The following is a 57,671-nucleotide window of genomic DNA, read 5'->3' on the forward strand; positions in this document are numbered from 1 at the left end:
TTGAGTTCTCAAGGAACGGACGCTTCCTTCGTACTCACCCTCTCGGGCTTTCCTCCGGGCGCTTCCCTTCGGTCTTGCGTTTCCGACTCTATCAGATCCTTTTCCGATCCGATTTCCTCGGTGCTTTCCAGGTTCCCGCTCTCGCGTTTCCCTTTCCGGCGGTTCCGACTTTATCAGAAGTTTCAGGCCGGGCTAACCGGCCACTCATTTCCGAATAATCGGGAGGGGCTTCTTGGGAATCGGTGTTCCGCTGAAGCAGATAGATACTATCTCGGCCCGGCTGGACTACATCCACTTCCAGGCAACTGTTCGAATCTACCTCCCCACGCGCTCCGTGTCAACGGCTCTTGTGGGGCGAAGAGGAGACTAGCAGCTCAGCAGGCGTGCCCGCACATCAGGCCGCGGTCGGCACGGTCGCGCTGCGCTCGGCCGCCTCAAGGTCACCCGTGTCACCGGCGCGGGCTGCACGGCCGCCGAGGACATAGACGTATGCGAGGAAGGCCAGTTCAGCGAGGACGCCGATGGTTATGCGGGCCCAGGTGGGCAGGCCCGACGGGGTGACGAAGCCTTCGATGGCGCCGGAGACGAAGAGGACCAGGGCCAGGCCTATCGCCATGCCTATGGCGGCTCGGCCTTCCTCGGCGAGGGCTGAACGCCGGGTGCGTGGGCCGGGGTCGATGAGGGTCCAGCCGAGGCGCAGGCCGGTGCCGGCGGCGACGAAGACCGCGGTCAGTTCGAGGAGACCGTGCGGCAGGATGAGGCCGAGGAAGGTGTCCAGGCGTCCTGCCGATGACATCAGGCCGAAGCCGACACCCAGGTTCAGCATGTTCTGGAGGAGGATCCAGAGCACCGGAAGGCCGAGGAAGACTCCGAGGATCAGGCAGAGTGCGGCGGCCCATGCGTTGTTCGTCCAGACCTGGGCCGCGAAGGAGGCTGCCGGGTGACTGGAGTAGTACGTCTCGTACTGACCGCCCGGGCGGGTGAGCTCGCGTAGCTCGCTGGGGGCCGCGATGGTGGCCTGTACTTCCGGATGGGTGCCGATCCACCAGCCCAGGAGGGCCGCGACAAGGGTGGACAGGAGCGCCGTGGGCACCCACCAGTGGCGCGACCGGTAGACCGCGGCGGGGAAACCATGGGCGAGGAAGCGGGTGACATCGCGCCAGGAGGCGCGTCGTGTCCCTGTGACCGCGCTACGCGCGCGTGCCACCAGCTGGCTGAGTCGGCCGGTCAGCTGGGGGTCGGGGGCGCTGGACTGGATCAGGGACAGATGGGTGGCGGTGCGCTGGTAGAGGGCGACGAGTTCGTCGGCCTCGGCGCCGGTGAGGCGGCGCTGACGCCCGAGGAGGGTGTCGAGGCGGTCCCACTCGGCTCGGTGGGCGGTGACGAAGACGTCGAGGTCCATCTGGTTTTCTGCTCCTCGGATGTTCGTCGGCGACTCGTCGTAGGGGTCAGCTTGTCGTACTGCGGCGCGATGCGCTCTCAGCTTGGCAGACTGGCCATTTCAGGGGCAGGTCAGGGGAAGGACGGTCGGCGTGAGTGAGCTGGTGACGGGCGAGGCGGTGGCGTTGGAGTTGCGCCCCGCGAAGCTGCCCAGCAGGGCACTGGCCGTGCTGCTCGACCTGGCGGTGGCCTTGGTCGCCTACCTCGTCGTGACCATTGGCGTGGTTGCCGCCACCGCTTCGCTGGACGAGGCGGCGCGGACCGCGCTGTCGATCGCGATGTTCGTGTTGCTGCTGGTCGGCGGCCCGATCGCGGTCGAGACGCTCAGCCATGGGCGTTCGCTCGGGAAGCTGGCGTGCGGGCTGCGGGTGGTGCGCGACGACGGTGGACCGATCCGCTTCCGGCACGCACTGGTGCGGGGCCTCATAGGCGTGATCGAGATTCTGATGACGCTCGGCGTCGTCGCCGTCATCGCTTCACTGGTGTCCGCGCGCGGGCGGCGGCTCGGTGATGTGTTCGCCGGGACTCTCGTCGTACGTGAACGGGTGCCGATGACCCGGGTGGGGTTCGTTCCCCCGCCTCCGCCGTGGCTGGCCGGGCGGTTCTCGGAGCTTGATCTATCGGGGGTTCCCGATGGCTTGTGGCTCGCGGTTCGCCAGTACCTGACGCGGATGCAGCAACTCGACCCGCAGGTCTCCTGGAGCATGGCCGAGCGGCTTGCCACGGATCTCTCAACGCGTACGGGCGCTCCGGCCCCACAGGGTGTGCCGCCTGCCGCGTATCTGGCCGCGGTTCTTCAGGAGCGGCAGGCGCGGGAGGCACGGCGCGCTTTCGGCAACGGGTCGGCTGTGGGCAGGGCGCCTGCCGGCGCCGAGGCGGTGAGCGGGCCGGGGGCTGCGGCTGGTGCTCCGGGCGCGTACGGCCCGCTCACGCCGCCCGCGGCCGCGACGCCTCCGCCGGCGCCCTCCGCGTACGGCGCGGTATCGCGAGACGCCGGACGGCAGGCCCCGGCGCCGTCTCCCGCGCCCCAGGACGCACCACCTGCCGACCGGCCCTCCACCGGCTTCGTCCCCCCTGCCTAGCCACCCTCAACCGTTAGAGGGCTGGGCGCCAGAACGGGCTGACGCACGAGTGCCGCTCAAGCGAAGGTCGACGGGGGCGTCTCCAGGTCCTCCAGTTCGATGCCGGGTGCCGCGAGGACCACGTCGCCCGCGATGTGTACGGCGTGCTGCTCGCCCGTGTCCAGGGCTGTGACCTGGTATTCGTCCACGGTCAGAGGGGCGTTGTCAGTGGCGTGTGTTTCGCTGTTCACCAGGGCCCAGGACTGGTCCACGGTGCGCGGGGCGAGGACCGGATCCGTGAAGGCCACGAGGCGTACGCGGGTTGCCGAGGAGGAGGGGGTGAGGCGCAGGAGACGAGCGGTGGCGATGAGGAATGCGGGGGACGTCCCGGTGAAGGCGTGGGCGCGCACATTGCCTTCCGTGGCGTGAGCCCCGGTGGGGTCGGTACGGACCCAGGTGACGCCGTCGAGGGCGGCACCGCGGACCTGCCAGCCACCGGCGTGGAGTTCGAGACGGATGGGGCGGCCGAGTTCGTCGAGGGCCAGGTCGACGGAGCCGCTGTGATCGCCCGCCGGGGTGGTCAGCTGGGCGACGTAGCGCCAGCCGGAGGGACCGGGGGCGCAGTGGAAGTGCTCTTCTGCGAGGGGGGTGTGATCGTGCGGATCGTGGAGCGAATAACGGCCGCGGGGCATCGGAGTCCTGGGGCTTGACGGACGGGTTGGACCGGCCACGCGGGCCGAAGAAGCTGCATGGCCGAAGGGCCAAGCGGGCCAAAGAGGCAGGCCCCCGGCACGGGGGTGCGGGGGCCTGCCTCGGAGGATCGGCCGCTGTGCGGCGCGTCAGTGCACGGACGCGCTCGCGCTGAGATGCGAGATGCCGTGCCGGCCAAGTCGCGGAGAGCCGCGGACCGCCCTCGCCAACCCGGCTCAGGCGGCACGGCTCAGGCGACCCGCTCACGCGGCCTGCTCGGTGGCAGCACCGCGCAGGAGTGGCCAGCTCGGCAGTGGCTCGGCTCAGTAGCGGTAGTGGTCCGACTTGTACGGGCCCTCGACCTCGACGCCGATGTACGCGGCCTGCTCGGGGCGGAGCGTCGTCAGCTTCACGCCGAGCGCGTCCAGGTGGAGGCGGGCGACCTTCTCGTCCAGGTGCTTGGGCAGCGTGTACACACCGGTCGGGTAGGCGTCCGGCTTGGTGAACAGCTCGATCTGCGCCAGCGTCTGGTCGGCGAAGGAGTTGGACATCACGAAGGACGGGTGACCGGTCGCGTTGCCCAGGTTCAGCAGGCGGCCCTCGGACAGCACGATGATCACCTTGCCGTCCGGGAAGGTCCAGGTGTGGACCTGCGGCTTGACCTCGTCCTTGACGATGCCCGGGATCTTGGCGAGGCCGGCCATGTCGATCTCGTTGTCGAAGTGGCCGATGTTGCCGACGATCGCCTGGTGCTTCATCTTGGCCATGTCCGAGGCCATGATGATGTCCTTGTTGCCGGTCGTGGTGATGAAGATGTCGGCCTTGTCGACGACCTCGTCGAGGGTCGTGACCTGGTAGCCGTCCATCGCCGCCTGGAGCGCGCAGATCGGGTCGATCTCGGTGATGATCACGCGAGCGCCCTGGCCGCGCAGGGACTCCGCGCAGCCCTTGCCCACGTCGCCGTAGCCGCAGACGACCGCGGTCTTGCCGCCGATCAGGACGTCGGTGGCGCGGTTGATGCCGTCGATGAGCGAGTGGCGGCAGCCGTACTTGTTGTCGAACTTCGACTTGGTGACGGCGTCGTTGACGTTGATCGCCGGGAACAGGAGGACGCCGTCGCGCTGCATCTCGTACAGGCGGTGGACGCCGGTCGTGGTCTCCTCGGTCACGCCGCGGATCTCGGAGGACAGCTGGGTCCACTTCTGGGCGTTCTCGCCCAGGGTGCGGTGGAGCAGCTCAAGGATGACGCGGTGCTCGTCGGACTCGGCGGTGTCGAGGGCCGGGACCTGGCCGTCCTTCTCGTACTCGACGCCCTTGTGGACGAGGAGGGTGGCGTCACCGCCGTCGTCCAGGATCATGTTCGGGCCGCCGGTGGGGGTGTTCGGCCAGGTCAGGGCCTGCTCCGTGCACCACCAGTACTCCTGAAGGGTCTCGCCCTTCCAGGCGAAGACCGGGATGCCCTGCGGGTTCTCGGGCGTGCCGTTCGGACCGACGGCGATCGCGGCGGCGGCGTGGTCCTGGGTGGAGAAGATGTTGCAGGACGCCCAGCGGACCTCGGCGCCCAGGGCGACCAGGGTCTCGATGAGGACGGCGGTCTGCACGGTCATGTGCAGGGAGCCGGTGATGCGGGCGCCGGCCAGCGGCTGCGCCTCGGCGTACTCCTTGCGGATCGCCATCAGGCCGGGCATCTCGTGCTCGGCGAGGGTGATCTCCTTGCGGCCGAACTCGGCCAGGGAGAGGTCGGCGACCTTGAAGTCCTGTCGGTTCTCGACAGTCGTCATTACGAGCTGCTCCTCGGGGTTGGGTCGAGGGTGGGTACGGCTGGTCTGCGCGGCGGCGGACACAGGGGTGCCCGAGGAGGACACAGGCATGCCCGCGTACACGCAGCGCAGTCCGTCGGAGGCCCTCTCTCCCTCGGTCGGTCCCTGTCGAGACCGCCCGACCGCCATCAGCAGCGACGTCTGGCTCTGTCCCAAGCTACACCGGGAGGCCCGGCCGTCCCCAGTCCGCCTCTGAACGGATCTGGCCATCGAGGCGGTCGGAGGAGGTGGGTCGAGGCACCGCTCATGGGTGAGTGGCAGGTCCGGTGACGGTCGGGTGAGGGAGCGATAACAGGACACCAACGAACGGTTCACAGGTGTCGGCAGACCGGGATGTTCCGGAATCTTTGCCCCTTTGAGCTTGCGGTGAGGTGGGGCAGGATGCCTGGAGATCGGAACATCTGATCGATCTTGCGGGTCGTCCGGGACGGCGTATCCGCACGACAAAGGCGTTAGGAGATCGACGTGACCAATCCGGCCGGCCCTCCCCCCACGGGCAGCGGCGGTGGCGAGCAGAAGCGGTTGAAGCTGCTCGCGGTGACCGCATGCCCGACCGGCATCGCCCATACGTACATGGCGGCCGAGAAGCTCGCGCAAGCCGCTGAGAGTCGCGGCATCGACATGAAGGTGGAGACCCAAGGATCCATCGGGGCTGAAAACGTGCTCGATGACAACGATGTCAACCATGCCGACGGCATCATCGTCGCCGCGGACAAGGACGTGGACCTGAGCCGTTTCACCGGCAAGCGGGTCCTCACCGTCGGGGTGGCCGAGGGCATTCGCCACCCCGAGCAGTTGATTGAGCGGGTGCTGTCGGCGCCCGTGCACACCGAAGGGGGCACCCCCACGGCCCCCGCGGCCGGCGGTGGCAAGGAGCGGAGCGTCGGGTACAAGGCGCTGATGAACGGGGTCAGCTACATGATCCCGTTCGTCGTGGTCGGCGGGCTGCTGATCGCGATCTCGCTGTCGCTCGGCGGGCACACGGACCCGTCGGGCGGTCTGGTCATCCCGAAGGACTCCTTCTGGATGGACGTGAACAACATCGGTGTCATCGGCTTCACGCTGATGGTGCCGATCCTGTCCGGTTACATCGCGTACGCCATCGGAGATCGGCCCGCCCTCGTGCCCGGCATGATCGGTGGCTGGATCGCCAACACCGGTGAGCTGTACGACTCCAAGGCGGGCGCCGGGTTCATCGGGGCGATCGTGACCGGGTTCCTCGCCGGGTATCTGGTGCTGTGGATCAAGAAGGTCAAGGTCCCGAAGTTCGTACAGCCGATCATGCCGATCATCGTGATCCCGATCGTGGCGACCACGGCGCTCGGACTGTTCTTCATCTACGTCATCGGCAAGCCGATCTCCTGGGTGTTCGAGCACCTGACCGACTGGCTCAGCGGGATGACCGGCACGAGCGCGATCCTGCTCGGCGCGATACTCGGGCTCATGATCGCGTTCGACATGGGCGGTCCGGTCAACAAGACGGCGTTCCTGTTCGGCGCCGGCCTCATCGCGACCGGCAACCAGACGGTCATGGGCATGTGCGCGGCCGCGATCCCGGTCATGCCGCTCGGTCAGGGCCTGGCCACGCTGATACGCAAGCGGCTGTACACCGAGCAGGAGCGTGAGACCGGGCTGGCCGCGCTGTTCATGGGCTGCTTCGGCATCTCCGAGGGCGCGATCCCGTTCGCCGCGGCTCGGCCCGCGCAGGTCATCCCCGCCAACATGCTGGGCGGGGCGGTCGCCGGTGCCCTGGCCGGGGTCGCCGGCGTGGAGGACGCGGTGCCGCACGGCGGGCCGATCGTGGCCGTCCTCGGCGCGGTGAGCGGGGTGCCGATGTTCTTCGTGGCCGTGGTGATCGGCTCGGTCGTCACGGCGCTGACGACGGTGGCCCTCGTCGACCTGGGCGAGCGCAAGCGGCGCGCGGAAGCGGGCGTCGGGGTGGATGCAGGTGCGGGTGAGTCGGGGCTTGAGCCCGCGCTGGTCGGAGTGCCCAGAGGTGGCGGTGCCGGTGGCGGTGCGGTTGTAGAGCGGGCGACGGTACGTGAGCCGGGGACGGCCGCTACTGCCGCGAACAGCGCTACGGCAGCCGCGAGTAGCGGCACAGCCGTAGCGGAAGCCGTGGCGGACGAGACGGCAGTACCCAAGCAGGCCGAACCGTCCGACCCCGGCGCCACCCCCGCCGAGGTCCTCTCCGGGCACCTCACCCAACAGACCGTCAAGGTCCGCCTCGAATCCGCCGACAAGGAGGCCGCCATCCGGGAGATGGCGGAGCTGCTGGCTCGGACCGGCCGGGTCGCGGACCTGGACGAGCTGGTGGCGACCGCGCTGCGGCGGGAGGCACAGGGGACGACCGGGCTCGGTGAGGAGATCGCGATTCCGCACGCCAAGACGGCTGCGGTGACGGCGCCGGTCGTCGGTTTCGCGCGGTCCGTCGAGGGCGTCGAGTGGGGCTCACTGGACGGTACGAAGGCGAGGCTGGTGTTCATGATCGCCGTACCGGAGGCGGCCGCGGGCGATGAGCATCTGCGGATTCTGGCGCTGCTGTCGCGGAAGTTGATGGACGCCGGGTTCCGGGAGCGGCTACTGGCGGCCGGTGACGAACGCGCGATGCTGGAGGTGCTGAGCGAGATTCAGTGACCCGGGTGCGGGCCCGCGACCGTCATGGCGTGGGCCCGCGCGGACGGTTCGGCGACGGCCGCTACCCTCTGCCGCTGCGGAAGTTCCGCCTGGGGAGGGGGTACTGATGGAGAAGGCGCGAAGACTCCGGGTCGCGGCGTGGGTGGTGGGCCTCGTGGGGCTCGCGCTCGTGGTCGGGTCCGTGCTGTGGCTGCGGACGGGCTATGTGCTGTCCACCGTGGCGAGCGAGAGCATGACGCCCACGTACGCCGTCGGCGACCGGATCGTCGCCGAGCGCGTCGGCACGGACGAGGTGGGCAGGGGCGACGTGGTGCTGTACTCGGCGCCGGAGCGCTACTACGACGGGCCGCCCGTCATGCAGCGCGTCATCGGCGTCGGCGGCGACCGCATCGCCTGCTGCGTGGGCACGGGTACGGCGCGGGAGCGGATCACCGTCAACGGCAGGCCGCTCAGCGAGCCGTATGTGAAGGGCGGCATCGCCAACGGCATGCCGCCGTACGAGGTGACGGTGCCCCGAGGCCGACTGTTCCTGCTCGGCGACAACCGTCTGAACTCCCGTGACTCCCGTTCCTTCGCCGCGGATCATGGCGGGACGGTGCCCGTCGACGCGGTCGTCGGCCTGGTGACCGACAGCTATGCGATGCCGGTGCTGCTCGCGGTGGCCACGCTGATCGGGATGCTTCTCGCGCTCGCCGGGCTCGTCCTCAAGGTCGCGGCACGGAACATACGGCGACGGCCGGCGGCTCAGCTGACGTTGTGGCCCGAGCACTTCTGACGGGGGCCGGCCTCAGTGGTCGGTGCCGTGCTGCGCCGGACCCCCGGGCGTCGCCTCCCGGTCGGCACCCTTGGCCGCCTCGGTCTCACTGTAGATGTCGGGCTCGAGGTAGATCACGCGGGCGATCGGGACCGCCTCGCGGATGCGGGCCTCGGCGGCGTTGATGGCGGTGGCGATCTCGGCGCCCGTGTCCCCCTGCGGGACGGCGATCTTGGCGGCGACCAGGAGCTCCTCGGGGCCGAGGTGGAGCGTGCGCATGTGGATGATGCGGGTGACCACGTCGCCGTCGACGATCGCGGCCTCGATCCTCTGGACGTTCTCGACGCCCGCGGACTCACCGAGCAGCAGTGACTTGGTCTCGATGGCCAGCACGACCGCGATCAGGACCAGCAGGATGCCGATGCAGACGGTGCCGATGCCGTCCCAGACTCCGTCGCCGGTGAGCAGGGCCAGGCCGACGCCACCCAGGGCGAGGACCAGGCCGACCAGCGCGCCAAGGTCCTCCAGGAGGACGACGGGCAGTTCGGGGGCCTTGGCGTGGCGGACGAACTCCTTCCAGGACTTCCCGCCTCGCAGGGTGTTCGACTCCTTGATGGCCGTCCGGAAGGAGAAGCTCTCGGCGATGATCGCGAAGACGAGGACGCCGACCGGCCAGTACCAGTGCTCGATCTCGTGCGGGTGCCTGATCTTCTCGTAGCCCTCGTATAGGGCGAACATGCCGCCGACCGAGAACAGGATGATCGAGACGAGGAAGGCGTAGATGTAGCGCTCACGGCCGTAGCCGAAGGGGTGCTGCGGGGTCGCCTCGCGCTGCGCCTTCTTGCCGCCGACCAGCAGCAGGGCCTGGTTGCCGGAGTCGGCGAGCGAGTGCACGCCCTCGGCGAGCATCGACGACGAACCGCTGAACGCGAACGCCACGAACTTCGATGCCGCGATCGCGAGGTTGGCGGCGAGTGCCGCCACGATCGCCCTGGTACCGCCTGCCGCGCTCATGTGTCGCGTTGTCCCTTCGCCTTCGAGCCTTTGTACGTACGCCGTGCGGGGCATCGCCGAGGGGAGCGCGCGGCCCCCGATCGGCTTTGCCCGTCCTTTGCCGATGGGCCATTGTTGCAGCCCGGTCCGACAACGGTGTGCCGGGTCGTGCGATGCCCTCGGTCAGGCGACGACCGTGGCCCTGAAGACCGTACCGGCACCGGACACTTCGGCCTTTTCGCCCGCCGCTACGAAGACCGACCGGCCCGGCGTCAGCTCGTGTTCGCCGGCGCGGACGGAACCCGCCGTGCAGAGCAGGATCTGCGGGGTCGCGCGCGTGAGGTCGTGCGCGACGGTGCCCTCCGGGAGGACGTACCGGGAGAGCCGGAACTCGTCGATCGGGGTCTCGTAGACCTCCTCGCCGTCCGGGGCGGCCTCCGGGCGCAGCACGCCCGGGTCGCTCGCCTCGAAGCGGACGATCCGCAGGAGTTCGGGGACGTCGACGTGCTTGGGGGTCAGACCGCAGCGCAGGACGTTGTCGGAGTTGGCCATGATCTCGACGCCGAGGCCGTTGAGGTAGGCGTGCGGGACGCCGGCGCCGAGGAACAGGGCCTCGCCGGGCTGCAGGCGGACGTAGTTGAGGAGCATGGCGGCGATGACGCCGGGGTCGCCGGGGTAGTGGTGGGCGATGTCGGCGTACGGGGCGTAGTCGCCGCCGAGGCGGGAGCAGGCGGCCGCGGCCTCGGCGACGGTGTGGGCCATCTCGTCCGGGTCGGCGCTGAGGATCGCGGTGAGCACCTCGCGCAGGGCGGCTTCCTCGGGGTGGGCGTGCAGCAGGTCGACGTACGGCTTGAGGGAGTCGACGCCGAGGCCCTCCAGCAGGTCGGCGGCCCGCAGCGGGTCGCGGAAGCCGCACAGGCCGTCGAACTCGGTGAGCGCGCAGATCAGTTCGGGCTTGTGGTTGGCGTCCTTGTAGTTGCGGTGGCCCGCGTCCACGGGGATGTTGCGGCGCTCCTCGTCGTCGTAACCCTCCTTCGCCTGCGCCAGGTCGGGGTGCACCTGGAGGGAGAGCGGGGCGCCGGCGGCGAGGATCTTGAGCAGGAACGGCAGACGGGGGCCGAACTTGGCCACGGCCGGGGCGCCCAGCTCACCCTCGGGGCCGGCCTCGATCACCTCGACGAGCGTGCCGCGTTCGGTGCGCGACGGTGCGCCCGGGTGCGCGCCCATCCACATCTCCGCCTGCGGTTCGCCGGTCGGCTCGACGCCGAGGAGCTTCGGGATCGCGGTGGTGGAGCCCCAGGCGTAGGGGCGGATGGTGTTGTCGAGGCGGTCCATGCGGGTCTCTGCCTGCTCTCTGTGCGTACGGCGCGGTCTCGTTGCGTAGGACGCGAGTTCGCCGTGTGTACGACTGCCGGTTCCTCGGGCGTACGGCCGTCAGCGCGTCCTGGGACAGATCAGGCCCTCGAGGCGAGCGCCAGGTAAACGGCGGCGAAATCCGTGATGGCGATCAGTTCCGCGAGGGTCTCGAGCTCGTCGCCGGGCTCCGGCTCCAGTTCGCTGATGGGCGTGTCGTGGCTGAGAGCGAGGTCGCGGGCCGCCGGCGCGGCGGTGAGACCGCCGATCGGGCGGTCGCGCAGCAGCACCACGCGCGCGTGCAGGGCCGGTGTCTCCTCCACGCGGTCCCGGAAGAAGTCGTTGGGGTCGGCGCTCGCGGCGAGCCGGCCGGCGAGCAGGGCGTTGTGGGAGGCGAGTGCCTCGGGCAGTTCGGCGACCAGGCCCGGATGGCCGGAGAGTTCGGCGAGCGCGGCGGCGAAACGGCGGCCGGCCGGACCGGCGGACACGCCCTCGGTCCAGATCAGCGGGAGCGCGTCGGCGAGTTCGGCGGCGAGGGTCTTGGCGGGGTTGCTGTAGGTCGCGATGGCGGGGCCGCAGCGCTCGGCGATGTGGTCGAGGCGGTCGGCGACCTTCTCGACGGCGTCGGGCGGGGCGGTCAGCAGGCCGGTGCGGTCGAGGAGCGCCAGGAGCGGGGTGAGCAGCGCCCACAGGACGCCTGGGGCGGAGGCCGTGAGGGGTTCGTCGTGCTCGTACGGGGCGGTCGCCATCGGTACGAACAGGCCGTGGTTGCCGTGCATCGCCTCGGTGAGCGGGGTGCGGGCGGGGGCCACGGCGACGACTGTGCAGCCGCGGCGGTACGCCTGCTCGGCGAGCAGGGTCAGGCCGGGCTCGGTGCCGTCGGGGGTGGCGATCAGCAGCAGGTCGACGGAGCCGGCCCAGCCGGGCAGCTCCCAGCGCAGGGCGCCGGCGGCGGGGGCGACGCCGGCCGGGGCCAGCCGGGTGACGGGGCTGGTGGCGCCTGCGAGCGTGCCGAGGAGGTCGGCGACGCAGGTGGCGGCGGCGCCGGGGCCCGCGATGAGGATGGCGCGGGGGCGGCCGTCCGGCTTGAGGTCGTTGACGCCGGCCTCGGCGGCGAGCCTTGCGGCGGTGCGGACGCGGGCGCCGGCTTCGGCCGCGCCTCGGAGCAGGGCACGGCGGTCGGCCTCGGCGAGCGCCTCCGGCGTGTCCAGCAGCGATTCGTCGAGCATGGGCGGCAGCCTCCGATCGCCGGGGTGGGTTGGGGCTTTGATGGGCCGGTGCGCCTGGGGGTGTTGGGGGGCGGTTGTGTGGGGGCGGTTGTGTGGTTGCGCGGGGCGCGGTTGTGGTGTGCGGTTGTGTAGCGGGCGGTTCTCGCGCGTGCGGTTGTGTGCGTACGGCTGTGCCGTGGTCTCGCGCTCGTCGCTTTACGCGGGGCGGCGGGCCTCGTCGACCAGCAGGACGGGGATGCCGTCGCGGACCGGGTACGCCAGGCCGCAGTCCTGGCCGGTGCAGAGCAGCTCGGCGTCCTGCTCCTTGAGCGGGGCGTGGCAGGCCGGGCAGGCGAGGATCTCCAGGAGGCCGGCTTCCAGCGGCATGGTGGGTCCCTTCTGTGGTGGTGTGGGCGGTACGTGTGTGTGCGGATGTGCCTGGTCAGGGTACCGCCGGTGGGGGCGGGGTGCTGGGGGTTGGGCGGGGTGGTGCGCGGCCGTTGGGTTGGTCTCGCCCCCGCCGCCCCTACCCGTCCCATCCCCAGGGGCTCCGCCCCTTCGACCCCGGGTGCCTTCTGGGGGCTGCCGCCCCCAGACCCCCGCTGTCGGCCCTGAACGGGCCTCGTCCTCAAACGCCGGACGGGCTGACATTGCCTGGACCGGCGCTGACAGGTGAAGCGCGGCCAGCCCCGAGACGTGGTCCTCGGACCTCACCCCCGGATGATCGCCAACGCCTCGTCCCGTACCTTCGCCATCGTCGGCTCGTCCCGTGCCTCCGCGTTCAGGCGCAGCAGTGGCTCCGTGTTGGACGGGCGGACGTTGAACCACCAGTCGGCGGCGGTCACCGTCAGGCCGTCGAGTTCGTCCAGTTCCACGCCCTCCTGGCCCTCGTACGCGGCCTTGATGGCGGCGAGGCGGTCCGCCTGGTCGGCGACGGTGGAGTTGATCTCGCCTGAGCCGGCGTAGCGGTCGTACTGGGCGACCAGGCCGGAGAGGGGGCCCTCCTGGCCGCCGAGCGCCGCGAGGACGTGCAGGGCGGCCAGCATGCCCGTGTCGGCGTTCCAGAAGTCCTTGAAGTAGTAGTGGGCGGAGTGTTCGCCGCCGAAGATCGCGCCGGACTTCGCCATCTCGGCCTTGATGAAGGAGTGGCCGACGCGGGTGCGGGCCGGGGTGCCGCCGTTCTCCTTGACGACCTCCGGGACCGACCACGAGGTGATCAGGTTGTGGATGATCGTGCCCTTGCCGCCGTGCTTGGCGAGCTCGCGCGAGGCCACCAGGGCGGTGATGGCGGACGGGGAGACGGGCTCGCCGCGCTCGTCGACGACGAAGCAGCGGTCGGCGTCTCCGTCGAAGGCGATGCCGAGGTCGGCGGACTCGTCACGGACTCGCTTCTGGAGGTCCATGATGTTCGCCGGGTCCAGCGGGTTCGCCTCGTGGTTCGGGAAGGTGCCGTCCAGCTCGAAGTACATCGGGACGACGTCCAGCGGGAGGCCCGCGAACACGGTCGGCACCGTGTGGCCGCCCATGCCGTTGCCCGCGTCGACGACGACCTTCAGGGGGCGGATGGAGGTCAGGTCGACGAGGGAGCGGAGGTGGGCCGCGTAGTCGTCCAACGTGTCGCGCTGGGTGATCGTGCCCGGCTGGGCGGCCGGTGCCGGGGCGCCCGACTCGGTCCAGCCCTCGACCAGTTCGCGGATCTCGGCGAGCCCGGTGTCCTGGCCGACCGGGGCGGCGCCCGCGCGGCACATCTTGATGCCGTTGTACTGGGCCGGGTTGTGCGAGGCCGTGAACATCGCGCCCGGCAGGTGCAGCGCGCCCGAGGCGTAGTACAGCTGGTCGGTGGAGCACAGGCCGATCTCGGTGACGTCGACGCCCCGGGCCGCGGCTCCGCGTGCGAACGCGCGGGACAGACCGGGCGAAGAGGGGCGCATGTCGTGACCGATCACGATCGCGCTCGCCCCCGTCACCTGGACGAAGGCTGCCCCGAAGAGCTCGGCCAGTGACTCGTCCCACTGGTCCGGGACGACCCCGCGCACGTCGTACGCCTTCACGAGCTGTGACAGATCAGCAGCCACGGCCAACCTTCCTGAAAGTCCTGTCGGTGACCCCAAGCTACCCGCCCGGACTGACAGTGCGCCGAGTGGCCGCCGAGTGGACCCCGAGCCGTAACATCGAGGTCAGCGCGGGCGTCAGGGCAGCATCCAACCGAGCACCGGTGAACTCTGTCCGACCACGATCAGACACATCACGAGCAGCAGCCCGAGGCTCCACGGCAGCACCCGACGCAGCAGATCCCCTTCCCGGCCCGCCAGCCCCACGGCCGCGCACGCGATGGTGAGGTTCTGCGGCGAGATCATCTTGCCGAGCACACCACCTGAACTGTTGGCGGCGGCCAGGAGTTCCGGCGACAGCCCCGACTCCCGGGCCGCCGTCACCTGCAACGCGCCGAACAGCGCGTTGGCGGATGTGTCCGAGCCGGAGACGGCCACCCCGAACCAGCCCAGCACCGGCGACAGGAAGGCGAGTCCGGCGCCCGCCGCGGCCACGAAGTAGCCGATGGTGGCGGCCTGTCCGGAGAGGTTCATGACGTACGCGAGCGCCAGCACGGACGTCACGGTCAGGATGGCGAACCTCAACTCGTGCACGGTGGCGGCCCATTCGCTGACGGCCACGCGCGCGTGCACTCCCAGGACGACCGCCGTGCACACCCCGGCGAGCAGCACGAGCGTGCCTCCGGTGGACACGATCGGCCAGCTGAACACGTTGCCGCCGACCGGCTCGCCGTCCGGGCCGACGACGTTCAGGAAGGGCCAGTCGTAGGTCCGGGTCGCCTCGGCCAGCCAGTCCTTGACGACAGGGATCTGCGCGACGGAGAAGATCACGACGATCAACGCGTAGGGCGCATAGGCCCGTACGACTTCCCCGCGCGGGTCGTCCTCGTCCAACTCCTCGCTGCGCGCGCCGGTCAGCACGGACGCGCGTACGGCCTCGTCGGCGGGCACACGCGTGTGCGGTACGGCGATCAGGGCGCCCGCGCCGGCCAAGGCGGCGCCGATGTCGGCGAGTTGCGCGGAGACGTAGTTGGAGGCGGCGAACTGGGCGACGGCGAAGGCGACTCCGCAGGCCAGGGCGGGCACCCAGGTCTCCTGAAGTCCGCGCCGCCCGTCCACGAGCCCGACCAGCACGAGCGGCACGACGAGGGCCAGCAGAGGCGTCTGACGCCCCACCACCGAGGCCACGTCGTCCAACGGCAGCCCGGTGACCTGAGCCAGCGTCACCACCGGCGTGCCCATCGCCCCGAAGGCCACGGGCGCGGTGTTGGCGACCAGCGCGACGACCGCCGCCCGCACGGGCTCGAAGCCCAGCGCGACGAGCATGACCGAACAGATCGCGACGGGCGCCCCGAACCCGGCGAGCGCCTCCAGCAGGGCCCCGAAACAGAAGGCGACGACGAGCGCCTGGATGCGCGGGTCGTCCGACAGTCGGCCGAACGACCGGCGAAGGACGTCGAAGTGCCGCGTCCGGACGGTCATCCGGTACACCCACAGGGCGTTGACGACGATCCAGAGGATGGGGAAGAGTCCGAAGACGGCCCCTTGGGCGCCGCTGGAGAGCGTCTGCCCGAGCGGCATGCCGTACGCGAGCCAGGCGACCAGCACGGCGGCCAGCAGCCCTGTGAGCCCCGCCAGGTGCGCCTTCATCCGGACCCCGCCCAGCAGGACGAGGACGATCACCAGCGGTAGGGCTGCGACGAGGGCGGACAGGCCCAGCGAGCCTGCGACGGGTTCCAGTTCCTGGACGTACACGGGCGCCTCCCCGGATTCCGCCATGCGGAAAGCGATTTCTCGTTCCGGCATACGGAATGGTCGTGTCCGCGCCAACCAGACGTCAATGCCCGTGCATCACTCGACGAAACGAGCACACCAGAACCACAGAGAAACCGACGTCACCAAACGTCAGTTGTCGGGCGACCGCAGCACCCGCAGATGACCCCGCCGCGCGACCTCCATCGGATCGGCGGCACGTCCACCGCCCCCGCCGGCCCCGGCCGCCCGCTCCTGCGGACGGGCCGCCTCACGCACGGCGTTGGCAAGCGCTTCCAGGTCGTCCCCGCTCGGGCGGGCCGGAGCCGAACCGTCCAACAGCCGTACGACCTCCCACCCGCGAGGGGCGGTCAGGCGCTCGGAGTGCTCGGCGCACAGGTCGTAGCAGTGGGGTTCGGCATAGGTGGCGAGCGGGCCGAGGACCGCGGTCGAGTCGGCGTAGACGTACGTCAGCGTCGCTACGGCGGGACGGCCGCAAGCGGTGCGCGAACAGCGACGTACAGGGCTCACGACGTTGGACGGTACCGCACTCTTGAGCGGGCCGCGACGACTCTCCCCCAGGTCACTCCACCGTGTCGTGCTGTGCAGCATCACACGCGCCTCTCCCGTCCCACCCTCCTGACCTGCCCAAAAGCCGCGTACCGAGATCCCGGACGTTTTCAGAATCGGTCACCACATACCACAAAACCCAACAATTACCTCGACTTCGACGGTCTCGGAGGCATACGGAATCGAGCCCAAGCTTGGCTGGAATGGTCATCTGCCGACATGCCGTACGGACGGACCGAGATCGCTCCCACCGGCCCACGGCGATCGGACACGCACCGGCCGTGAGGACTACGCTTCAGCAGTGATGGACACCCCTGTACCGCCCCGTGCCGCCGGCCCCGGGCCCCGCCGCCGTGATCGCCATGGTCGGGGCATGCGCGGCCCGATCGCACCGCCCCAGGTCCCGCTCGCGGCAAGCCGCGCCGATGCCTTCGCCGACCTGGTCCAGGACTCGGTGGAGCGCCTCGAACGCCGCTGGCCGCAGCTGACCGACATCGATTTCCTGGTCCTGGAGGTCCCCCGGCTCGACGGCCCCGGCCGCACCTGGAACGACGAGGCGGTCCCCCTGGGCGGCACGATCCCCGCCCGCGAGGGACGCCGGGCGCGGGTGGTCATCTACCGCCGCCCGGTGGAGATCCGCACCAAGGGCCGCGACGAGCGGGCCGCGCTGGTGCACGAGGTGGTCGTGGAGCAGGTGGCGGAGCTGCTGGGCCTCACGCCGGAAACGGTGGATCCCCGGTACGGGGAGGACTGACGGCGCCTGCCCGGCGGACCGTGCTGGGAGCCGCCGCCCCGGCCCTGAACAGGGCTTGTCCTCAAACGCCGGACCGGCTGACACTGCCTGGCCGGCGTCGAGCGGACGGTCCTACTTCTGCAGCACCGACAAGTCCTCATCCGCCTCCGGCACAGCCACCATCCCCCGGTCATCCGGCAGCGTCTGCACGGTGAACCCGGGCACGCCGCCCTCCGTCGCCGTCAGTGTCCGGGACGCGTACGCCGGTCCACCCGACACCGTCTCCACCGTCAGGGCGTAGGTGCCCTTCAGCCCGCTCGGCACCGGCACCTCAACTTCCTGCGTGGTACCGGACTTGACCGTGTACGTCTTCGACGCCGCCGTACCCCCGTCGCTCCCGGCCGACGCGGTCACCTTGACCTCCGCCGTGCCGAACGGCGCCGTGACGGACAGCGTCGTGCCCTTCGCCCGGTTGTCCACCGCCGTCGCGCGCGTACCCACCGCCCGAGCGGCCGGAACGAACGCCGTCTCCTGCTTGGCGCCCTTCCCACGAACCACCCGCAGCGCCGCCACCACCGGCACCGAGCGATCCGTAGGCGTCAGCACCAGCGACCCGGCCTCGCCCCGCATCACATCACCGAGATCCACCGCACTGGTCATCCCGGCCTTGACATGCAACGTCTCATTCCCGGCAGGCGTGATCAGCCCCGACGGCGAAGCCAGCCGCACCTTCAGATCCGCGTCCGCCTCCCCCGGCGCGAACGCGACCAGCCGCACAGCCGTGGCGTCCTTCGGAACGCCCGGCAGCACCAGGCTCCCCGCAGGGTCGACGGACGCTGCCAGCCAGTCCCCGCCGAGCTTGTCGTCCAGCGCCTGCACCGAGGCACCCACCCGACCGCTGCGCACACTCACATGCACGGTCACGTTGTCCTGCTTCTCACTGGTGAGCGTGGACAGGAGTATCGGCTCACCGGAATGCGGCTGGACCGTGATCCCCTCCCCCACCGTGGTCTCCAGGGCCCCGTCCTTGCCGTACAGCTCGACGTCGACAACGGCGGCGGAGTCATCGGGGTTCGTCAGATGCACATAGTCCGTGCGGTCGGCAGCGGTACTGGCCCCCGGAAACCAGAACTCCGTGTCCGGAGCGGTGCAGTTCACGCCCTGAAGTCCACGGCCCGTACCCGCCGCGACCTGAGTGGTCTCCTGCACGGTCCACCCGGGCGCGAACTTCCCGTCGGCGGTCCCGATGAGCGCGGGCGAGTCGGCCCCGGAGGCATCCCCGGTGACCGGCGCCCCCGGTTCCTTCACCTCCAGAACAGGCTTCTCGGCCTTCCCCGGCTTCTCCGCCTTGCCCCCCTTGCCGGCGGACAGCAGTTCCGCCTTCCCGCCGCTCCCCGTCCCCTTGGTGACAGGCGTGAAGGAGGTGTACGTCGTCTCGGCGAGGTCCGAATTGCTCGGCGCCGGACACACCAGACTCGAACGCTCCACCGGCAACTCGGCGGCCGCCTTGGCGGTGTTCGCCCCGGACGCGTCCGGCGACGAGAGCGCCGCGAACCCGGTGACGGCCGCGAGGGCGCCGGCGCCGGCGATCAGGGACAGGGTGGTGCGGTTCACTGCTGGCTCCCGTCGGAACGCTCACTGCCGTGCGGATGCTGCTGCGTCGGGTCGTAGCCGGCTTCGTAACCCTGCTGGTACGTCTGGTCGTACGAGGGGTCGTATGCCTCCGCCTGTGGCTGTCCGCCGTACGCGTAGGGGTCGTACTGACCGCCCTGATACGGATCGGCCTGATACGCCTGGTCATAGGTGCCGCCCGCCGGGTACTGCTGCCCGTCCTGGTACTGCTCGGCGCCGTAACCGCCGTACTCGGCACCCGCGTAACTGGGCGTGTCCCAGTCGCCGTAGGGCGTCTGCTGAGGAATCGGCGCGGCCGGCGCCTCCGAAGGAGGAGGTGGGAACTCCCCGTCCTGAACGCCCTCCTCGGCCTCGGCCTGGGCGCGCAGCCGCCGCGCCCGCCGGCCCTCACCGGCCATAGCCTCGGCCGGGACCGCCGGCTCCTCCGGCAGATCGTCGTCGACGTCACGGCGCCGTCCCGGCAGGGCCATCACCACCAGCACGACGGCGAGGAAGCCCTGCGCCCACAGCCAGACGGTGTGACCGATCGGGTCGTCGTAGGTGATGTCCAACCTGCCGCCCTCGGCGGGAAGCTCGAAGCCCTGGGCCCACCCGTCGACGGTGGTCGCAGTGAGCGCCTTGCCGTCCAGAGTGGCCGTCCACCCGTCGTCCGCACTGTCGGCGAGCCGCAGCACACGTCCGTCGGAGCCGCCAGGAATCGTGGTGTGGATCTCCACCGGCCCGGCGGCAACCGGCTCGGGCGCACCGGCACCAGCCGCGGCCCCGGCCTCGGCTCCCGCGACGATGGCCGCGCGTGACACCTGCCGGTCGATCCGCCACAGGGCGCTGCCGTTCTGCTCGCTCAGCCGCGACAGCCCAGGCGTGGCGTCCAGCACCCGTGTGACCTCACGCGGCGCGCCCTTGTGGACGAGGACATAACGCACCGCGAACGCGCCCAGTTGGTCGGCCTGGTCGGCGCCGGAACCGGCGACGAGGTTGGCGACGATCTTGTCGAGCTTGGCGTTCTCCCCGTCGGCCACGGCGAGTTCGGCGTCACCCAGGCGGGCGCCGGAGCCGCGGACCAGCATGTAGCCGACGTGGGCCGAGGAGTCGCTGTCGAGGACGAGGGTGCGGGCCTGGTCGCGGGTGTTGCTCTCCTCGGCGACGAACGCGGGCACCTGCACGGGGTCGCGCCGCTCCAGCGGCCCGTCGGCGCCGCGGATCATCCAGCCGGCGGCGACGAGCAGCGGGCCCGCGGCCGCGGCGAACGCGATCAGCGCGGCGACGGGCTGGCGCCAGCCGAAGCTCTGCTCGGCCACCCGCGAGCGTGCCCCGTCGGCGCCGAGCAGGGCGGCGGCCAGGAGGGCGATGCCGTAGACGAGGGTCGCGGGACCGGCCCAGGTGGAGCTGTTGGACAGGACCGCGAAGACGAAGCCCAGCAGGGCGACCACCCAGGCCGTCCGGATGCCCAGCTGACGCTCCGAGCGCAGCAGGGCGGCCAGCGCGGCCAGCACGACGCCGATGAGCATCAGCCCGCTGACGGTGCCGGGCCCGCCGGGGCTGACGCCGAGGAGGTCCAGGGCGGAGGCGGACGAGGCGCCGTACTCCAGGCCGGCCTCGCGGAAGAAGCCGAACGGAAGCAGCGTCAGCGACCAGGGCGCGAGAACCAGCAGGGGCACGCCGAACTGGGCCAGGAAGCGCAGGCCGTACGCGGTGATCTCGGTGCGCCGCACCACCAGCAGACCGATGCCGAGGATCAGCGCGATCGGCCAGATGATCGGCGTGAACGCGGTGGCGATCGTCAGCAGCAGTGCGTACGCCCAGGTCGCGCGCCAACTGCCGCGGGCACCGGAGCCGTTCGCCAGGCCGCTGGCCGCGATGCCCGCGCGTGCGATGAGCGGCAGCAGGACGGCGAGTACGGCGGTGCCGATGCGGCCGCCGGCGAGGGCGCCGGTGGCGGCGGGCAGGACGGCGTAGACGACGGCCGCCCAGGCGCGCAGGAGGCGGGACTCGACGAGCGGGCGGGAGGCGAAGTAGGCGGTGAATCCGGCCAGCGGAACCGAGCAGACCAGCAGGATCGTGACCGCCAGCCCGGTGGAGCCCAGCAGCGCGGAGGCGAACATCGCCACGATCGCGAGGTACGGCGGCGCGGACGGGGTGCCACCGGCGCCCACCGGGTGCCAGGCGTCCAGGTAGTGGGACCACAGCTCGCCGGACTCGGCCGGGGCAGGCAGCAACGCGCCGCCCGCGAGCGCGCCGCCGCCGAGGAGGTTGCGGCAGGCGATCAGCGAGACGAACAGCAGCGCCAGGAAGAGCACCGGGCCGGGCTTGCGGGCGATGCGCTTGAGGCGGGCGAACTGTTCTATCTCCAGGAAGTCCGCGTCGTCGCCGCCCGGTCCGGACTCGATCGCACTGCCGTGCCGCCCCGCGCCGGAGGCCGCCTCGGGGTCGGAGCTGCCGACCAGGCTGCCCGCGACCTGTTCGACGGTGGCCCGCACGGTCGCGCCGGGCGGTGGGAACAGCGCCCGCAGCTCGCCCTTGTCGATGACGGGACGCCCGCGCCTGCGCCGCCCGGCGATGATCCGCTCGGGGCGCAGCAGGGTGCCCATGAGGCCGCGGATCTCGTCGAGGGCCTGGCCGGGGACCTTGCCCACGAGGTAGGCGAGCGTCCGCAGGACCGTGCCGAACACCAGGCGCAGCAGCACCCAGGGCAGCGCTGCCGTACGGGTGTTGACGAGCAGGGTGTAGACGGCGCCCGCCTTGTCGACCTTGTGCGGGGAGGCGGAGGTGCGGCCCACGCAGTCGACGGTGCGGCGCTCTCGGGAGGACGCCTCGGCGTGTCGTACGACCGCCTCGGGGGCGACCAGGACGCGGTGGCCGGCGGCGGTGGCGCGCCAGCACAGGTCGACGTCGTCGCGCATGAGGGGAAGCCGCCGGTCGAAGCCGCCGAGCTGTTCGAAGATGTCGCGCCGGATCAGCATCCCGGCGGTGGACACGGACAGCACGGACCGCACGTGGTCGTGCTGGCCCTGGTCCTGTTCGCGGCGGTCCAGGCCGGTCCAGCGGCGGCCGGAGTTGGCGATGGTGACGCCGACCTCGAGGAGCTGGCGGCGGTCGTACCAGCCGAGGAGCTTCGGGCCCACGACGGCTACGTCGTCCCGCCCCAGCTCGTACTCGTTCTCCACGACGCGCAGCAGCTGGGCCAGGGCGTCGGGTTCGGGGGCGCAGTCGTCGTGCAGGAGCCACAGCCACTGCACCGGTTCCCCGTGGGGGAGTTCGGGCATGTCGTAGGCGTCGTCGCGCCAGGTGCGCGTGACGGGGTCCCAGCCGCTGGGCCGCTTCAGATACGTCAGCTCGTCCGGGGTGAGGACGGGTGCGGTGCGGCCGGCCTCCTCGACGGCCTGGCCGAATCCGGTGCGCCGGGCGAGGTGCAGTACTCGGTCGGCGCCGAGGGCGTCGGTGATCAGCTGCGCGGAGTGGTCCGCGCTGCCGGTGTCGGCCGCGACGGCGAACTGGACGGGGCGCTCCTGGCCGAGCAGCCCGGCGAGCACGTCGGGCAGCCAGCGGGCGCCGTCGTGGGAGACGAGCACCGCCGTCACCACATGACGCGGGAACTCAGGTGTGGCAGCGGAGTCGTGATGGGCTGCCGTGTGGCTGTGCACGGACATCGAGGTACGGGCCCCGGTTCGATGGACTGCGGTGGACGCCTGTGCCCCCAGGGGACACCGGGGCGTCTCGGACGAGCGACCACACTATCGGCTGGGCATCACGGCGGCCCGCCGCCTGTGGATAACCCACCTGCGACGGGCCGTTCGAGACCTGTTCGAGACGTATGTATGTGCGGTTGTGTCCGTGCGGATTCGGGCGCTCCGGCCTCGCCGCCCGGTCCTGCGGCTCGGCCCGCGACGGCCGGACGGCCGGTGCTGCGGTCAGACGGCCGCCTTCTTCAGCCGGCGGCGCTCGCGTTCGGACAGGCCGCCCCAGATTCCGAAGCGCTCGTCGTTGGCGAGGGCGTACTCGAGGCACTCGGAGCGGACCTCACAGGCGAGGCAGACCTTCTTGGCCTCACGGGTGGAGCCGCCCTTCTCGGGGAAGAAGGACTCGGGGTCGGTCTGGGCGCACAGCGCGCGCTCCTGCCAGCCGAGTTCCTCGTCCGCGTCGTCGACCAGCAGTTGCTGCACCAGCTCGGTCATGTGCGCCCCTCGTCTGTCTTTCGCGTCCCCGTGATGTAGCCGTTACCGATTTCGGCTGAACGACACGAGTGAAATTACAAGTGTGCTGCTCCGGGCGAGTCAAGCCGAGATCTGCTATTGAGCCCCTTATTCACTCTGCGGAACCAAGGCCTAGCGGAAAGTGTTCAAATCGGCATAAACCTTGACAGGCAGACGAGACCCGGGAGGGCCCCCCGCCCCGCACAGAGCCTGTACGGAAAAGGACGCTCACAAGTTCGATCTCGTTGCACACACACGCGGAAGCGAACCGGATCACAGTCGGATCACAGGATCACAACGACGCCCATGCGCCCGGTGGTGCGCCATGTGTCCCGGCCACCGCATGAACAAACCTTTCGCCTCGGAGATGAACCGGATGAGGTGAAACACGTCCCACATGACGGGCGTCGAGTTGACAGTCCGAGGTGCAAACCGCTGTCCTTGTGGGCATGCTCGCGAACTCGGCACTCACCTCGACCCGCACCGCCGGGTCCCACGGTGCTGCCCGCGCTCGCTGTAGCTGTTGCTGTCCCAGCTGTTGAGCCACACCTGCTCCAGCTGTAGGCCGAGTCACCCCTCTCTCGGCTGCCGTTCCCTCTGACCTTCCTTCACTGAGGAACCACCCCCATGAACAGCGACAGCGACCTCCAGATCGCCGGCGACATCCTCGAAGTCCCGCACCTCCTCCAGACCCCGCGCGAGCACCCGGCCACCGTCGCCGAGTTCGTCGGTCTGGCCCGTTCCATCGCCGCCGACCGGTCGCAGTGGGAGCACCTCGTCCAGTACGACGCCACCACGCGCTGGTACCACCGGCTGCACACCGGCCCCGGCTACGAGGTGTGGCTGCTGTCCTGGGTCCCCGGACAGGGCAGCGGACTGCACGACCACGGCCGCTCCTCCGGCGTGCTGACCGTCCTGGACGGCACGCTGACCGAGCGCACGGAGCGCGGCACGCGCGCGTTGACGGCGGGTGCGCAGCGGGTGTTCGCGCCGGGCTACGCGCACGACGTGGTGAACGACGCGCTGGAGCCGGCGGTGAGCCTGCACGTGTACTACCCGGGCCTGACCGAGATGCCCATGCACACCACCCCGGCGTGCGAGGCGCACACGGAACCGCGTGCCGTGACTGCCTGACGCGTTGTCGTACCCGCCTGCAAGACTTGCCCCCATGCGCATTGTGGTTCTGGCAGGCGGCATCGGTGGTGCCCGGTTCCTGCGCGGTCTGAAGCGGGCCGTGCCGGACGCGGACATCACGGTCATCGGCAACACCGGAGACGACATCCACCTCTTCGGGCTGAAGGTCTGCCCGGACCTCGACACGGTGATGTACACGCTGGGCGGCGGTATCAACGAGGAACAGGGCTGGGGCCGGTCCGACGAGACCTTCCACCTCAAGGAGGAGCTCGCGGCGTACGGCGTGGGACCTGAGTGGTTCGGGCTCGGCGACCGGGACTTCGCCACGCACATCGTGCGGACGCAGATGATCGGCGCCGGATATCCGCTGAGCGCGGTGACCGAGGCGCTGTGCGACCGGTGGAAGCCGGGCGTCCGTCTGATCCCCATGACCGACGACCGCGTCGAGACACATGTCGCGGTCGAGGTGGACGGCGAGCGCAGGGCCGTCCACTTCCAGGAGTACTGGGTGCGGCTGCGGGCCCAGGTGCCGGCCGAGGCGATCGTGCCGGTCGGGGCCGAGCAGGCCAAGCCGGCGCCGGGCGTCCTGGAGGCGATCTCCGAGGCGGACGTCATCCTCTTCCCGCCGTCCAACCCGGTCGTCTCCATCGGCACGATCCTCGCCGTGCCCGGCATCCGCGAGGCGATCGCCGACGCGGGCGTGCCGGTCGTCGGGCTCTCCCCCATCGTCGGGGACGCGCCCGTGCGCGGGATGGCCGACAAGGTGCTCGCGGCGGTCGGCGTGGAGTCGACGGCGGCGGCGGTCGCCGAGCACTACGGCTCGGGGCTCCTCGACGGCTGGCTCGTCGACACCGTGGACGCGGGCGTCGTCGAGCGGGTCGAGACGGCCGGGATCCGCTGCCGGGCCGTACCGCTGATGATGACCGACCTGGACGCCTCCGCGCAGATGGCCCGCGAGGCGCTGGCGCTGGCCGAGGAGGTGCGGGCGTCTTGAGCGAGGTGTCTGCCGACGGCTACCGGGTCTGGGCCGTCTCCGGAATTCCCGAGGTCCAGCAGGGCGACGACCTCGCGAAACTGATCGCCACCGCCGAACCCGGCCTCGCCGACGGCGACGTGCTCCTGGTCACCTCGAAGATCGTCTCCAAGGCGGAGGGACGCGTCGTCGAGGCAGCCGACCGGGAGGCCGCCATCGACGCGGAGACGGTACGGGTCGTGGCGCGCCGCGGCCTCCTCCGCATCGTCGAGAACCGGCTGGGCCTGGTGATGGCCGCCGCCGGCGTCGACGCCTCCAACACGCCCGCCGGGACCGTGCTGCTGCTGCCCGAGGACCCGGACGCGTCCGCGCGGGCGATACGTGACGGGTTGGGCGACGCCCTCGGCGTCGACGTCGGCGTCGTCGTCACCGACACCTTCGGGCGCCCCTGGCGCTCCGGGCTCACCGACGTCGCGATCGGCGCCGCCGGCATCCACGTACTCGACGATCTGCGCGGGGCGACGGACGCGCACGGCAATCCGCTCAGCGCGACCGTCGTGGCGACGGCCGACGAACTCGCCGCCGCCGGTGACCTCGTGAAGGGCAAGGCGTCCGGTCTGCCCGTCGCCGTGGTGCGCGGGCTGGCGCACACGGTGACCGCGGACCATGGGCAGGGGGCGCGGGCCCTGGTGCGCGGCGCCCGTGACGACATGTTCCGGCTGGGTACGTCGGAGGCGGTACGGGAGGCGGTGACCCAGCGCCGTACGGTACGGGCGTTCACGGACGAGCCCGTCGACCCCGGGGCCGTACGAAGAGCGGTCGCGGCGGCGGTCACCGCGCCGGCGCCGCACCACACGACGCCGTGGCGGTTCGTGCTGCTGGAGTCCGCGGAGTCACGGACGCGACTGCTCGACGCGATGCGGGATGCCTGGATCGCCGATCTGCGCCGGGACGGCAAGAGCGAGGAGTCCATCGCCAAGCGGGTGCGGCGCGGGGACGTGCTGCGCAACGCGCCGTATCTGGTGGTGCCGTGCCTGGTCATGGACGGTTCGCACACGTACGGCGACGCGCGGCGGGACGGCGCCGAGCGGGAGATGTTCGTCGTCGCCACCGGGGCCGGGGTGCAGAACTTCCTGGTCGCGCTGGCCGGGGAGCGGCTGGGCTCGGCGTGGGTGTCGTCGACGATGTTCTGCCGGGATGTGGTGCGCGAGGTGCTCGGGCTGCCGGAGGACTGGGATCCGATGGGGGCGGTTGCGGTGGGGCATCCGGCGGAGGAGCCGCGGGCGCGGCCGGAGCGGGATGCGGGGGGTTTCATCGAGGTGCGCTGATGGGTGCCCGGTGGCGTCGTAGGACCTCTCCGGCACTCGCCCCGGGCTCATAGGACTTCTCCGGCACCCACACTCGTAGCCGCTCCGCGGCGCTTACGCTCGTAGAACCCTCCCGTACCCCTAGGACCTCATCCGTGGCAGGACGTTTCGCCCAGCGGCCCACGCGTACGACCGTGCGCGGTGGGCATGTCGCCGTGCCCGGCGGGATACCGCGGCAGGCCCCGGCGCCCGCGCGCGTGCGTACCTGGGTGCCGGACGGGCCGCTCGAGCTCGGGCTGGTGCTGGGGCCCTTGCGGCGTGGGCCGGGGGATCCGACGTTCCGGGCGATGCCGGACGGGTCCGTGTGGCGGGCCTGCCGTACCCCTGGCGGGCCCGGGACACTGCGGGTCAGTGCGCGGGGGGCCGAGGTGCGGGGCGAGGCCTGGGGGCCGGGGGCCGAGTGGCTGCTGGAGCAGTTGCCGGAGCTGCTCGGGGCCGCGGACGATCCGTCCGTGTTCGTGCCGCGGCATCGGCTGGTGGCGATGTCCCGGCATCGGCGGCCGGGGCTGCGGCTGACGCGGACAGGGCTGGTGATGGAGTCTTTGATTCCGTCGATTCTGGAGCAGAAGGTCACCACCGATGAGGCGTATCGGGCGTGGCGGTTGCTGGTGCGGAAGTACGGCGAGGCGGCACCGGGGCCGGCGCCCGGGCGGATGTGTGTGATGCCGGATGCGCGGACCTGGGCGCTGATTCCGTCCTGGGAGTGGCATCGGGCCGGGGTCGACAACAAGCGCGCGTCGACGATTCTGCGGGCCGTGCGGGTCGCTGCGCGGATGGAGGAGGCGGTGCGGATGTCTCCGGCTCTGGCGCAGGCCCGGTTGGAGGTCGTGCCGGGGATCGGGCCGTGGACGTCGGCGGAGGTGGTGCAGCGTAGTCATGGGGCGCCGGACGCGGTGACCGTGGGGGATCTGCATCTGCCGGGGATCGTGGGGTTTGCGCTTGCCGGGGATCGGGATGCGGATGACTCCGTGATGCTGGAGTTGTTGGAGCCGTATGCGGGGCAGCGGCATCGGGCGGCTCGGTTGATTCTGTTGAGCGGGCGGGTGCCGGGGCGGCGGGCGCCGCGGATGCCTCGGGGGGATATCGGGCAGTTGTGATCTTCGGGGGCCTGCTGTGGTTGGCGCCGAGGGTTTTCGCCCCCGCCGCCCCTACCCGTCCCATCCTGAAGGGGCTTCGCCCCTTCGACCCCACCAGGGGGCTCCGCCCCCTGGTGCCCCGTCGGCCCTGAAGGGGCCTCGTCCTCAAACGCCGGACGGGCTGGAGGGGCCCCCGGCCCGCCTACAGATCCGGCGAAAACCGCACCGCCCCCGCCGGTATCCGCGCGTCGCACCACACCCGCATACCGTCCCGCAGCTCGTTGTCCGGGCCGATCACCGCGCCGTCGCCGATGACCGTGCCGGTGAGGACGGAGCGTTCGCCCACGCGGGCCCGGGTGCCGATGAGGGAGTCGGTGATGATCGCGCCGGGTTCGATGACGGCGCCCGGCAGGATGGTGCTGCCGAAGACGCGCGCGCCCCCGGCCACGAACGCGCCCTCGCCCACCACCGTGCCGCCGGTCAGCTTGGCGTCGGGGGCCACCGTGGCCGTGGGAAGGACCAGTCGGTCGCCGCAGCGGCCGGGCACCGCGGGGGACGGAGCGCGGCCCAGGACCAGGTCCGCCGAGCCCCGGACGAAGGCCGCCGGGGTGCCCAGATCGAGCCAGTACGTCGAGTCGACCATGCCCTGGAGGTGCGCCCCGGCAGACAACAGGTCCGGGAAGGTCTCACGCTCCACCGAGACCGGACGGCCCGCGGGGATCGTGTCGATGACCGAGCGCCGGAAGACGTACGCCCCCGCGTTGATCTGGTCAGTGACGATCTCCTCGGGGGTCTGCGGCTTCTCCAGGAACGCCGTCACCCGGCCCGTGTCGTCCGTGGGGACCAGGCCGTACGCCCTCGGGTCCGTCACCTTGGTGAGGTGGAGGGAGACGTGGGCTCCCGTCGCCTCGTGGGTTCGGACCAGAGCCCTGATGTCCAGTCCGGTCAGGATGTCCCCGTTGAAGATCAGGACCGGGTCGTCGGGCCCGGAGTGGAGCCGGGACGCCACGTTGCGGATCGCGCCGCCCGTGCCGAGGGGCTCCTCCTCCGTCACGTACTCCAGATGCAGGCCCAGCGCCGAGCCGTCGCCGAAGTACGGTTCGAAGACCTCGGCCAGATAGGACGTCGCCAGGACGATGTGCTCGACGCCCGCCGCTCTCGCTCTCGCCAACTGGTGCGTGAGGAACGGGACCCCGGCCGCCCGGACCATGGGCTTCGGCGTGTGCACGGTGAGCGGACGCAGCCGAGTGCCCTTGCCGCCGACCAGGAGGATCGCTTCTGTCACCTGTCGTCTCTGCTTCCTGCCGGGACCGGCCGAACTGTCTTTCGGCCGGCCAGTGTATGCAGACCGTTGTGCGGCGCCCTCGACGGCAGTGCGGTATTCCGCCTCTTGTCCCCCGACAGCGGTGAATACGACCTCAAGCCCCCCGTAGGTCCCCCCACGAGCCCCCATATATCCCTGAAACACCCAGTACGTCCAGCGCGGGCGGCCCAACTGGAGCGCCCGCGCTGGACAGTTCACGCCTTGTGCGCCCCCCGCCCGAACTCCCCGCCCCCGGCTCAACGCCCCTGGAAGCGGGCCGCCGAGGCGCGGGCCGAGCCGAGCTTGCGGTAGAGCTGCAATCCGGGGCACTCCGTGGAGAAGCCGTCCCGATGGCCGGAGATCACGTTCAGTCGTACGTTCTTTCCCTTTCGGTAGAGATTGCCACCGCCGGACTTCAGATATGTCTTTCCGCGCGGATTGGCGCCGTAGAGCCCCAGTTTCCAGGCCGTGAGCCGGGCGATGGCCCGCACCGCGGAGGCGGTCGGCTTCCTCGAGCCGTAGCTGCCGAGGACGGCGATCCCCATGCTGTTGGAGTTGAAACCGAGCGTGTGGGCGCCCAGGACCGGCTTCGCCACACCCCCGGCGCGGCCCTCGTAGATGTTTCCGCACTTGTCGACGACGAAGTTGTAGCCGAGGTCGCGCCAGCGCATGCTCTTGACGTGGTAGCGGTAGATACCGCGAATGAGCGAGGGAGCCTGCGTGCACCAGTAGGTGCCGCCCGACGCCGTGTGGTGCACGAAGGCCGCCTTCACCTTCTTCGTGTAGGCGAATCTCTTCTCCCGCAACCTCTCGTTCGCACCCCAGCCGCGCCGTGTGACGATGCGCGGCCGCGGCCCGATGTACGGCTTCGCCCGCTGCGCCTCGGTCAACTCGCCGCCGCGCAGGGCCAGCAGCTCCCGTTCGGTCTCGGCACGCCCCAACTCGGGGATCTCGGCGGCACCGAGGGGCGCGAGTTCGGCGTTGGCGGCCGCGGCGGCGAGGGCCTCGGAGGTGCCGGCGGCTCCCGTGGTGCCGGGGTTCAGTGAACCGGGGCGGGGGCCGGGGTCGCTCTGCGCGGGGGCGGGGTCGCCGGGGTCGACGAGTTCGAGGTGGAGGCCGGCAGGAAGCGGGGTGATGGCACCGGGGTCGACCGACGTGTCGTCACCGTCCTCCGGGCCCTCCTCGGGCTGGGGCTCGGCGGTCTCCGGTGTGACCCGTACCTCCACGCCGTCCGACTCCCCGACCCACAGGGGCGCCGTGGCGCCGCGCACCCGGCCGGAGGCGCTCTCGGCGGTGTCCGGGTCGGGGGCGTGTTCGGCGTTGTGCGTCTCCACGTCCTGCCAGCCGGACCATGTGCCGCCGGCGACCGCGCGGGTGCGGACCTGGACGCGGCCGTGCAGTTCGGTGTCCGCGTCGTCCCAGATGACGCCGACGAGGGAGAAGTGCGACACGTCCCGGCGGGACAGCCCCTGTTCGCCGGGGGCGGGGGTGCCGGTGACTCGGTCGTGGGTGAGGGGGGTGAGGGGCAGCGACTGGGTGCTGCCGGGGACGTCCGGCTCGGCGCCCAGGCGCCGCGTCGCCGGAACGGCGGCCACCGTTGCGCTCCTGGCGGCCTCCGCTCCGAGTGCCGCTCTCGCGGGCACCGCGACGGCGGGTGGGGTGAGCGGCAGGGTGAGAGCGGCCGCACACGTGACACCGATCGAGGAAGCAAGGAATCCACGCATGCTCCTGATGTTGGACATAGTCATACAAACCTGTCCATCGGGAAATTGACGGTACGTCGGCCTGCGATTCCGCCGAACCGGTGGCGGCCGGACGACCCGCAGGGGGGTGTGCGTCCGGGCCTGCGCGTACCCTTGCGCGGGTGAACGCCACCGATCGCACCCCTGCCGACCTGCTGCGTTCCGCGCTCGCCGCGGATGCCGGACGCCCCCTGGTGACCTTCTACGACGACGCCACGGGGGAACGCGTCGAATTGTCCGTGGCCACCTTCGCCAATTGGGTGGCCAAGACCGCGAATCTGCTCCAGGGCGACCTCGGGGCCGGGCCGGGCGACCGGGTCACGCTGCTGCTGCCGGCGCACTGGCAGACGGCGGTGTGGCTGCTGGCGTGTTCGTCGGTGGGGACGATCGCGGACGTGGGCGGGGATCCGGCGACGGCCGACGTGGTCGTGAGCGGGCCGGAGAGCCTGGAGGCCGCGCGGGCGTGCCGGGGTGAGCGGGTGGCGTTGGCGCTACGGCCGCTGGGGGGGCGCTTCCCGCAGGCGCCGGCCGGCTTTGCCGACTACGCGGTCGAGGTCCCCAGCCAGGGTGACCGTTTCGCCCCTTACGCCCCTGTCGATCCCGAGGATCCGGCCCTGATCGTGGCCGGTCGCGAGTTCAGCGCGGCCGAGCTGGTCGAACGCGCTCGGGCGGAGGCGCCCGGGCTGGGTCTCACCGGGCCCGGGTCGCGGATTCTCTCCGCCCTGCCCTATGACACCTGGGAGGGCCTCAACGCCGGCCTGTACGCGGCGCTGGCTACCGGTGGCTCGGTGGTTCTGTGCCGCAACGTCGACGCGCTGACCGAGGAGTCCCTGGCCAAGCGCATCGAGACGGAACGGGTGACGGCGACGGCGAGGTAGTTTCCGGGGCCGCGCACGTCCCGTGGCATCGGGGGTTTCTCGCCCCCGCCGCCCCTACCCGTCCCATCCTGAAGGGGCTCCGCCCCTTCAACCCCACCAGGGGGCTCCGCCCCCTGGACCCCCATCGGCCCTGAACGGGCCTCGTCCTCAAACGCCGGACAGGCTGAAATTACCTGGACCGGCGTCGACAAGTGCCCCCGCGGCGCGGCAGTCGCGTACGGCGGCAAGGGGACGTGCCGGGGGGTGTCCGCCCGCAGCGGCGGGCGTCAAGAAGCGTCACCTCTCTGCCCGACAGCAACCGCCCGACCGAGGACGGACACCCCCCGGCACGGCCCCGACCCACCCACCAAACCGTTGGCGCTACACAAGCCCCCACCGAACCCGCACAGGCGCCGCAGGCACCCCCCGCCCAACCGCCGGAGGCACCCGTCACCCATTCAGCCCCCCACGACCCACCCCCCACCCCCCATCCGCGCCATGGTCGTAAGAGCAGCCCACACCACACGCAGCAGTACGCCATGAGGGGTGGACCCAGCCGTGACCTACACCGCACGTGCGCGCCGGGGGGCGTCGGCCAGTAGGAAGGGGTCGGGGCGGCGATGGGTGAGACGGGGGGCCGTCGGGGTCGGCGCCCTGGTCGTCGTCGCCGGCGGTGTCGGCTGGGCCGTGTACGCCAAGCTCGACTCCAACATCACCCCGGACGAGGCCGCCGCCGAGGAACTCGCCCGGTACGAGAAGGAGCGCCCCACCTCACTCGTCCGCGGCGCCCAGAACATCCTCGTCATCGGCTCGGACTCCCGAGCCGGCGCCGGAAACCGCCGCTACGGCAAGGACTCCGGCACCGAGCGCTCCGACACCACCATCCTGCTGCACCTCTCCTCCGGCCGCCGCAGCGCCACCGCCGTCTCGATACCCCGCGACCTCATGGTCGACGTCCCCGGCTGCCGCCGCGCCGACGGCACCCGCAGCAAGCCCATGTTCGCGATGTTCAACTACGCCTTCCAGGTGGGCGGTTCGGCCTGCACAGTCCGCACCGTGGAACGGCTCACGAACATCCGCATGGACCACCACATGGTCATCGACTTCCACGGCTTCAAGGAGATGGTCGACGCCCTCGACGGCGTGGAGATCTGCCTCACGAAGCCCATCAACGACAAGGCCGCCAAACTCAGGCTCCCGGCCGGAAAAGTGACCCTCAACGGCGAACAGGCCCTCGGCTATGTCCGCGCCCGCAAGTCCCTCGGCAACGGCAGCGACACCGACCGCATGGACCGCCAGCAGCGCTTCCTCGCCGCGCTGGTGCACAAGGTGCAGAGCAATGACGTACTGCTCAACCCGGTCAGGCTCTATCCCGTACTGGACGCCGCCACGTCATCGCTCACCACCGACCCCGCCCTGGCCAGCTTGCGCGGTTTGTACGAACTCGCGCGAGGAATGCGCGACATCCCCACCGAACGCGTGCAATTCCTCACGGTCCCCAGGGAGGCATACGTCCACAACGCCAATCGCGACCAGCTCGTGGAGCCCGAGGCCGGGCGGCTCTTCCAGCGGCTGCGCACCGACAACCCGGTGGAAGTCGCGGATTCGCCCGAAATGCACCCTGGGCCGATGCGCAATTTCTCGTACACGAGTTCCCATGACGGCGACGGAAAGTCCTCCCCCGAGCGACCCGACGAGCCCGCCGACCCCACTCCCCCGGCACCCACTTTCCGAGGCAGCACAGCCGCCGAGAACCCCTGCGGGTAAAGCGCTCACCAAGTCGGCGAACCTCAGTTCAAAGAAATGAGACGGATTGCCCAGTTGTAGGGAAGTGGAATTTGTCACCGCCGTCGCTTGACGCTGAACTGGGCGGATAGTGTGAGCGACCCGGTGCTCCCTGCCGTAGTTAGGCTTGCGCACTGTTTGACCGAGACCCGAGCGCCTTGGAGGGGGAAGGCGCCGCGTGGCCCCGACGGAGGATTCAGACAACCGTGGACGCGCAAGGCCGTGGGCGGGCGGACGACATCGATCCCGCAGACCAGTGGGTGCTCAATCCGAACACCGGTGAATACGAACTGCGACTGGGTAATTCCGCTCCGCAGTCACCGGTCCCGGGACCCCGTAGAGCCGCTTCCCGCGCAGGCGCCGCCGCACGTTCGGCCGGTACCACCACCAAGGGCGCGGTGGGCGCCGGCGGTGTGGGTACGGGCAACGGCGCGGGTGCGGCTGCGGGTGCGGGTGCGGGGCGGAATCGGACCGCGGCGCCGGGGCGCCAGACGCGCCAGGCACCGGGCCGCGAGGTCCCGCCGCAGCGCAGGCGCAGGGGGGCGCCGGAGGAGCCACCGCCGGGCCGGCGCGGTCGCAGGCCGGTGAAGAAGAGCAAGGCGAAGAAGGCCGTGCTCTGGACCGGCGGAATAATGGCGTTCGTGGTGGTCGCCGCCGCGACCGGTGCGTATCTCTACATCGAGCACCTCAACGACAACATCCAGTCCATCTCCGACGACGGCGCGAGCACCGGTGGCTTCCAGAAGGACAAGGCCATCAACATCCTGCTCATCGGCACCGACAAGCGCACGGGCGCGGGCAACGAGAAGTACGGCGACTCGGGCAGCGCGGGGCACGCCGACACCACGATCCTGCTGCACGTCTCCAAGGACCGTTCGAACGCGACGGCGCTGAGCATCCCGCGCGACCTCATCATCGACATCCCGGACTGCCCGACCACGCAGGAGGACGGCTCCGAGAAGATCATCGCGGGCGAGACCGGCGTCCGCTTCAACACCAGCCTGGGCCAGGAAGACCGTACGCCCAGCTGCACCGCGCGGACGATCACCGAGCTGACCGGGATCAAGCCGGACAACTTCATGGTGGCCGACTTCAACGCGGTGAAGACGCTGACCACGGCCGTCGGCGGCGTCGAGGTGTGCCTGGCCAAGGACATCAACGACCCCGACTCCAAGCTCAACCTCCCCAAGGGCAAGCACACCATCGAGGGCGAAGACGCGCTGGCCTTCGTCCGCACCAGGCACTCGGTCGGCTTCGGCGGCGACCTGAGCCGGATCGGGCTCCAGCAGCAGTTCCTCAGCGCGCTGATGCGCAAGCTGAAGTCGAACGACACGCTCACCAGCCCGACCAAGATGATCAAGCTGGCCGAGGCGGGCACGAAGGCGCTGACCGTTGACTCCCAGCTCGACACCATCGACAAGCTGAAGGACCTCGGCCTGGAGCTGGGCAAGCTCAACACCAAGAACCTGACCTTCACGACGGTTCCGGTGATCGACAACCCGGCGGAGAAGGTGAAGACGACCGTCGTGCTCAACGAGACGACGGCACCCCAGGTCTTCGAGGCGATCCGGAACGACGTCTCCTTCACCGCGGTCAAGCAGCAGAAGCAGAAGGAGGCCGCCGCCGTGGCCGCCCGGCTCAAGGGCACCAAGGCCGACGCCTCCGAGGTGCGGGTGCAGGTCTACAACGGCGGGGCGCCCGCCGGCAGCGCCCAGGAGACCCTCACCTGGCTGCAGACCGAGGAGGACGTGACCAAGTCGGAGAACGCGGGCAACGCCCCGGCGACGCTGGCGAAGACGACGCTGGAGTACGCCCCGGACCAGGCGGACCAGGCCCGCCGGCTCGCCGAGATCATGGGGCTCTCCGGGTCCGCGATGAAGCCCGGCAAGAGCGTGACCAACTCGCAGGGCCTGCCCACGATGACCCTGACCCTGGGCAAGGACTTCAAGGGCGCGGGCGTGTCCCTCACGGCTCCGACGAAGGCACCCGATGTGGAGAAGTCCACGGCGGACAAGGTCGAGTGCGCGAAGTAACCGGCCGATAGCAGCTCAACGGGCCTGTTCCACCGCCCCCTTGGGGTGGGACGGGCCCGATCCGGTACGTGCGCCGGGGGGGCACGGAGTCCGGCGTACGGAATCTGCGGCGAGGAACGCAACTGTCCCCGTCGCTCGTTGGTCTGACACACGACACGGTGGTGTCAGCCGGCGTTGGCCGGCAGCTCCACGCGGCCGTACCTGGCGCGGATTTTGCCGATGCCCGGCCAACCCGGGTCGGACCCTTGGGGGTCTGACAGGTTGCTGACCGGTGTCGGACAGGTTGGTCTGACATGGTTCGCTCCGCACCGGACAGGGAGGTCCGACCCGCGGAGCGCGGCCGTGTCGGTCAAAGGGTGGGGAAGGGCGAAGAGTTGGCGCAGAGCAGTGTGCGTGGGGAGGCCCCCGCGGTGGACGACACCATGTCGCTCACCCCGCGGGCCGACCAGGACACGTCGGCCGACCAGAGCGGCCGGCACGGTGGCGGGGGTTCCCGGGGCGGCCGGGGAACCGACGGCCGGCCCCGCAGACGGCGGGTGGTGCGCTGGTCGGCGACGGTTCTGGCGGTGGTGATACTGGGCACCGCGGGTGCCGGGTATCTCTATTACCAGCACCTCAACGGCAATCTGAGGAAGGACGACCTCAACATCGGCGACGCGAAGGACCGCGCCGCCGAGACCGAGGCGAACGCGGCCGGCCAGACGCCGCTGAACATCCTGCTGATCGGTTCGGACGCGCGGGACACCGAGGAGAACCAGAAACTCGGCGGCGCCAAGGAGACGTTCGGCGGCACACCGCTCGCCGACGTCCAGATGCTGCTGCATGTCTCGGCCGACCGCACCAACATGTCGGTCGTGAGCATGCCCCGCGACACGCTGGTGGACATCCCCAAGTGCACGGACCCGGACAGCGGGGACGCCTACGAGGCCCGTCAGCGCGCGATGACCAACCAGTCGCTGGGCCGTGGCGGGCCGGGGTGCACCGTGGCCACGTGGGAGAAGCTCACCGACATCCACATCGACCACTTCATGATGATCGACTTCTCGGGCGTGGTGTCGATGGCGGACGCGATCGGCGGTGTCCCGGTCTGCGTCGACAAGAACATCCACTCCAAGGACAGCCAGGGCCACGGCTCCGGGCTGAAGCTGGAGAAGGGCACGACCTACGTCAAGGGCGAGCAGGCCCTGCAGTGGCTGCGCACGCGGTACGGCTTCGAGGACGGCAGCGACCTGGCCCGCGCCAAGGCGCAGCACCAGTACATGAACTCGATGGTGCGCGAGCTGCGCAAGAACGCCAAGCTGAGCAACCCGGGCAAGCTGCGCGCCCTCGCCGAGGCGGCCACCAACGCGCTCACCGTCGACCCCGGCCTGGGCACGGTCGCGAAGCTCTACGACCTGGCCGGCGAGCTCAAGAAGGTGCCGACCTCGCGCATCACCATGACGACGATGCCCAACCGGTACGTCGGTTCGCGCGTCGAGCCCACCGACGACGCCGGCAAGCTGTTCCGGCTGGTGCGTGAGGACATCGCCCTCGACGGCAAGGACAAGAAGAAGACCACCGAGGAGAAGGCGTCCACCGACCCGGCCGCTTCGGACGGCGAGATCGCCGTCCAGGTGCAGAACGGCACCCGCACCGACACCTACGCCCCGGTCTCCGGACGCGCGACCACGGTCGCCGGGCTGCTCGCCGAGAAGGGCTTCGCCCAGGCCGTGGCGGACTCCTCGACGACGCCGGTCGCGGACACCACCGTGGTCCGCTACCCGAGCGCCGACCTCCAGGGCGACGCCCAGCGGGTCGCCAAGGCCCTCGGCATCCCGACCAGCGCCGTGCAGAAGACCACGGACGTCTCCGGCGTCACCCTCGTCGTCGGCGCCGACTGGCGGGAGGGCTCGGCGTACAAGGCCCCGAAGCAGGACGACAGGACGCCGGACACGGCCGAGGCCCTGAACGCCTCGGACACCAAGGCGTGCATGAAGGTGAACCCCGGCTTCACCTGGTGACGGGCACCGCGCCCGGCGGGCTCAGCTCGCGCTGAGGACCGCCGGGCGGCGGGAGGCGATGACCTTCCGCGCCAGCGAACGCGGGCTGGTCAGAAAGCCGTAGCCCCAGGACATGTGCATGGTCGCGAGGGCGACGGGGATCTGCAGACGTGCCTTCAGCGGGAGGCCCTTGCCGGCCGGGAGCGAGCCCGCGGTGATGGCCGCGAGGTAGCCGCCGGGGACCACCAGGGCCCACGGGGTGACCAGGGCGCCCAGCACCAGGCCCGCCGCGATCGCGCAGACCGCCGTCGGCGGGGCGAGGTAGCGCAGGTTGATGGAGCCGGCGTGGTAGCGGGCGACCACGTGGCGCCAGCGGCCGTAGTCCTTGTACTGCTTGGCGAGGGCCTTCACCGACGGCCTCGGACGGTACGACACCTTCAGCTCGGGTGAGAACCAGATGAGCCCGCCCGCCTCGCGGATCCGGAAGTTCAGCTCCCAGTCCTGGGCGCGGATGAACTCCTCGTTGTAGCCGCCCTGTTGTTCGAGGGCCTCGCGCCGGAACACACCGAGGTACACGGTCTCGGCGGCCTGCGCCTCGCCGCCGGTGTGGAAGGCGGCGTTGCCGACCCCGATCCTCGAGGTCATCGCGGCGGCGACGGCGTGCTCCCAGTCGTTCTCGCCCTCGGCGTGCATGATGCCGCCGACGTTCTGCGCGCCGGTCTCCTCCAGGAGCCGTACGGCGGTGGCGATGTAGTTCGGCGAGAGCATGCCGTGCCCGTCGACGCGGACGACGATCGGGTGGCGGGAGGCCTTGATCGCGGCGTTGAGCGCGGCGGGGGTGCGGCCGGTCGGGTTCGGGACGGTGTGCACACGGGCGTCATCGGCGACCAATTCGGCGGCGATCTCGTCCGTACGGTCCGTGGACGGACCGAGGGCGATCACGACCTCCATCTCGCCGGCGTACTCCTGCGCGAGGATCGCTTGGACGGCTCCGCGCAGGTGCCGCTCCTCGTTGAGCACGGGCATGATGACGGACACGGCGGGGAGCTGCACGTCGGGATTGGCGTTCATAGGGGGCTCACGTTACCGCGAACGGGGGACACGGGTGCGCCCCGCCGGGGCCGGTGCACCAGGCAGCAGATCGTATGGCCCTACGGTGCTCACGGATCCCACGTACGGCCCTCAGGGCACGCCCCAGCGGAGGTATCCCTTCATGCCCACGCCGCCCCGCCGCTCTTCCGCCCCCGCGACGCGCAGTCCGCAGCCGCCCCGCGGCGCGGCGCGGCCGGTCGCGCCCGTACGGCGGAGGAGGCCACGCTGGGCCATGCGGGCGGTGACGACGCTGTCCGTCGTGGTGCTCGCCTCCGCGGGGATCGGGCACGCGGTGGTGACCAGCCTGGACGCGAAGATCGCCCGAGTCGACCCGTTCAAGGACATGAAGAACCGGCCGCAGGCCGGGCACGGGATGAACGTCCTGCTCGTCGGAACGGACGGCCGCGACCGCATCAGCGACGAGGAGCGCCGCAAGTACCGGTTGGGCGGGGCGCCCTGTCACTGCACCGACACGATCATGATCGTGCACATCTCGGCTGACCGGGAGCGGGCGAGCGTGGTGAGCCTGCCGCGTGACTCGTACGCCGAGATGCCCTCCGGGGAGGGGCGCGAGGCGCACCCCATCAAGATCAACGCGGCCTACGCGGAGGGCGGCCCGAACCTCACCGTGCGGACGGTCGAGCACATGACCCACGTCAAGATCGACCACTATCTGGAGGTCGACTTCACCAGCTTCATGAAGACGGTGGACGTGCTGGGCGGTGTGCGGATCTGCACCGCCGAGCCGCTGAAGGACTCGTACACCGGGCTGGACCTGCCCGCCGGCGACCACCGGCTGAAGGGCGGCGAGGCGCTGCAGTTCGTACGGGCGCGGCATGTCGACAGCGACTCCGACCTGGGGCGGGTGCAGCGTCAGCAGCGGTTCATGGCGGCGCTGATCGAGCGGGCGACATCGTCCGGGATCCTGCTGAACCCGATGCGGTTCCGGGACGTGACACGGGCGGTGCTGGGGTCGGTGCGGGCCGACAAGGGCTTCGGCACGGGTGAGTTGCTGGACCTCGGGCGGGCGATGCGGAACTTCTCGCCCTCGTCCTCGGAGTTCACGACCGTGCCGATCGGACAGCTGGGCTACAACGTGAAGGGCCTCGGATCCACCGTGAAGTGGGACACCGAGCAGGCCGAGCGCCTCTTCAGGGCCCTGCGCGAGGACAGGCCGCTGTCCGCGCACCGGCCGAGGCAGCGGGCCGTCCCGGTGGAGGTCGCCCCGCAGCAGATCCACGTCCAGGTGGAGAACGGCACCAAGGAGACCGGCCTCGGCAAGCGCGTCGACACGGCGCTGGCGAGGATCGGGTTCCGCACGACGGGACGCCCGCTGCCGGGGACGGAACGCTCCCTGAAGCGCACGGTCGTCGCCCACGACCCCGGCTGGGACCGCTCGGCGAAGAGCCTGGCGGCCGCGCTGCCGGGGAGCGAGCTGCGGGCGGTGAAGGGGCTGGGGCCGACGCTGAAGGTGATCGTGGGCGCCGACTTCAGGCAGGTGCGCAAGGTTCGGGCCGAGGACCCGCTCCAGGGGCATTCCACGGTGGTGCGGGGGGACGAGACGGGGTGCTCGTAGGCCCGATCGTCCCGGCGCGGGGCCTTCGCGCTCAGTCCTCGAAGCCCTCCGCCGCCCGCTTCTCCCGCAGCTCCTTGATCGCGCGACGGCGGGCCAGCCGGTGTGTGCGGCGGATCTGGGCCTCCTGGTAGCGGCGCTTGTCCCGCTCGCTCTCCGGTATCACCGGGGGCACTCGGCGCGGCTTGCCGTCGGCGTCGACCGCCGCGAACACCAGGTACGCGGAGCCGACCTGCGTGGGCGGCGCCGACTCGTTCCAGCGCTCGGCCAGGACCCGTACGCCGACCTCCATCGAGGTCCGGCCGGTCCAGTTGACCTGGGCCTTCACATGGACGAGGTCACCGACGCGGACCGGCTCGAGGAAGGCCATCTCGTCCATGGACGCGGTGACGGCGGGGCCACCGCTGTGCCGGCCGGCCACGGCTCCCGCGGCGTCGTCGACGAGCTTCATGATCACACCGCCGTGCACCGTCCCGAGGAGGTTCGTGTCGTTGTGGGTCATGATGTGGCTGAGAGTGGTACGGGACGCGGATATCAGTTTGCCCGGGATCTCCGGATTGTCCGACTCCGCTGCGGTGACCTGGTCTGTCATGGCGTCCACCTTATGCCGAGCTGACATTCGCGGACTTTGTGTTGGGTTCGCAACAGCCGTGCCTCTATTTTCCGCCGACCCTTGTAAGACACCTGGCCGGGCCCTGCACACTGGGGCGCATGAATGACTGGCCCCAGGCATGGTCCGACGACAACCGCGGCAGCCGTTACGGACGCGGCAGCGCAGGCGCACAGCCCGAGGGCGCGCGCGTGATGCGGCAGGTCCGCCGCGGCTCTGCGGCGCCGCCCGGCCAGGGCTACGGGGGTGTGCCGCAGCAGCCGTCGTACGTGAACGGCCAGGGCCACGGGGGCTACGCCGACGACGGGTACGACAGCGGCTACAACACGGGCCAGGTCTACGGCGGCGGTGGCCCGGGCGGCCCCGGCGACGAGGACAGATACGAGCCGCGGCCCGCGCCGAACTGGCGGCGCCGTATCAAGGTGGGCTCCATCACGCTCGTGACGGTGCTGCTCGTGACGACCGTCGCCACCTACTTCTGGGCCGACTCCAAGCTCAACCGCGATGTCGACCTGTCCAAGGTCATCGAACGGCCGGAGGCGGGCGAGGGCACCAACTACCTGATCGTCGGCTCCGACAGCCGCGCGGGCATGACCGACGAGCAGAAGAAGGAACTGCACACCGGGTCCGCCGAGGGCAAGCGCACGGACTCGATGATGATCCTGCACGTCGGCAGCAACGGCGACACACTGGTCTCCCTGCCGCGCGACTCGAACGTGACGATCCCGTCGTACAAGGGCTCCGACTCCGGCAAGCTCTACGAGAGCACCGGCCGGCAGACGAAGCTGAACGCGGCGTACGCGGAGGACGGTCCCGAACTGCTGGTCCGTACCGTCGAGGCCAACACCGGTCTGCACATCGACCACTACGTCGAGATCGGCTTCGCCGGCTTCGCGAACATCGTGGACTCGGTCGGCGGCGTCGAGATCGACATCCCGAAGGGCGGCATCAAGGACTCCAAGTCCGGGGCCGACTTCAAGGAGGGCAAGCAGACCCTGAACGGCCAGGAGGCACTCGCCTTCGTCCGCACCCGGTACGCACTGGCGGGCTCCGACCTGGACCGTACGAAGAACCAGCAGAAGTTCCTCTCCGCGCTGGCGAACCAGGTGGCGACGCCGGGCACGATCCTCAACCCGTTCAAGCTGTACCCGACGATGGGTGCCGGACTGGACTCCCTGAGCGTCGACAAGGACATGAGCCTGTGGGACCTGGCGTCCATGTTCTGGGCGATGAAGAGCGTCAGCGGCGGTGACGGCAAGTCCATGAACATGCCGATCTCGGGCAACTCCGCCAACGGCAACCTCCAGTGGGACACCGCGAAGGTGAAGCAGCTGGTGGAGCAGCTGAAGAACGACGAGACGGTGACCGTCTCCAGCAAGTGAGCGCACCTGTGACAGCGGTCGAGGGCGCCCCTGCGGGTGCCCTCGAGTGCTGTCAGGCGGTCGTCACATCGTGGCGCCGGCCATCGCGCGGCAGGTCGCGGCACAGCGGCGACACGCCTCGGCACATCGCATCATCTGCGGATCGTCCGGCATGGACATACACGCCTCGGCGCACATCTCACAGGCCGTGGCGCACATCGCGCACATCTCGGCCGACATGGGCGAGCGGCGCATCATCATGTCCGCGCACATCCGGGTCGTCTCGGCGCAGTCCATGAGCGCCCTCATGATCTGCATCTGAGCCTGGCCGCCCATCTGCATGCAGGAGCTCATGGTCTCCTCGCAGATGCTGTGGCAGGTCATGCACGCGTCGACGCAGTCCTGCATCTCCTTGGTCATCGTGGGCATGGTTCCGGGCTGGGTCATGACTCCTCCTGGGGGACGCGGGAGCCCCGGGGCGGGCCCCGTGCTCTTCCGTCCTACGCCCGCCCGCCGCACAGCGCCATCGGGCGGACGCGAACAATTCCGACCAGATGCCGCGCAGGGCACGGACCTTCGCAATCTCCCTCAGACGGCGACAGAGGCCCGAACGGGTGAAGGGCGCCCGGGAGACCCGGACGCCCTTCGACCTCAAACCCCCCGGGGTTACGGCAGGTTGCGCGCCATGACGATGCGCTGCACCTGGTTCGTGCCCTCATAGATCTGCGTGATCTTGGCGTCGCGCATCATGCGCTCGACCGGGTAGTCACGCGTGTAGCCGTAGCCGCCCAGGAGCTGGACGGCGTCCGTGGTGACCTCCATCGCCACGTCCGAGGCGAAGCACTTGGCGGCGGCGCCGAGGTAGGTGAGGTCGGCGTCGCCGCGCTCGGAGGCGGCGGCGGCCTGGTAGGTCAGGGCGCGGGCGGCCGAGATCTTCATGGCCATGTCGGCGAGCATGAACTGGATGCCCTGGAAGTCGGCGATCGGCTTGCCGAACTGCTTGCGCTCCTGGACATAGCCCTTGGCGTAGTCGAGGGCACCCTGGGCGATGCCGAGCGCCTGGGCCGCGATCGTGATGCGGGTGTGGTCCAGCGTCTTCATCGCGGTGGCGAAGCCGGTGCCCTCCTCGCCGATCATGCGGTCCGCCGGGATGCGAACGTTGTCCAGGTAGACCTCGCGCGTCGGGGAGCCCTTGATGCCGAGCTTCTTCTCCGGGGCGCCGAAGGAGACGCCCTCGTCGGACTTCTCGACGACGAAGGCCGATATGCCCTTCGAGCGCTTGGCGGGGTCGGTGACCGCCATCACCGTGTAGTACTCGGAGACACCGGCGTTGGTGATCCAGCGCTTCACGCCGTTCAGGACGTAGTGGTCGCCGTCGCGGACCGCCTTGGTCTTCATGCCGGCCGCGTCCGAACCGGCGTCGGGCTCGGAGAGGCAGTACGAGAACATGCCCTCGCCCTTGGCGAGCGGGGTCATGTACCGCTTCTTCAGGTCCTCGGAGCCGGAGAGGATCACCGGGAGCGAGCCCAGCTTGTTCACGGCCGGGATCAAGGAGGAGGACGCGCAGACGCGGGACACCTCCTCGATCACGATCACGGTGGCGAGCGCGTCGGCGCCCGCACCGCCGTACTCCTCGGGTACGTGCACCGCGTGCAGGTCGTTCGCGACCAGGGCCTGAAGCGCCTCCTGCGGGAAGCGGGCCTCCTCGTCCACCGCGGCGGCGTGGGGCGCGATCTTCGCCTCGGCCAGGGAGCGGATGGCGTCACGGAGCATGTCGTGCTCCTCGGACGGGCGGTACAGGTCGAAGTCAGCCGATCCGGCCAAGGTCTCTCACGCTCCAAGGACGCTGAGTGGCAAGTGTGGTGCTGGCGCTAATTACCGTTAAGTAACTCAAATTTTAGAGGTCGGCCCACGGGAGTGATACGTGAGCTTGGCGACAGCGGGGAAGTTGCCCGTCAGACCCTCCGACTATGCTCAGGCCCGCATGTCCCCGTCCCACTCCCTGGAGTCCTCATGGCCCTCAAGCTCACCGTGATCGGCACCGGTTATCTCGGCGCGACCCATGCCGCCGCCATGGCCGAGCTCGGGTTCGAGGTACTGGGGCTGGACGTGGTGCCCGAGAAGATCGAGATGCTCGGCCGGGGTCAGGTCCCGATGTTCGAGCCGGGCCTGGAGAAGCTGCTGAGCAAGCACGTCGCCGGCATCGAGGGCTCCACCGGGCGGCTGCGCTTCACGATGGACTGGGCTGAGGTCGCGGAGTTCGGCGATGTGCACTTCGTCTGTGTGAACACCCCGCAGAAGCACGGCGAGTACGCCTGTGACATGAGTTACGTCGACTCGGCCGTCGAGTCGCTCGCCAAGCATCTGCGCAAGCCGTGCCTGGTCGTCGGCAAGTCGACGGTGCCGGTGGGCAGCGCGGACCGGCTCGCGGCCCGCATCCTGGAGCTCGCCCCGGGCGGCGGCGAGGTGGAGCTGGCCTGGAACCCGGAGTTCCTGCGCGAGGGCTTCGCCGTCGAGGACACGCTGCACCCGGACCGGATCGTGGTCGGAGTACGCAGCGAGCGGGCCGAGAAGCTGCTGCGCGAGGTGTACGCGACGCCGATCGAGCACGGCTCCCCCTTCGTCGTCACCGACTTCCCGACCGCCGAGCTGGTGAAGACCTCCGCCAACTCCTTCCTCGCCACCAAGATCTCCTTCATCAACGCGATGGCGGAGGTGTGTGAGGCGGCCGGCGGCGATGTCGCCAAGCTCGCGGAGGCCATCGGGCACGACGACCGGATCGGAAGGAAGTTCCTGCGGGCCGGGATCGGCTTCGGCGGCGGCTGTCTGCCGAAGGACATCCGCGCCTTCATGGCCCGCGCCGGTGAGCTGGGCGCCGACCAGGCGCTGACCTTCCTGCGCGAGATCGACTCGATCAACATGCGCCAGCGCGGGCAGATGGTGGAGCTCGCGCGGCAGGCGCTGGGCGGCGGGTCGTTCCTCGGCAAGCGGGTCGCGGTGCTCGGCGCCACCTTCAAGCCCGACTCCGACGACGTGCGGGACTCGCCCGCGCTGAACGTCGCCGGGCAGATCCACCTCCAGGGCGGCCAGGTCACGGTCTACGACCCCAAGGGAATGACCAACGCCCGCCGCCTCTTCCCGACCCTCGGCTACGCCGACAGCGCGGTCGACGCGGTGCGGGGCGCCGATGTCGTACTGCATCTGACGGAGTGGCGCGAGTTCCGCGAGCTGGACCCGAAGGCGCTCGGCGAGGTCGCGGCGGCCCGGGTCATCCTGGACGGCCGCAACGCCCTCGACCCGGAGCTGTGGCGCAAGGCCGGGTGGAACTACCGGGCGATGGGGCGGCCGACGGCCTAGACCGGGTACGGATGACGCCGTTTCGGCCGAGGCTCAGTCGGCCGAAACGGCGTCTTTCGCATTCTGCCGCACATCGCCGCATCACGCCGAATGAATCTTCAACGACCTTTCGGAACCGCTCACTTCGACCGGCCTCACCGCCCGTCGGCTCACTTGGCCCGGTAGCGCCGCATCTTCGCGCGTGCCCCGCACACCCGCATCGAGCACCAGCGACCGCGCCCGGCCGGACTGCGGTCGAAGTACGCCCAGTGACAGTCGGCCGCCTCGCAGGCCTTCAGCCGTGACCAGGTGCCCTCGACCAGGGCCTGGGCGATGGCCGCCGCCACCCGGGAGAGCAGCGGGCCCCCTTCGGCGGCGGCGAGGGTGGCCGAGCCGTCGGTGGCGTCGACCGCGACCACCAGCGGACCGGCGCTCAGCAGATCCCCGAGCGGGGTCACCTCGCGGTGCGCCGGGTGGCCCGCGTGGGCGAGCAGGGCCACGCGCAGCGACTCCCGCAGCTCCCGCGCCCCGGGCACGTCCGCCTCGGCCAGCCCGAAGCGCGCCCGGCCCTCCGCCGTGTCCAGCGAGTCCGCGCCCGACTCCAGGTCCAGCGTGTTGACCAGGGACTCGACCAGGTCCAGACCCCCGGGGGCGGGCGATCTCTCACTCATGGCTGCACGCTATCTCTCGCTTCCACAATCCCGTTGCGACGTTACCTCCAATGCTGGAGTATGAGGTAACGACGTTACCGGTTGACGCCCTCAGCAGGTAACCGAGCCTTCAAGGAGGAAGTCATGGCCATCGCCGAACTGGGTGCCGTCGTCCTGGACTGTCCCGACCCCCGCACACTCGCCGACTTCTACCGGCGCGTGCTCGGCGGCAGCGTGGAGGGCGACGGGGAGTGGGTGGACCTGAAGGTGCCCGGCGGACGGACGCTGGCGTTCCAGGCCGCCCCCGGGTTCGTACCGCCGCAGTGGCCCGCGCCCGATCACTCGCAGCAGTTCCACCTCGACCTGACCGTCAAGGACCTGGACGCGGCCGAGGAAGGGGTGCTGGCGCTGGGCGCGAAGCCGCTGGACGTCGAGGACCGCTCGCGCAGCTTCCGGGTTTACGCGGATCCGGCGGGGCACCCTTTCTGTCTGTGCGCCTGCTGAGCACCTCGTACCCACCGGGAGGACCCCATGGCACCCGTCGCCCGCCTGCGCAACGTCGTCATCGACTGCCCCGACGCACGAGCTCTCGCCCGCTTCTACGCCGATGTCGGCGGCGGCACACCGCAGGACGACGACCCCGAATGGGTCGTGCTCCAGCTGCCGGACGGGCCGCGGCTGGCCTTCCAGCCGGCGCCGGGATACACCCCGCCTCAGTGGCCGCGGGCCGACCTCAACTCCCAGCAGTTCCACCTCGACTTCGACGCCGGGTCCACCTGGGAGGAGATCGAGGCGGCCCAGGAGAAGGTGCTGGCGCTGGGTGCGCGGTTGCTGCACGCGGAGGACAAGGAGGACTTCCGGGTGTACGCCGATCCGGCAGGGCATCCGTTCTGCCTCTGCCGGATCGAGCACTCCTGAGCGAGCGCGCTGTGACGCCTACCCGTCCAGCTCGGCGATCTTCGCCGTCGAAGGCGCCCGGCGTCGCTGCGCCTCCCGCGCCGTGAAGTCGGCCTCGCGCAGCACACGCTGGACGTTGCCCCAGGTCAGCAGCGCGATCTCGGCCTCGGGCCAGCCCCGGCGCAACAGCTCGGCGACGAGGTGCGGATAGCAGGAGGCGTCGGTGAGGTCCTGCGGGTGGGCGGCGCCGGCGTCGTAGGTGCCGGACAGGCCGACGCACTGCGGGCCCGCGACCTCACGGACGTGGTCGAGATGGTCGGCGACGTCCCGGACGGACGGGCCGGTCTGCTCGGCGGTGAGCGGCACCATGCACAGGCCCCCTGCGGCGCCCAGCTCGGCGAGCAGGTCGTCGGGGAGGTTGGCCGGGTGGGGGCGCAGGGCGCGGGCGGCGGAGCGGGCGCACAGGACCGGCGCCTTGGAGACCGCGAACGCCCGGCGCGCGGTGTCCGCGGAGGCGCCGGAGAGGTCGGCCAGCACACCGAGCCGGTTCATCTCGCGCAGCACCTCCTCGCCGAACCGGGTCAGCCCCGCCTCGCTCGCCCAGGACACGCCGGACAGTGTGAGGGCGCGCAGCCCGAGCCCGTGCAGCGAGCGCAGGATGCCGAGCGAGTCACCGAGCGCGGCGGCTCCGGCCGGGCCCGGCAGCACGGCGACGCGACCGCTGTGGCGTACGTCGGTTATCTGCCCCGGGGTCTCGGCGAGGCGCAGCCCCTCGGGGTGCGCCCGTACGACGGTCTTCACCAGGTCCAGCTGCTCCAGCGTGGCACCGACGGCCCGGTCCCCGGCCAGTCCGTCGGGCAGGTGCAGCGCCCAGAACAGCGCGCCGACGTGGCCCTCGCGCATCCGAGGCACATCGGTGTCGACGGCGCTCTCGCCGAGCTCCAGGTCGAACCAGGGCAGCCGGCGCAGCGCCCACGGCAGCCCGCTGTAGCCGTCGGCGACAGGGTGGGCGGCGAGTAGGGCGTGGGCGTGGGCCAGGAGATCCGCGTCGGGATCGGCCTCGGGGCCGGTGACGCTGTCGTACGGCTTCCCGGGAAACGGGTCGGGCAGGTCACCGAGTTCGTCGACCGCGGTGCCGGGGTCCAGGTCGTCCCTGAGGTCAGCCATGACGGCCTCCGTACGTGATCGGCGTCCTGATCAAGCAGTACGGTTCACCGTCGCACGGACCCGAAGGGGCGTCCTGGTGGGCGATCCGTTCGGGGGTACGGCGCCGCCGGCGGCATGGAACGGGGCGTTCGGGGGTAGCCGCGGTCGATTGATGTACACGGGCGGGGCGACCGGCCGCACCGGCTGCCCCGCCCTCGGCGATCAGCCGTCCAGTGCCTCGATGGTCGCGTTGGACGGGCCCCGCGTCGTCTGGAGGTCGCGGGCCACGTCCTCCGCCGCGCCCAGCACCCGTACCGCGTTCTGCCAGGTCAGCTTGGCCAGGTCGGTCTTCGACCAGCCGCGGTCCAGCAGTTCGGCGATCAGGTTGGGGTAGCCGGAGACGTCGCCGAGGCCGTCCGGGGTGAAGGCGGTGCCGTCGTAGTCGCCGCCGATGCCGAGGTGGTCGACGCCGACGACCTCGCGCATGTGGTCCAGATGGTCGGCGACCGTGGACACCGTGGCGATGGGGCGCGGGATGCGCTCCTCGAAGGCGCGGTGCACCTTCATCGCCTCGGCGGTGGTGTCGAGGTGGTGGAAGCCGTGCGCGCGCATGTTCTCGTCGGCCGCGGCCGTCCAGTCGACCGCCGCCTGGAGCACGAACTTCGGCACGAACGTCACCATCGCGATGCCGCCGTTGCCGGGGAGGCGTTGAAGGATGGCGTCCGGGATGTTGCGCGGGTGGTCACACACGGCTCGGGACGAGGAGTGCGAGAAGATCACCGGCGCGGCGGAGGTGTCGAGCGCGTCGCTCATGGTCGTGGCCGCCACATGCGAGAGGTCCACGAGCATGCCCGCGCGGTTCATCTCCCGGACCACCTCGCGGCCGAAGGCCGACAGGCCGCCCACCCCGGGCTCGTCCGTCGCCGAGTCCGCCCACGCGATGTTGTCGTTGTGGGTGAGGGTCATGTAGCGGACGCCGAGCGCGTACAACGCGCGCAGCGTGGCGAGGGAGTCGGCGATGGAGTGGCCGCCCTCGGCGCCCATGAGGGAGGCGATACGGCCCTCCGAGCGTGCGGCCTCCATGTCGGCCGCCGTCAGCGCCGGGCGCAGGTCGTTCGGGTATCGCGCCAGCAACTGCCGTACACAGTCGATCTGTTCGAGCGTGGCGCTGACCGCCTTGTCACCGGCGTAGTCCGAGCGGACGAACACCGACCAGAACTGCGCGCCCACGCCGCCCTCGCGCAGCCGGGGGATGTCGGTGTGCAGATGGGCGCCCTGGTCGCCGGCGATGTCGCGGGCGTCGAGGTCATAGCGGACCTGTTCGCGCAGGGCCCAGGGGAGGTCGTTGTGGCCGTCGACGACGGGGAACTCACGCAGCAGTTCCCGGGCTGCCTCCAGCGAGGCGGAGGTCATCGTCGTCACTTCCCCGTGCCGAAGCCGAAGCCGCCCGCGCCCTCTACCTTGGCGCGCAGCCGCTTGCCCTTCTCGGTCGCCTGGTCGTTCAGGTCCTGCTGGAACTCCCGCATCCGCTGCCGCAGGTCCTCGTCGTGGGTGGCGAGGATGCGGGCGGCGAGCAGACCGGCGTTGCGCGCGCCGGCGACCGAGACGGTGGCCACGGGCACACCGGCCGGCATCTGCACGATGGAGAGCAGGGAGTCCATGCCGTCGAGGTACTTCAGCGGGACGGGCACGCCGATCACCGGCAGCGGGGTGACCGAGGCGAGCATGCCGGGCAGATGGGCGGCGCCGCCGGCACCGGCGATGATCACCTTCAGCCCGCGCTCGGCCGCCTGCTCGCCGTACGTGACCATCTCACGCGGCATGCGGTGCGCGGAGACGACGTCGACCTCGTAGTCGATCTCGAACTCGTCGAGGGCCTGGGCGGCGGCCTCCATGACGGACCAGTCGCTGTCCGACCCCATGACGATGCCAACAACGGGGCTCATTCGGTGATCGTGCCTCTCAGGTAGCCGGCAGCGTGACGGGCGCGCTCCAGCACGTCGTCGAGGTCGTCGCCGTAGGTGTTGACGTGGCCCACCTTGCGGCCGGGTTTCACGTCCTTGCCATACATGTGGATCTTGAGCTGGGGGTCGCGGGCCATGCAGTGCAGGTACGCGGAGTACATGTCGGGGTAGTCGCCGCCGAGGACGTTGACCATGACCGTCCACTTCGCGCGCGGGCGCGGGTCGCCGAGGGGGAGGTCGAGGACGGCCCTGACATGGTTGGCGAACTGCGAGGTAATGGCGCCGTCCTGGGTCCAGTGGCCCGAGTTGTGCGGGCGCATCGCCAGTTCGTTGACGAGGATGCGGCCGTCGCGGGTCTGGAACAGCTCGACCGCGAGGTGCCCGACGACGCCGAGTTCCTTGGCGATGGTCAGGGCCATCTCCTCGGCCTTCAGGGCCAGGGTCCGGTCGAGGTCGGGGGCCGGGGCGATGACCGTGTCACAGACGCCGTTGACCTGCCGGGACTCGACCACGGGGTACGCCACTGCCTGGCCGTGCGGGGAGCGTACGACGTTCGCCGCGAGCTCCCGTACGAAGTCGACCTTCTCCTCGGCGAGGACCGGGACGCCGGCGCGGAACGGCTCGGCGGCCTCCTCGGCGGAGTCGACCACCCAGACGCCCTTGCCGTCGTAGCCGCCGCGGACGGTCTTCAGGACGACCGGGAAGCCGTCGCCCTCGTCGCCTTCGGACAGGCCTTCCGCCGCGAAGGCGACCACGTCCTGTGGATCGGTCACGATGCGGTGCCGAGGGCACGGCACGCCGATCGCGTCGAGTTTCGCGCGCATCACGCCCTTGTCCTGGGCGTGCACGAGCGCGTCGGGGCCGGGGCGTACGGGGATGCCGTCCGCCTCCAGGGCCCTGAGGTGCTCGGTGGGCACGTGTTCGTGATCGAAGGTGATCACATCGCACCCACGGGCGAATTCGCGCAGCGTGTCGAGGTCGCGGTAGTCGCCGATGACGACATCGCCTACGACCTGCGCCGCGGAATCCTGCGGGGTGTCACTGAGAAGCTTGAATTTGATGCCCAACGGGATGCCCGACTCGTGTGTCATACGAGCGAGCTGACCCCCGCCGACCATGCCGACTACCGGGAACGTCACGCCCCTAGGGTATCGGCCACCGCGGGGCGAGCCTCTTACCGGACTTTTCCGGGGCTCTTCCCCGCCCCATGGGCTCGCGCACAGGCAATCGCCAAGAGGGGTGGTTAGCATGGGCTGGGTTGACGAAACCGACCGTCGAACGACGGACAAAGCGACCGACAAATCGACCGACAGGAGCCTTCACGACCATGGGACGTGGTTCCTCGGGGCTTCAAGTGGCGCCTCCAGTAGCGCGCAGTGCCGTACGGCAGCGGTTCGACCGGCTGGTGCGTGAGGTCGCCAAGTTCGGTGCGGTGGGGGGAGCCGGGCTGCTGGTCAACCTCCTCGTGTTCAACCTGGTGCGGCATGTCACCGACCTTCAGGTGGTGCGGGCGAGTGTCATCGCCACGGTCGTCGCGATCGTCTTCAACTACGTCGGGTTCCGTTACTTCACGTACCGGGATCGCGACAAGGGCCGCCGTACGAAGGAACTGAGCCTGTTTCTGCTGTTCAGCGTGGTGGGCCTGGTGATCGAGAACGGTGTGCTGTACGCGGCGACGTACGGGTTCGGGTGGGACAGCCCGCTGCAGAGCAACATCTTCAAGTTCCTCGGCATCGGTATCGCGACGCTGTTCCGGTTCTGGTCGTACCGCACGTGGGTGTTCCGGGCGCTGCCTGTGGAGGGGCCGGCGCCGGCCGCGGAATCGTTCCTTGAGCGCAGGGCTGCGGCGCGGGAGGCGAGGGTTGGGCAGCGGGTGGGCTGACGCGGTCCGGGGAGTCTCGCCCCCGCCGCCCCTACCCGTCCCGTCCTCCAGGGGCTCCGCCCCCTCACCCCCGCTGGGGCTGCCGCCCCAGACCCCGCGCCGGCCCCGAACGGGCCTCGTCCTCAAACACCGGACCGGCTGAGATACACGAACCGGCGCCGAAAGGGACCGTGGCGACATCAGCCTGGCTGGCACCGAAAAGGACCGTCCGCAGCATGAACGGCCCCAGCGGGTGGGTGGGGGCTCGGGACGGCGGGAGCTCGTCGTCGGACGACGGACCAGCTGAGACGCATGGCCCGCACCGAAAGGGACCGTCCGCAGCATGAACGGCCCCAGCGTGTGGGTGGGGGCTCGGGACGGCGGGAGCTCGTCGTCGGACGACGGACCAGCTGAGACGCATGGCCCGCACCGAAAGGGACCGTCCGCAGCATGAACGGCCCCAGCGTGTGGGTGGGGGCTCGGGACGGCGGGAGCTCGTCGTCGGACGACGGACCAGCTGAGACGCATGGCCCGCACCGAAAGGGACCGTCCACAGCATGAGCGGCCCCAGCGGGTGGATGGGGGCTCGGGACGGCGGGAGCTTGTCCTCGGACGACGGACCAGCTGAGACGCCTGGACCAGCACCGAAAGCGGCCATCCGCAGCGTGAACGGCCCCGACGGGCCGGTGGGGGCTCGGGATGGTGAGAGCTCGTCCTCAGACGACACCGGACCCAATGAGATGCATGGCCGGCGCCGAAATGGACCGTCCGCAGCATGAGCGGCCCCAGCGGGTGGGTGGGGCTTGGGATAGCCCGGCCTCGTCCTCGGACGATGGACCAGCACCGGAAAGGACCGTCCGCAGCATGAGCGGCCCCAGCGGGTGGGTGGGGGCTCGGGACGGCGGGTGCTTGTCCTTGGATGACACCGGACCGACTGAGATGCATGGCCGGCGCCGAAAAGGACCGTCCGCAGTATGAACCGCCCCGGTGAGGGGGCGGGGGCATCCGCAGCGGACGGATCGGGTTGGCTGGATCGGTGGTGAGAGGAAGCCCCGGGATCCCTACCTGACCATCGGGCCCGACTCCTGTGTCTTCTTCGGGGGCTGGGTGCGGGACAGGAACAGGGCGATGACCGGGGGCTTTGTCTGGAGCATCTCCAGGCGGCCGCCGTCCGCCTCCGCCAGGTCCCGGGCCACCGCCAGGCCGATGCCCGTGGAGTTGCGGCCGCTGATGGCGCGTTCGAAGATGCGGGCGCCCAGGTCGGCCGGGATGCCGGGGCCCTCGTCGGTGACCTCGATGACCGCCTGGTTGCCGGTGACGCGGGTGCGCAGGGCGACCGTGCCGCCGCCGTGCATGAGGGAGTTCTCGATCAGGGCCGCCAGGACCTGGGCCACCGCGCCCGGGGTGCCCACCGCCTGGAGGTGGCGCTTGCCCGAGCTCACGATCGCCCTGCCCACACTGCGGTACGCCGGGCGCCACTCCGCCAGCTGCTGCTGGATGACCTCGTCGAGGTCGAAGGTGACGGCGGAGCCGGTGCGTGGGTCGCGGGAGTTGGTGAGCAGGCGTTGTACGACGTCGGTGAGGCGCTCCACCTGCGTCAGGGCGATGGTCGCCTCGTCCTTCACCGTGTCCAGATCGTCGGTGAGGGTGATCTCCTCCAGCCGCATGGAGAGGGCCGTGAGGGGCGTCCGGAGCTGGTGCGAGGCGTCCGCGGCGAGACGCCGTTCCGCCGTCAGCATGCGGGCGATGCGTTCGGCCGAGGAGTCCAGCACGTCCGCCACCCGGTCCAGCTCCGGGACGCCGTACCGCTTGTGCCGGGGGCGCGGGTCGCCCGAGCCGAGACGTTCCGCCGTCTCCGCGAGGTCGGTGAGGGGGGAGGCCAGCCGGTTCGCCTGGCGTACCGCCAGCAGTACCGCCGCGATCACCGCCAGCAGCGCCACCGCCGCGATGATCAGCAGCGTACGGCCGACCTCCCGCGTCACCGACGAGCGCGGCTCCTGCACGGTGACCGTCTCGCCCTCGCCGGTCTCGGTGGCGCTGATGACGTCACCGGTCGGCTTGCGGCCCACCTCGATCACGGGCTGCCCGGGGATACGGATCTCGGCGTAACGATCCCCCTGGATCTGCTCCCGCAGCACGGACGCGTCCACGGTCTCGTCGCCGAGCAGCCGGCTGTCCACGATGCTGGCGAGGCGCACGGCCTCGGTGTCCACCCGCTCCTGCGCGGTGTTGGTGATCGTCCGTGTCTCGACGATCACCAGTGACACGCCGAAGACGGCGATCACGACGAGAACCACGGCGAGGGTGGACTGGATCAGTCGGCGGCGCATGTCCTGTTACTTATCCGTATGGCCCCGAAGGCTCAGCTCTTCTCGAAGCGGAAGCCGACGCCCCGCACGGTCGCGATGTAGCGGGGGTTCGCCGCGTCGTCGCCCAGCTTCTTGCGCAGCCAGGAGATGTGCATGTCGAGCGTCTTGGTCGACGACCACCAGGTGGTGTCCCAGACCTCGCGCATCAGCTGATCCCGGGTGACCACCCGCCCGGCGTCCCGCACCAGCACCCGCAGCAGGTCGAACTCCTTCGCCGTGAGCTGGAGTTCCTCGTCGCCCATCCACGCCCGGTGCGACTCGACGTCGATCCGCACCCCGTGCGTGGCCGGCGGCTGCTGCGGCTCCGCCGCCCCGCGCCGCAGCAGGGCCCGGACCCGGGCGAGCAGCTCGGCGAGCCGGAACGGCTTGGTGACGTAGTCGTCGGCACCCGCGTCCAGGCCGACCACGGTGTCCACCTCGTCGGCACGCGCGGTCAGGATGAGGATCGGCACGGCGTGACCGTCGGCACGCAGCCGACGGGCCACCTCCAGACCGTCCATGCCGGGCAGGCCGAGGTCCAGCACGACGAGGTCGATGCCGCCCTGCATCCCTGCGTCGAGCGCGGTGGGGCCGTCCTCACGGACCTCGACCTCGTACCCCTCCCGGCGCAGTGCGCGGGCCAGCGGCTCGGAAATGGACGCGTCGTCCTCGGCGAGCAGTACTCGGGTCATGAGCTGATGGTAGTCCGCCCATGACAAGAGCTGGAGTGTGATCGGAAGCCCGGATTCTCACCGGCCCTTGGCGGGACTCTTACCTTCGGATGCCGTGGTACAGACCTATGCCGATGAGGTGCGATCCTGGAAAGGACCTTGGAAAGGGTGCCCGCGGTTCCCTCGACACCTGTGATCCCGGTCTCAAGTCCTTCCATATCCGGCAGTGTCCTGACGTATGGTGAATCTACGCCCGTAGCACTACGGGGACCTTCGGCGCACTTGACGCCGAGGGTCTCTTTTGTGTGCGGACCGGTGCTCACCGGTCCGCAGAGCAATGACCTGTGGCCGGGCCCCCGAAGGCGGGGGCGTGGATCCCGGCGGTCGCCGTCCCCCGCTTCGTGACCCGGAGCGGACCTCCCCCCGGGCGTGGGACGGACGGCCGTGTCCGCCGGTGCCGGCCGCCCCCACCGGGCGCGTGACCGTTCGACATCGGTGCGCGTCCCGACCAGCAAGGAACGACCATGGCGTCCAGCCTGACGAAGGACTCGGCCCGACCGGGCACCCCCGGCACCGAGCGCACCTTCTTCGGCCACCCCCGCGGACTGGCCACTCTCTTCATGACCGAGATGTGGGAGCGTTTCTCCTACTACGGCATGAGGGCTCTGCTCCCGCTGTACCTCGTCGCTCCGGGCGGCCTGAATCTCAACGCGGGGACGGCTACCGCGATCTACGCGGTGTATGTGTCGCTGGTGTACCTGCTCGCCATGCCCGGCGGCTGGTTCGGCGACCGCGTCTGGGGTCCGCGCAAGACCGTCGCCATCGCGGGCGGCATCATCATGCTCGGCCACCTCACCCTGGCCCTGCCCACCTCCGGCACCTTCTACGCCGGTCTGGGTCTCGTCGCCATCGGTTCGGGTCTGTTGAAGGCCAACATCTCCACGATGGTCGGCCACCTCTACGACGGACCGGACGACCCGCGCCGCGACGGTGGCTTCACCGTCTTCTACATGGGCATCAACCTCGGTGCCTTCGCGGCCCCGCTGGTCATCGGCACCGTCGGTGAGAACGTCAACTGGCACCTGGGCTTCGCGCTCGCCGCGCTCGGCATGGCGCTGGGTCTGGTCCAGTTCCTGATCGGCTCCCGCCACCTGGCCGACCGCTCCAGCGTCGTCCCGACGCCGCTGTCCGCCGAGGAGAAGACCTCGACGCTGCGCAAGGCTGCGATCTGGGCCGGTATCGCGGTCGTCTTCTACGCGATCGTCGGCATCTCCGGCTCCTACACCCTGAACTGGATCCTCATCCCGCTGACCCTGCTCGGCGTGATCATCCCGACCCTGGTTCTGGTCCGCATCAAGCGCGACAAGGACCTGGACCGCTCCGAGCAGTCGAAGATGTCCGCGTACATCTGGTTCTTCGTGGCCGCGGCCGTCTTCTGGATGATCTACGACCAGGGCGGCTCGACCCTGTCGATCTTCGCCGACGGCTCGGCCGAGAACAGCGTCCTCGGCTGGGAGTTCCCGGTCTCCTGGTACCAGTCGGTCAACCCGGTCCTGATCATGGCGCTGGCCCCGGTCTTCGCCTGGTTCTGGCTCTCGCTGAACCGGCGGGGCAAGGAGCCCAGCACGATCGTGAAGTTCGGCTCGGGTCTGGTCCTGGTCGGCGCGTCCTTCTTCCTCTTCCTGGCCCCGCTGTCGATCGCCGAGGGCGGTCACAAGGCGGCCGCGATGTGGCTGGTGGCGATCTACTTCGTCCAGACCATCGGTGAGCTGCTGCTCTCCCCGGTGGGTCTGTCGGTCACGACGAAGATGGCGCCCGCGAAGTACGCCTCGCAGATGATGGGCGTCTGGTTCCTGGCCGTCACCGCGGGCGACTCCGTCACCGCGCTCCTGTCCAACCCGGCCGTCGGCGGTGTCAACCTCGACAAGAGGGGCTTCGTCGCCCTCGAGGCCGCGCTCGCCGTCCTCGCCGGTATCGCCGTCTGGATGTACCGCAAGAAGGTCAAGGCGCTCATGGGCGACGTGCGCTAGCGCCGCGCCGCTCGAGCCGAACGGGGCCGTTGCACCCACGTGGGTGTGACGGCCCCGTTCGCTTTGCCACGGTGCGCGGTTCCCCGCGCCCCAGAGAAACACACGTGGGTCAGCGCATCCTCCGCCGCGGCATGAACGTGAACACCGCTCCCCCCAGCAACAGCGCCGTCCCCGCGACCAGACCCAGCGCCTTCAGCGACCCGCGGTCCTCGGCGCCCGTCGCCGCCAGGCCGCCGTCCGTCGACGAGCCGCCCGCGGAGCCTCCCGCCGAGCCGCCGGTCGAGCCGCCGCCGGACGCGCCGCCGGGCTGCTCGCTGGTGTCCAGGGTCAGGGAGACCTCCGACTTGGCGGGCGTGCAGGTCGTCGTCGTGCCCAGGGCCTTGATGGTCAGGACACCCGGGGAGAGGGTCGACTCGCCGCTCGCGCCCGGCTTGTACGTGCCCGTGAGGTCGGGGATCTCTATCGGCTCGCCCGACTTGATGTCCTCGGAGTTGGTCGGGCCCTCGACATGGACCGTGCCCTTGTCGGCGCCGCCCAGCACGACCTCCATCGACGGCTTGACCGAGTCCTTGGGGATGTCGGCGGGAGAGTCCATCACCGACTTCTTGAACTGGACCGTCAGGTCGAAGCTGCCGCCGTTCTTCTTGGCGTCGATCTGGACCGGCGAGGTCGCCTCCTTGTCGCCGATGGGCGTCTTGCACGCGTACGGGACCTGGACCTCCTTGCCCGTGAAGTCGCTCTGGCCGCCGCCCCCGCCGCCACCGGTGCTCGAACCGCCCGCGTCCCCGCCGGTCTCGCTCTCACTCGGCGTAGGAGCCGGGCTCGACGGACCCGTCGGCAGATCGGTCGGCACACCCGTGGGGAGCGTCGGGACCACCGTCGGCAGCCCTCCCGTCGTACCGCCCGAACTCCCGCCCCCGTCGGTCACCTTGATCGTCGCCGCCGGCTTCACCGTCTCCTTCGGCGAGCACTTGGTGTCCGTGGAGATCGGCTTGTTGA

Annotated in this window: 46 protein-coding genes (1 of these 46 running past the window's edge); 19 read left to right on the forward strand and 27 right to left on the reverse strand. The window is 70.5% G+C overall.

Annotated elements, in window-relative coordinates:
* Positions 1–394: 394 nt before the first annotated feature.
* Positions 395–1,402, reverse strand: coding sequence for a stage II sporulation protein M (locus tag ACZ7NC_RS04865; protein WP_471484934.1), 1,008 nt, complete (start codon positions 1,400–1,402; stop codon positions 395–397).
* 130 nt (positions 1,403–1,532) lie between these two features.
* Between ACZ7NC_RS04865 and ACZ7NC_RS04870 the strand changes: the two genes are divergently transcribed.
* The gene (locus ACZ7NC_RS04870) at positions 1,533–2,522 is read left to right on the forward strand and encodes an RDD family protein (protein WP_471484936.1); all 990 of its coding nucleotides are present in this window, start codon (positions 1,533–1,535) and stop codon (positions 2,520–2,522) included.
* 56 nt (positions 2,523–2,578) lie between these two features.
* Here the strand turns inward: ACZ7NC_RS04870 and ACZ7NC_RS04875 are convergent, their stop codons facing one another.
* Complete coding sequence (locus ACZ7NC_RS04875) at positions 2,579–3,193, reverse strand: hypothetical protein (RefSeq protein ID WP_471484938.1); 615 nt, start codon at positions 3,191–3,193, stop codon at positions 2,579–2,581.
* Between the two features lie 321 nt (positions 3,194–3,514).
* The gene (gene ahcY, locus ACZ7NC_RS04880; protein WP_471484940.1) at positions 3,515–4,972 is read right to left on the reverse strand and encodes an adenosylhomocysteinase; all 1,458 of its coding nucleotides are present in this window, start codon (positions 4,970–4,972) and stop codon (positions 3,515–3,517) included.
* A 504-nt stretch (positions 4,973–5,476) separates the two neighbouring features.
* On the opposite strand from ahcY, the gene ACZ7NC_RS04885 reads away from it, so the two are divergent.
* Positions 5,477–7,648, forward strand: coding sequence for a fructose-specific PTS transporter subunit EIIC (locus ACZ7NC_RS04885; RefSeq protein ID WP_471484941.1), 2,172 nt, complete (start codon positions 5,477–5,479; stop codon positions 7,646–7,648).
* 106 nt (positions 7,649–7,754) lie between these two features.
* Entirely contained in the window at positions 7,755–8,423 is a 669-nt protein-coding gene (gene lepB, locus ACZ7NC_RS04890; protein WP_471484943.1) for a signal peptidase I, read from the forward strand.
* A 12-nt stretch (positions 8,424–8,435) separates the two neighbouring features.
* Here lepB and ACZ7NC_RS04895 read toward each other — a convergent pair whose 3' ends face one another.
* From ACZ7NC_RS04895 to ACZ7NC_RS04925, 7 genes are all read right to left on the reverse strand, one after another.
* Complete coding sequence (locus ACZ7NC_RS04895; protein ID WP_471484945.1) at positions 8,436–9,416, reverse strand: cation diffusion facilitator family transporter; 981 nt, start codon at positions 9,414–9,416, stop codon at positions 8,436–8,438.
* 162 nt (positions 9,417–9,578) lie between these two features.
* On the reverse strand, positions 9,579–10,730 hold the full coding sequence (gene manA / locus ACZ7NC_RS04900) for a mannose-6-phosphate isomerase, class I (protein WP_471484946.1): 1,152 nt from the start codon (positions 10,728–10,730) through the stop codon (positions 9,579–9,581).
* A 119-nt stretch (positions 10,731–10,849) separates the two neighbouring features.
* Complete coding sequence (locus ACZ7NC_RS04905) at positions 10,850–11,977, reverse strand: SIS domain-containing protein (protein ID WP_471484948.1); 1,128 nt, start codon at positions 11,975–11,977, stop codon at positions 10,850–10,852.
* A gap of 195 nt (positions 11,978–12,172) precedes the next feature.
* Positions 12,173–12,343 carry a Trm112 family protein gene (locus ACZ7NC_RS04910; protein ID WP_125493546.1) on the reverse strand — a complete coding sequence of 57 codons (171 nt, stop codon included), beginning with the start codon at positions 12,341–12,343 and terminating at the stop codon, positions 12,173–12,175.
* A 323-nt stretch (positions 12,344–12,666) separates the two neighbouring features.
* A complete protein-coding gene (locus ACZ7NC_RS04915; RefSeq protein WP_471484950.1) occupies positions 12,667–14,031 on the reverse strand; it encodes a phosphomannomutase/phosphoglucomutase in 1,365 nt (454 codons plus the stop codon).
* Positions 14,032–14,145: 114 nt separating this feature from the next.
* Positions 14,146–15,762 (reverse strand): L-lactate permease, encoded by a 1,617-nt coding sequence (locus tag ACZ7NC_RS04920; RefSeq protein WP_471485366.1) that lies wholly within the window; start codon positions 15,760–15,762, stop codon positions 14,146–14,148.
* 150 nt (positions 15,763–15,912) lie between these two features.
* Positions 15,913–16,371, reverse strand: a complete 459-nt coding sequence (locus ACZ7NC_RS04925) for a DUF3499 domain-containing protein (protein ID WP_471484951.1) — start codon at positions 16,369–16,371, stop codon at positions 15,913–15,915.
* Positions 16,372–16,633: 262 nt separating this feature from the next.
* On the opposite strand from ACZ7NC_RS04925, the gene ACZ7NC_RS04930 reads away from it, so the two are divergent.
* Positions 16,634–17,083: a metallopeptidase family protein gene (locus ACZ7NC_RS04930; RefSeq protein WP_471485368.1), complete on the forward strand. Its 450-nt coding sequence runs from the start codon at positions 16,634–16,636 to the stop codon at positions 17,081–17,083.
* Between the two features lie 111 nt (positions 17,084–17,194).
* On the opposite strand, the gene ACZ7NC_RS04935 is transcribed toward ACZ7NC_RS04930, so the two are convergent.
* The 3 genes from ACZ7NC_RS04935 to ACZ7NC_RS04945 form a co-directional block, all read right to left on the reverse strand.
* Positions 17,195–18,676, reverse strand: a complete 1,482-nt coding sequence (locus tag ACZ7NC_RS04935) for a DUF5719 family protein (protein ID WP_471484952.1) — start codon at positions 18,674–18,676, stop codon at positions 17,195–17,197.
* On the reverse strand, positions 18,673–22,341 hold the full coding sequence (locus ACZ7NC_RS04940; protein ID WP_471484954.1) for a glycosyltransferase family 2 protein: 3,669 nt from the start codon (positions 22,339–22,341) through the stop codon (positions 18,673–18,675). The genes ACZ7NC_RS04935 and ACZ7NC_RS04940 overlap by 4 nt, the downstream gene beginning before the upstream one ends.
* 261 nt (positions 22,342–22,602) lie before the next feature.
* A complete protein-coding gene (locus tag ACZ7NC_RS04945) occupies positions 22,603–22,866 on the reverse strand; it encodes a WhiB family transcriptional regulator (protein WP_003975777.1) in 264 nt (87 codons plus the stop codon).
* Positions 22,867–23,511: 645 nt separating this feature from the next.
* On the opposite strand from ACZ7NC_RS04945, the gene ACZ7NC_RS04950 reads away from it, so the two are divergent.
* The 4 genes from ACZ7NC_RS04950 (at position 23,512) to ACZ7NC_RS04965 (ending at position 27,455) form a co-directional block, all read left to right on the forward strand.
* On the forward strand, positions 23,512–24,018 hold the full coding sequence (locus ACZ7NC_RS04950; protein WP_471484955.1) for a cysteine dioxygenase: 507 nt from the start codon (positions 23,512–23,514) through the stop codon (positions 24,016–24,018).
* A 34-nt stretch (positions 24,019–24,052) separates the two neighbouring features.
* On the forward strand, positions 24,053–25,012 hold the full coding sequence (gene cofD, locus ACZ7NC_RS04955; protein WP_471484957.1) for a 2-phospho-L-lactate transferase: 960 nt from the start codon (positions 24,053–24,055) through the stop codon (positions 25,010–25,012).
* The gene (locus ACZ7NC_RS04960) at positions 25,009–26,319 is read left to right on the forward strand and encodes a coenzyme F420-0:L-glutamate ligase (RefSeq protein ID WP_471484958.1); all 1,311 of its coding nucleotides are present in this window, start codon (positions 25,009–25,011) and stop codon (positions 26,317–26,319) included. Before cofD ends, ACZ7NC_RS04960 begins: the two co-directional genes overlap by 4 nt.
* 134 nt (positions 26,320–26,453) lie before the next feature.
* The gene (locus tag ACZ7NC_RS04965; protein WP_471484960.1) at positions 26,454–27,455 is read left to right on the forward strand and encodes a DNA-3-methyladenine glycosylase family protein; all 1,002 of its coding nucleotides are present in this window, start codon (positions 26,454–26,456) and stop codon (positions 27,453–27,455) included.
* 181 nt (positions 27,456–27,636) lie between these two features.
* On the opposite strand, the gene manB is transcribed toward ACZ7NC_RS04965, so the two are convergent.
* A complete protein-coding gene (gene manB, locus ACZ7NC_RS04970) occupies positions 27,637–28,719 on the reverse strand; it encodes a mannose-1-phosphate guanylyltransferase (RefSeq protein WP_471484961.1) in 1,083 nt (360 codons plus the stop codon).
* A 275-nt stretch (positions 28,720–28,994) separates the two neighbouring features.
* Complete coding sequence (locus tag ACZ7NC_RS04975; RefSeq protein ID WP_471484963.1) at positions 28,995–30,461, reverse strand: peptidoglycan recognition protein family protein; 1,467 nt, start codon at positions 30,459–30,461, stop codon at positions 28,995–28,997.
* Positions 30,462–30,601: 140 nt separating this feature from the next.
* On the opposite strand from ACZ7NC_RS04975, the gene ACZ7NC_RS04980 reads away from it, so the two are divergent.
* From ACZ7NC_RS04980 to ACZ7NC_RS04995, 4 genes are all read left to right on the forward strand, one after another.
* Positions 30,602–31,357: a TIGR03089 family protein gene (locus ACZ7NC_RS04980; protein WP_471484965.1), complete on the forward strand. Its 756-nt coding sequence runs from the start codon at positions 30,602–30,604 to the stop codon at positions 31,355–31,357.
* Positions 31,358–31,894: 537 nt separating this feature from the next.
* The gene (locus tag ACZ7NC_RS04985; protein WP_471484966.1) at positions 31,895–33,103 is read left to right on the forward strand and encodes an LCP family protein; all 1,209 of its coding nucleotides are present in this window, start codon (positions 31,895–31,897) and stop codon (positions 33,101–33,103) included.
* Positions 33,104–33,327: 224 nt separating this feature from the next.
* Positions 33,328–35,154: an LCP family protein gene (locus ACZ7NC_RS04990; RefSeq protein ID WP_471484968.1), complete on the forward strand. Its 1,827-nt coding sequence runs from the start codon at positions 33,328–33,330 to the stop codon at positions 35,152–35,154.
* A gap of 422 nt (positions 35,155–35,576) precedes the next feature.
* A complete protein-coding gene (locus ACZ7NC_RS04995) occupies positions 35,577–37,154 on the forward strand; it encodes an LCP family protein (RefSeq protein WP_471485370.1) in 1,578 nt (525 codons plus the stop codon).
* Between the two features lie 21 nt (positions 37,155–37,175).
* Here the strand turns inward: ACZ7NC_RS04995 and ACZ7NC_RS05000 are convergent, their stop codons facing one another.
* Positions 37,176–38,204, reverse strand: coding sequence for a glycosyltransferase family 2 protein (locus ACZ7NC_RS05000; RefSeq protein ID WP_471484970.1), 1,029 nt, complete (start codon positions 38,202–38,204; stop codon positions 37,176–37,178).
* 142 nt (positions 38,205–38,346) lie between these two features.
* Between ACZ7NC_RS05000 and ACZ7NC_RS05005 the strand changes: the two genes are divergently transcribed.
* Positions 38,347–39,801 (forward strand): LCP family protein, encoded by a 1,455-nt coding sequence (locus ACZ7NC_RS05005; RefSeq protein ID WP_471484972.1) that lies wholly within the window; start codon positions 38,347–38,349, stop codon positions 39,799–39,801.
* A 31-nt stretch (positions 39,802–39,832) separates the two neighbouring features.
* Here ACZ7NC_RS05005 and ACZ7NC_RS05010 read toward each other — a convergent pair whose 3' ends face one another.
* Positions 39,833–40,390, reverse strand: coding sequence for an acyl-CoA thioesterase (locus tag ACZ7NC_RS05010; RefSeq protein WP_471484974.1), 558 nt, complete (start codon positions 40,388–40,390; stop codon positions 39,833–39,835).
* A gap of 119 nt (positions 40,391–40,509) precedes the next feature.
* On the opposite strand from ACZ7NC_RS05010, the gene ACZ7NC_RS05015 reads away from it, so the two are divergent.
* Complete coding sequence (locus tag ACZ7NC_RS05015) at positions 40,510–41,790, forward strand: LCP family protein (RefSeq protein ID WP_471484976.1); 1,281 nt, start codon at positions 40,510–40,512, stop codon at positions 41,788–41,790.
* A gap of 63 nt (positions 41,791–41,853) precedes the next feature.
* On the opposite strand, the gene ACZ7NC_RS05020 is transcribed toward ACZ7NC_RS05015, so the two are convergent.
* Both ACZ7NC_RS05020 and ACZ7NC_RS05025 read right to left on the reverse strand, forming a co-directional pair.
* Positions 41,854–42,216 carry a four-helix bundle copper-binding protein gene (locus tag ACZ7NC_RS05020; RefSeq protein WP_471484978.1) on the reverse strand — a complete coding sequence of 121 codons (363 nt, stop codon included), beginning with the start codon at positions 42,214–42,216 and terminating at the stop codon, positions 41,854–41,856.
* A 219-nt stretch (positions 42,217–42,435) separates the two neighbouring features.
* Complete coding sequence (locus ACZ7NC_RS05025; RefSeq protein WP_471484979.1) at positions 42,436–43,593, reverse strand: acyl-CoA dehydrogenase; 1,158 nt, start codon at positions 43,591–43,593, stop codon at positions 42,436–42,438.
* A gap of 189 nt (positions 43,594–43,782) precedes the next feature.
* On the opposite strand from ACZ7NC_RS05025, the gene ACZ7NC_RS05030 reads away from it, so the two are divergent.
* Complete coding sequence (locus ACZ7NC_RS05030; RefSeq protein WP_471484980.1) at positions 43,783–45,126, forward strand: UDP-glucose dehydrogenase family protein; 1,344 nt, start codon at positions 43,783–43,785, stop codon at positions 45,124–45,126.
* A gap of 149 nt (positions 45,127–45,275) precedes the next feature.
* On the opposite strand, the gene ACZ7NC_RS05035 is transcribed toward ACZ7NC_RS05030, so the two are convergent.
* On the reverse strand, positions 45,276–45,776 hold the full coding sequence (locus ACZ7NC_RS05035; protein WP_471484982.1) for a CGNR zinc finger domain-containing protein: 501 nt from the start codon (positions 45,774–45,776) through the stop codon (positions 45,276–45,278).
* A gap of 123 nt (positions 45,777–45,899) precedes the next feature.
* Between ACZ7NC_RS05035 and ACZ7NC_RS05040 the strand changes: the two genes are divergently transcribed.
* The gene (locus ACZ7NC_RS05040) at positions 45,900–46,259 is read left to right on the forward strand and encodes a VOC family protein (protein ID WP_471484984.1); all 360 of its coding nucleotides are present in this window, start codon (positions 45,900–45,902) and stop codon (positions 46,257–46,259) included.
* A 27-nt stretch (positions 46,260–46,286) separates the two neighbouring features.
* Complete coding sequence (locus ACZ7NC_RS05045; protein WP_471484986.1) at positions 46,287–46,673, forward strand: VOC family protein; 387 nt, start codon at positions 46,287–46,289, stop codon at positions 46,671–46,673.
* Positions 46,674–46,691: 18 nt separating this feature from the next.
* On the opposite strand, the gene ACZ7NC_RS05050 is transcribed toward ACZ7NC_RS05045, so the two are convergent.
* The 4 genes from ACZ7NC_RS05050 to ACZ7NC_RS05065 form a co-directional block, all read right to left on the reverse strand.
* The gene (locus tag ACZ7NC_RS05050; protein WP_471484988.1) at positions 46,692–47,819 is read right to left on the reverse strand and encodes a dipeptidase; all 1,128 of its coding nucleotides are present in this window, start codon (positions 47,817–47,819) and stop codon (positions 46,692–46,694) included.
* A gap of 201 nt (positions 47,820–48,020) precedes the next feature.
* Complete coding sequence (locus ACZ7NC_RS05055) at positions 48,021–49,211, reverse strand: dipeptidase (protein WP_471484990.1); 1,191 nt, start codon at positions 49,209–49,211, stop codon at positions 48,021–48,023.
* 5 nt (positions 49,212–49,216) lie between these two features.
* Positions 49,217–49,744 carry a 5-(carboxyamino)imidazole ribonucleotide mutase gene (gene purE, locus ACZ7NC_RS05060; RefSeq protein ID WP_471484992.1) on the reverse strand — a complete coding sequence of 176 codons (528 nt, stop codon included), beginning with the start codon at positions 49,742–49,744 and terminating at the stop codon, positions 49,217–49,219.
* Positions 49,741–50,901 carry a 5-(carboxyamino)imidazole ribonucleotide synthase gene (locus ACZ7NC_RS05065; RefSeq protein ID WP_471484994.1) on the reverse strand — a complete coding sequence of 387 codons (1,161 nt, stop codon included), beginning with the start codon at positions 50,899–50,901 and terminating at the stop codon, positions 49,741–49,743. The genes purE and ACZ7NC_RS05065 overlap by 4 nt, the downstream gene beginning before the upstream one ends.
* Before the next feature lie 188 nt (positions 50,902–51,089).
* Between ACZ7NC_RS05065 and ACZ7NC_RS05070 the strand changes: the two genes are divergently transcribed.
* Positions 51,090–51,644 carry a GtrA family protein gene (locus ACZ7NC_RS05070; protein ID WP_471484996.1) on the forward strand — a complete coding sequence of 185 codons (555 nt, stop codon included), beginning with the start codon at positions 51,090–51,092 and terminating at the stop codon, positions 51,642–51,644.
* Between the two features lie 1,040 nt (positions 51,645–52,684).
* Here ACZ7NC_RS05070 and ACZ7NC_RS05075 read toward each other — a convergent pair.
* Both ACZ7NC_RS05075 and ACZ7NC_RS05080 read right to left on the reverse strand, forming a co-directional pair.
* On the reverse strand, positions 52,685–53,953 hold the full coding sequence (locus tag ACZ7NC_RS05075; RefSeq protein ID WP_471484998.1) for an ATP-binding protein: 1,269 nt from the start codon (positions 53,951–53,953) through the stop codon (positions 52,685–52,687).
* A 32-nt stretch (positions 53,954–53,985) separates the two neighbouring features.
* Complete coding sequence (locus tag ACZ7NC_RS05080; protein ID WP_217205354.1) at positions 53,986–54,663, reverse strand: response regulator transcription factor; 678 nt, start codon at positions 54,661–54,663, stop codon at positions 53,986–53,988.
* A 503-nt stretch (positions 54,664–55,166) separates the two neighbouring features.
* Between ACZ7NC_RS05080 and ACZ7NC_RS05085 the strand changes: the two genes are divergently transcribed.
* Positions 55,167–56,672, forward strand: coding sequence for an oligopeptide:H+ symporter (locus ACZ7NC_RS05085; protein ID WP_471484999.1), 1,506 nt, complete (start codon positions 55,167–55,169; stop codon positions 56,670–56,672).
* Between the two features lie 109 nt (positions 56,673–56,781).
* On the opposite strand, the gene ACZ7NC_RS05090 is transcribed toward ACZ7NC_RS05085, so the two are convergent.
* Positions 56,782–57,671, reverse strand: the 3' portion of a protein-coding gene (locus ACZ7NC_RS05090) for a hypothetical protein (protein WP_471485372.1). It continues 427 nt past the right edge of the window; the window shows 890 of its 1,317 coding nt (coding positions 428–1,317); its start codon lies beyond the right edge, outside the window; the stop codon is at positions 56,782–56,784.

The organism is Streptomyces sp. NPDC111802 (assembly GCF_055634335.1).

What these genes read in the sequence shown, in the direction of transcription:
- ACZ7NC_RS04865 (WP_471484934.1), bottom strand. Translation starts at nt 1,402, where the DNA reads ATGGACCTCGACGTCTTCGTCACCGCCCACCGAGCCGAGTGGGACCGC.
- ACZ7NC_RS04875 (WP_471484938.1), bottom strand. Translation starts at nt 3,193, where the DNA reads ATGCCCCGCGGCCGTTATTCGCTCCACGATCCGCACGATCACACCCCC.
- ahcY (WP_471484940.1), bottom strand. Translation starts at nt 4,972, where the DNA reads ATGACGACTGTCGAGAACCGACAGGACTTCAAGGTCGCCGACCTCTCC.
- lepB (WP_471484943.1), top strand. Translation starts at nt 7,755, where the DNA reads ATGGAGAAGGCGCGAAGACTCCGGGTCGCGGCGTGGGTGGTGGGCCTC.
- ACZ7NC_RS04895 (WP_471484945.1), bottom strand. Translation starts at nt 9,416, where the DNA reads ATGAGCGCGGCAGGCGGTACCAGGGCGATCGTGGCGGCACTCGCCGCC.
- manA (WP_471484946.1), bottom strand. Translation starts at nt 10,730, where the DNA reads ATGGACCGCCTCGACAACACCATCCGCCCCTACGCCTGGGGCTCCACC.
- ACZ7NC_RS04905 (WP_471484948.1), bottom strand. Translation starts at nt 11,977, where the DNA reads ATGCTCGACGAATCGCTGCTGGACACGCCGGAGGCGCTCGCCGAGGCC.
- ACZ7NC_RS04910 (WP_125493546.1), bottom strand. Translation starts at nt 12,343, where the DNA reads ATGCCGCTGGAAGCCGGCCTCCTGGAGATCCTCGCCTGCCCGGCCTGC.
- ACZ7NC_RS04925 (WP_471484951.1), bottom strand. Translation starts at nt 16,371, where the DNA reads ATGCTGCACAGCACGACACGGTGGAGTGACCTGGGGGAGAGTCGTCGC.
- ACZ7NC_RS04930 (WP_471485368.1), top strand. Translation starts at nt 16,634, where the DNA reads ATGGACACCCCTGTACCGCCCCGTGCCGCCGGCCCCGGGCCCCGCCGC.
- ACZ7NC_RS04940 (WP_471484954.1), bottom strand. Translation starts at nt 22,341, where the DNA reads ATGTCCGTGCACAGCCACACGGCAGCCCATCACGACTCCGCTGCCACA.
- ACZ7NC_RS04945 (WP_003975777.1), bottom strand. Translation starts at nt 22,866, where the DNA reads ATGACCGAGCTGGTGCAGCAACTGCTGGTCGACGACGCGGACGAGGAA.
- ACZ7NC_RS04950 (WP_471484955.1), top strand. Translation starts at nt 23,512, where the DNA reads ATGAACAGCGACAGCGACCTCCAGATCGCCGGCGACATCCTCGAAGTC.
- cofD (WP_471484957.1), top strand. Translation starts at nt 24,053, where the DNA reads ATGCGCATTGTGGTTCTGGCAGGCGGCATCGGTGGTGCCCGGTTCCTG.
- ACZ7NC_RS04975 (WP_471484963.1), bottom strand. Translation starts at nt 30,461, where the DNA reads ATGCGTGGATTCCTTGCTTCCTCGATCGGTGTCACGTGTGCGGCCGCT.
- ACZ7NC_RS04995 (WP_471485370.1), top strand. Translation starts at nt 35,577, where the DNA reads ATGTCGCTCACCCCGCGGGCCGACCAGGACACGTCGGCCGACCAGAGC.
- ACZ7NC_RS05000 (WP_471484970.1), bottom strand. Translation starts at nt 38,204, where the DNA reads ATGAACGCCAATCCCGACGTGCAGCTCCCCGCCGTGTCCGTCATCATG.
- ACZ7NC_RS05005 (WP_471484972.1), top strand. Translation starts at nt 38,347, where the DNA reads ATGCCCACGCCGCCCCGCCGCTCTTCCGCCCCCGCGACGCGCAGTCCG.
- ACZ7NC_RS05010 (WP_471484974.1), bottom strand. Translation starts at nt 40,390, where the DNA reads ATGACAGACCAGGTCACCGCAGCGGAGTCGGACAATCCGGAGATCCCG.
- ACZ7NC_RS05015 (WP_471484976.1), top strand. Translation starts at nt 40,510, where the DNA reads ATGAATGACTGGCCCCAGGCATGGTCCGACGACAACCGCGGCAGCCGT.
- ACZ7NC_RS05020 (WP_471484978.1), bottom strand. Translation starts at nt 42,216, where the DNA reads ATGACCCAGCCCGGAACCATGCCCACGATGACCAAGGAGATGCAGGAC.
- ACZ7NC_RS05030 (WP_471484980.1), top strand. Translation starts at nt 43,783, where the DNA reads ATGGCCCTCAAGCTCACCGTGATCGGCACCGGTTATCTCGGCGCGACC.
- ACZ7NC_RS05035 (WP_471484982.1), bottom strand. Translation starts at nt 45,776, where the DNA reads ATGAGTGAGAGATCGCCCGCCCCCGGGGGTCTGGACCTGGTCGAGTCC.
- ACZ7NC_RS05040 (WP_471484984.1), top strand. Translation starts at nt 45,900, where the DNA reads ATGGCCATCGCCGAACTGGGTGCCGTCGTCCTGGACTGTCCCGACCCC.
- ACZ7NC_RS05045 (WP_471484986.1), top strand. Translation starts at nt 46,287, where the DNA reads ATGGCACCCGTCGCCCGCCTGCGCAACGTCGTCATCGACTGCCCCGAC.
- ACZ7NC_RS05050 (WP_471484988.1), bottom strand. Translation starts at nt 47,819, where the DNA reads ATGGCTGACCTCAGGGACGACCTGGACCCCGGCACCGCGGTCGACGAA.
- ACZ7NC_RS05055 (WP_471484990.1), bottom strand. Translation starts at nt 49,211, where the DNA reads ATGACCTCCGCCTCGCTGGAGGCAGCCCGGGAACTGCTGCGTGAGTTC.
- purE (WP_471484992.1), bottom strand. Translation starts at nt 49,744, where the DNA reads ATGAGCCCCGTTGTTGGCATCGTCATGGGGTCGGACAGCGACTGGTCC.
- ACZ7NC_RS05070 (WP_471484996.1), top strand. Translation starts at nt 51,090, where the DNA reads ATGGGACGTGGTTCCTCGGGGCTTCAAGTGGCGCCTCCAGTAGCGCGC.
- ACZ7NC_RS05075 (WP_471484998.1), bottom strand. Translation starts at nt 53,953, where the DNA reads ATGCGCCGCCGACTGATCCAGTCCACCCTCGCCGTGGTTCTCGTCGTG.
- ACZ7NC_RS05080 (WP_217205354.1), bottom strand. Translation starts at nt 54,663, where the DNA reads ATGACCCGAGTACTGCTCGCCGAGGACGACGCGTCCATTTCCGAGCCG.
- ACZ7NC_RS05085 (WP_471484999.1), top strand. Translation starts at nt 55,167, where the DNA reads ATGGCGTCCAGCCTGACGAAGGACTCGGCCCGACCGGGCACCCCCGGC.